The organism is Streptomyces sp. SAS_272 (genome assembly GCF_052543235.1).
This window is the reverse complement of record NZ_JBMNDR010000041.1, coordinates 26,984-75,370: the sequence shown is the minus strand read 5'-3', so window position 1 is coordinate 75,370 and position 48,387 is coordinate 26,984. Positions and strand designations below refer to the sequence as shown.

Sequence of the window (48,387 nt, the reverse complement as noted above, 5' to 3'; positions counted from 1 at the left end):
CCCCCCCCCCCCCCCCCCCCCCCCCCCCCCCCCCCCCCCCCCCCCCCCCCCCCGCCCGCCGTGCCTTCCGCATCGTCGTGCCGCCGTGCCCGACGCTGCGCCGTACGGCGCGTCAACGGGTGCCGACCACCACCGTCTTGGCCGCCTTGTCGTGCAGGCCCTGCTTGTAGGGCTTGTCGAAGTAGCTCCAGCCTCCGCAGACCGCCGTCCACAGACAGGCGCAGCAGAACGCGAACGGCACCCACAGCACCAGGGCGCGCACCAGGGACGTCTGCACCGAGGGCGTCGAGCCGTTGTCGAGGTCGGCCACCCGCATGCCGAGCCACCTCTTGCCCAGCGTCTGCCCCGTTCTGGCGGTCAGGACCGTGTCGTACGCGACGTAGAGGATCGCGGCGACGAGTTCCCGTCCGAAGGTCTTGCCGAACTCGATCCGGTCCGCGTCCACGGTGTACTGCGCCACCCCGAAGGCCCATGCCAGCAGCGACACCACGACGAAGACGAGGATCATGTCGATGATCCTGGCCAGCGTGCGCCGGCCGCTGTCGGCGAGCGGGGGCATCCCGGCGAGCGGGTCCGCGGGATAACCGCCGTAGGGGTCGCCCCCGCCGCCGCCATAGGGATCACCGCCGTAGGGACCGCCGCCATAGGGACCGCCGCCGCCCGGCGCGCCCGCGTACGGGTCCCGCGGGGCGTCGTACGGCGAGCCCTGGCCGGGCGGGGGCTGTGGCGGCCGCTTCCTGAGCGGGTCGTCCTCAGGCGGTTCGCCGCCGCCGGATCCGGGAGGCGGTTCGTTGGTCATGCCCCCGAGTCGACCGCGGACTCTCCGGCTCCGCATCCGGCGAGCGGCCGTCCGGGGTACGCCCGGCCGGGCCTGGCCGGCCGGACCCCGGTCAGCCGGCGACGAACGTGTGCGCCGCCTTGTCGTGCCAGCACTGGCGCCACGGCCTGTCGAACAGGCCCCACAGGACGCCCACGACGCCGACGGCGAGCAGACCGGGCACGCTGTAGACCAGCCAGCGACGCAGGGCCGCCCCGTAGGACGGGGGTTCGCCGCCCTCGATGTCGCGCACCTGGAGCCCCAGCAGCTTCTTGCCCAGCGTGCGGCCCCACTTGGCGGTCGGCAGCGCCTCGTAGACGATCCCGAACACCAGCAGGACGGCGAGGACGATCCCCAGGTACACCGACGTCGTGCCGTCCAGCAGCCAGACGGTGACGGTCTCTCCGCTCAGCTTGGCGGCGTCGATCTTCTCGTCGACGTGGTCGAGGGCCCGCACGCCGAGCGGCAGGGCAGCGCCCGCGGTGACGGCCGCGAGGACGAAGGTGTCCACGAGGCGGGCGGCGAGCCGCTTGCCCAGGCCCGCGGGGCGAGCCTCGGCCTGACGCCGGGCGGCTGCCTGGAAGACGTCGTCGACCGGCGGCTTCCAGGGGGTGACGGGTCCGTCCTCGGCGCCGGTGAGGCGATGCACCTGCTGCGCCCAGGAAGGCTGGCCGCCCCCGGACCCCGCGGCCATCGGGGCGGGGGCGGCGGGGGTTGCGGGGGTCGCGGCGGCCGTGGCCGGCCGGGGCTGAGCGGCGCCGGGGCCGCCCGGGTCGGCGGGCCGGCGGGGCACGCCGGGAGCGGGCTGCGAGGGCGCGGACGCCGGCCCGGAGGCGGACGCCGGCGTCCGTGCCACGGGCGGCCCGGCGGGATGAGCCGCGGAGGGCGCCGAGGGCTCCGGGGGGAACCCGGGGCCCTGCGGGGCGGGGGTCGCCGCGGCCTGCGCGGGGTTCTGCGGGGACGGGATCTGCGCCGGCCCCTGGGGAGCCTGGACGCCCGGTCCCGGTGCGGCCGACGCCCGGTCGGCCGCCGCCTTGCCGGCCCCGAATCCGGGGGGTGCGGTCGTCGGGCCCTGGGCGCCCGGCGGGTACCCGCCGTCGGCGCCGCCGGTGCGCGGCGCCGGCGGACGGAAGGTGACCGTGCCCTGGTCGGGGGTGTGGCCCGCGGGAGCGAAGGGGGCCGGGCCGGCCGCTGCTCCGGCCGGTGCCGCTCCCCCGCCGCCCGCGGTAGGCCGGCGGAAGACGAACGTGCCCCCGGAGACCACGTCCCCCGCGCCGGCCTCCGGCTCCGCGGGCGGGATCGTCGTCATGCCGTCGGTGCTCGTCGAGGCGCCCTCGGGCTGGACCTGGGCGGGCAAAGGCACCCTCGGGTCGGCGGCCGGCGGGCCGCCCCAGGAGACCCGGCGGTCCTGGTCGCCGCCGAAGCCGGACTGGTGGGAGCGGTCGGCGCCCCACGCGGAGGCCGGCTCGGGGTGGCCGCCGTACGGGTTCGCCGGCGGCGGGCCGCCCGGCACGGGGTCCTCGTCGAAGAAGTGCGGGCCGGTCTCCTCCACCGGGGACGCGGGCCCGCCGCCGGACGGGGCGGTGAGCGGGCGGCCGTCGGACGGCGCCGGCCGACTGGTGCCCGGTACCCAGGCGGAACCGTTCCAGTACCGGACGTATCCAGGGATGGACGGGTCCGGGTAATACCCCTCGCGGGGCCTGTCGTCGCCGGGTGCCGGGGTTGGGGCGCTCATGTCCGTCGTCCCGTATCTGCTCGGGGGTGGGATGGGGGGCTCCACATCTATCAGACGGACGCAAGCCCCACCGCCAGTCCTGCCGGACCCGCCCCTTTCCGGGCAACCCCGTGCACGCTCTTCACACGTTCGGAACCGTCCGACGGGAACTCGGAGGGCCCCCGCACCGGGCCGGTGCGGACAGTCCGCCGAAAAAATTTCCGCAGACCCGCGTAATGGTTGCGGCGCTGTCCCCTCTCCACTCGTACGAGCCCGCTCACGGGCCCGCCCACGGGCCGCGAACGGGGTCCGTCGACGAGAGGAGAACGACATGCAGCACACCGTGGTGGAACGCGAGCTGGAACTCAGACTGATCCTGTCGCCGGAGCGCGCCGTCCCGGTGCCGGCCCGGCTCGGCTACCGCAGCGACGACCCGTTCGCCGTCCACGTGACCTTCCACATCAACTCCGCGCACCCGGTGGGCTGGACGTTCGCCCGCGAGCTGCTGGTGGAGGGGGTGTTCCGGCCGTGCGGGTACGGGGACGTACGGGTGTGGCCGACGAAGTCGCAGGGGCGCAGCGTGGTGCTGATGGCGCTGAGCTCGCCCGACGGGGACGCCCTGCTGGAGGCGCCGGCGGCCCAGGTGTCGGCCTGGCTGGAGCGGACCCTGCGGGCGGTGCCCCCGGGCGCCGAGGGCGACCGGCTCGGCATCGACGACGGGCTGGCCGAGCTGCTCGCCGCGACGCCCGCCGACGACCTGTGGCTGTGCGACCCGTGGCCGTCGGACGAGTCCCGGGACGGCGAGTGAGCCGCCCGGACGGGAGCCGGGCGGCTCACGGCGGCCTGCCCGGACTCAGAACAGCTTGCCCGGGTTGAGGATGCCCAGCGGGTCGAAGGCCGCTTTGACGGCGCGCTGCATCTCGACGCCCACCGGGCCGATCTCGCGGGCCAGCCACTCCTTCTTGAGCACGCCGACGCCGTGCTCGCCCGTGATGGTGCCGCCGAGTTCCAGACCGAGGCCCATGATCTCGTCGAAGGACTCGCGGGCGCGCCGGCGCTCGTCGGGGTCCGTCGCGTCGAAGCAGACCGTGGGGTGGGTGTTGCCGTCTCCGGCGTGGGCGACGACCCCGATGGTCAGCCCGTGTTCGCGCGCGATGCGTTCGACGCCCTCGATCATCTCGCCGAGTCTGGAGCGCGGCACGCACACGTCGTCGATCATCGTCGTGCCCTTGACCCGCTCCAGCGCGACGAGCGACGACCGCCGTGCCTGGAGCAGGAGTTCGGACTCGGCGGCGTCGTCGGCGGGGACCACCCGGGTGGCGCCGGCCGCCTCGCACAGCGCGCCGACGGCGGCGAGGTCGGCGGCCGGGTCGGGGGTGTCGAAGGCAGCGAGCAGCAGGCCCTCGGTGGTCTCCGGCAGGCCCATGCGGGTCAGGGCGTTGACGGCCCGGACGGTCGTGCGGTCCATCAGTTCGAGGAGGGACGGCACGTGCCCGCCGGCCATGATCCGGCACACCGCGTCGCACGCGGCGGCGGAGGAGGCGAACTCGGCCGCCAGCACCAGCTGCTGCGGCGGCCGCGGCCTCAGTGCCAGGACGGCCCGCACGACGACGCCCAGCGAGCCCTCGGAGCCGACGAACAGACGGGTGAGGTCGTATCCGGCGACGCCCTTCGCGGTGCGGCGGCCGGTGGACATCAGCCGTCCGTCGGCGAGCACCACGTCGAGTCCGAGGACGTACTCGGCGGTCACCCCGTACTTCACACAGCACAGGCCGCCCGAGGCGGTGCCGATGTTGCCGCCGATCGTGCACGTCTCCCAGCTGGACGGGTCGGGCGGGTAGTACAGGCCGTGCTCGCCCACGGCACGGGAGAGGGCCGCGTTGACGACGCCGGGTTCGACGACGGCGATCCGGTCGACCGGGTTGATCTCGAGGATGCGGTCCATCGCGGTCAGGGAGAGGACGATGCAGCCGTCGGAGGCGTTGGCGCCCCCGGACAGGCCGGTGCGGGCGCCCTGCGGGACGACCGGGACGCGCAGCTCGCTCGCCGTGCGCATGACGTGCTGCACCTCGTCGACGGTGCGCGGCAGCACGACCACGGCGGGGACGCCGGCCGGGCAGAAGCTCGCCATGTCGTTGGCGTAGGAGGCCGTGACGTCCGGGTCGGTGAGGACCGCCCCGGCGGACAGCCCGGCCCGCAGCCGGTCGAGCAGACCGCCGGTCGCCACGGAGTCACGCGTCGCCACGGCGTCGTCCTCGGGTGGTGCTTCCCAACGGCTCATGATCACAGGTTCGCACCCGGGGCCATCGGTGTGAACCCCCGTCCGGGGACCCTCGGGCTGACGTCGCGCGGTCGTCGTGCTGACGCACAGTGAGCGCCATGGAGAACGAGGAGCGCGCCGCCGAAGAGCGCACCGCCCCCGACGGGACTCCTGCGGAGGTCGTCGCCGAGGCCGTTGCGGCAGCCGCCGGAGAACCCGCCGCAGAGGCCGCCGAAGCCGCCGGGGAGGTTCCCGGGGACGTCTCCCGGGCGCGCCGGCGCCGGCGCCTGGTCGTCGGCTCGCTCGTCGGGTGTCTGGTCCTGGGCGGCGGGGTGCTGGTGTGTCTGCCCGGCGAGGGGCCGGCGGGACGCGGGGCGCCGGTGGCGGCTCCGGGGGCCCAGGCGGGATCGGCGGTGCGGGCGGGGGTGGCGGCAGCACTGTCCGATCTGGCGGCGCTGGTCGAGGAGCGGGAGCAGGCGGTGCGGGAGCGTCCCCAGGACGCGCGGTCCTGGGCGGTGCTCGGCACGGCGTACCTGGAGCAGGGCCGGCGCACCGCCGACGTCGCCGTGCTGTATCCGAAGGCCGAGCGGGCGTTGCGGGCCTCGCTGAAGGCCCGCCCCCGGGGCAACGCGGACGCCCTCGGCGGTCTGGCCGCGCTGGCCGACGCCCGCCGGGACTTCCCCGCCGCGCTGCGCTGGGGCGAGGCCGCGCGCAAGGCGGCGCCGAAGCGCTGGACGACGTATCCGCAGCTCATCGAGGCGTACACCGGGATGGGGGACTACAAGAAGGCACTGAAGGCCCTGGACGCGCTGACGGCGTTGCACTCCGGTCCCGCCGTGCGGGGACGGGCGGCGGGCGTCTACTGGGACCGGGGCAGGCGTGAGGACGCGCAGGCCGCGCTGGCGGACGCGGCGGTCGGCGCCGACTCCCCCGCCGAGCAGGCGGCGTGGCTGGAGCGGGCCGGACAGCTCGCCTTCGAGCGCGGTGAGCGGGAGGACGCGCTGCGGCACTTCCAGGAGGCGGTCCGGCTCGACCCCGACCAGCGGGCGGCGCAGGCCGGGCAGGGCAGGGCGCTGGCGGCGCTGGGGCGGACGACGGAGGCGCTGAGCGCCTACCGGGTGGCGCTGGAACGGCAGCCCCTGCCGCAGTACGCGCTGGAGCTGGGCGAGCTGTACGAGTCGCTGGGGCTGGCCCAGGCGGCGCGGGTGCAGTACGACCGGTTGCGGACGCTGGTCCGGCAGGAGTCGGCCGGTGGCGTCGACGGGGAGCTGACGCTCGGCCGGTTCGAGGCGGACCACGGGGACCCGGCGTCGGCGGTGCGGCGGCTGCGGGCCGAGTGGCGACGGCAGCCGGGCGTCGCCGTCGCGGACGCGCTGGGCTGGGCGCTGCACCGGGCCGGGGACGACGAGGAGGCGCTGCGGTTCGCCTCGATCGCCACCGACCGGGTGCACGCGGGCGCGGTGTACAGCGCGCCGTACGTCCACCACCTGGCGGTGATCGAGCGAGCACTGGGGAAGGACGGCCCGGCGCGGCGGCACCTTCAGGAGGCGTTGCGGATCAACCCCTACTTCTCGCCCCTGTTCGGCCCGGCGGCCCGGGCCGCCCTCGCCGATCTCGGCGAGGAGCCGCCCCCGGCCGGACTGCCCGACTGAAGGAGGCGGCACGAGGCCCTCCCGAAAGGCCCTCCCACAGGGCTCTTGCGCAAGACCTGTCAGGGCGCGTCCGCGGTGTGGCGCGCTCTGCCGGTCTACAGGTTGCCGCGCTTGTCCTGCTCCCGTTCGATCGCCTCGAAGAGGGCCTTGAAGTTGCCCTTGCCGAAGCCCATCGAGCCGTGGCGTTCGATGATCTCGAAGAACACGGTCGGCTTGTCCTGGACCGGCTTGGTGAAGATCTGCAGCAGGTAGCCGTCCTCGTCGCGGTCGGCGAGGATCTTCAGCTCGCGCAGGGTGTCGACGGGGACGCGGGTGTCGCCGACCCACTCGCCGAGGGTGTCGTAGTAGGAGTCGGGGGTGTCGAGGAACTGCACCCCGGCCGCCCGCATCGTGCGGACCGTCTGCACGATGTCGTTCGTGTTGAGCGCGATGTGCTGGACGCCTGCGCCGCCGTAGAACTCGAGGTACTCGTCGATCTGGGACTTCTTCTTGGCGACGGCGGGCTCGTTGATCGGGAACTTGACCTTGAGCGTGCCGTCGGCCACCACCTTCGACATCAGCGCGCTGTACTCGGTGGCGATGTCGTCGCCCACGAACTCCTTCATGTTCGTGAAGCCCATGACCGTGTTGTAGAAGCCGACCCACTCGTTCATCCGGCCGAGTTCGACGTTGCCGACGCAGTGGTCGACGGCCTGGAAGGTGCGCTGGGCGGGGGGTTCGACGATCGGGTCGGCGCTCACGTAACCGGGGAGGTAGGGGCCGTCGTAGCCGGAGCGGTCGACGAGGGTGTGCCGGGTCTCGCCGTAGGTGGCGATCGCGGCGAGGACGACCGTGCCGTGCTCGTCCTTGAGCTCGTAGGGCTCGGCGACGGAGCGCGCGCCGTGCTCGATGGCGTAGGCGTAGGCGGCGCGGGCGTCCGGGACCTCGATGGCGAGGTCGACGACGCCGTCGCCGTGCTCGGCGACATGCCGGTCCAGGAAGTGACCCCAGGTGGTGGCGGCCTTGATGACGGAGGTGAGGACGAAGCGGGCCGAGCCGTTGGTGAGCACGTACGAGGCGGTCTCGCGGCTGCCGGTCTCCGGTCCGGAGTAGGCGACCAGCTTCATGCCGAAGGCGGTGGAGTAGTAGTGCGCCGCCTGTTTGGCGTTGCCCACGGCGAAGACGACCGCGTCCATTCCCTTGACCGGGAAGGGGTCGGCCTGCCGCGCGGTGTCGGGAGTGAGATGTGTGGTCTGCGTCATAGCGAAAGCCTCGCGCCAACTCTGCAAGGTGCGCAATAGTTCGCATACCGGCTGGGCAATCTGTGCAGCTGCTCGGCGGTCTCGGCAGGCTTTCTGTACAGGGTGACCATCGTGGAGGCGGACGGCATGGGGATCGATCGTCTGGACGGCCGGATCATCGTGCTGCTGGCACGGGAGCCGCGCCTGGGGGTGCTGGAGATGTCCCGGCGGCTGGGTGTGGCCCGCGGGACCGTGCAGGCGCGGCTCGACCGGCTGCAGTCGAACGGCGTCGTCCGGGGGTTCGGCCCCGAGGTCGACCCGGCGGCCCTCGGCTACCCGGTCACCGCGTTCGCCACGCTGCAGATCCGGCAGGGCCAGGGGGCCGACGTGCGGGCCCACCTGGGATCCGTGCCGGAGGTGCTGGAGCTGCACACCACCACGGGCGGCGGGGACATGCTGTGCCGGCTGGTGGCCCGCTCCAACGCCGACCTCCAGCGGGTGATCGACCGGGTCGTCGGTTTCGACGGCATCGTCCGGGCCTCCACAGCGATCGTGATGGAGAACCCCGTCCCGCTGCGGATCATCCCGCTCGTGGAGCAGGCGGCGGAACAGGCGCCGGGCCGGGCCGGGGAGGACGCGGGCGACAGGGACGGCGGCCGGGACGGCCGCCGGGACAGGGGGCGGTGAGGCGGACGGCAGAAGGCAGGCCGTTCCGCGGCCCGCCGCTCAGCAGCCGGGGACCGAGCCCTTGCCCTTCTCCAGGGCGACGAGCGCGCTCACCGCGCCCTCGAGCGTGGTGACCGGGACCAGCCGCAGTCCCTTCGGCAGCTCGGACTTCGCGTCGGAGCACTCGTCCTTCGGGACGAGGAACACGGTCGCGCCGTCCCGCCGGGCGGCCTGCGTCTTCAGGGCCACGCCGCCGACCGCGCCGACCTTGCCGCCGGCGTCGATGGTGCCCGTGCCGGCGATCGTGCGGCCGCCCGTCAGGTCGCCGCCGGCGCCGTCGCCGTCGAGCTTGTCGACGATGCCGAGCGAGAACAGCAGTCCGGCGCTGGGTCCGCCCACGTCGGCCAGTTTCAGCGTGACCTCGACGTCGTCCTCGCCCAGCTTCAGATACGCCAGCGCCGCCTGGGTCGCCGCGTCCTGGGAGTCCTTCATCTGCTCGGTGTTGTGCCGCTCGATCTCCTTGGTGCTCTCCCCGCTGGGGTACACCGCGTCGCGCGGCATGATCGCCTGGTCGGTGCGGAACCAGCCGTCGAGGACGTCGCCCAGCGTGACGTGCGCGTCGGGGCCGGTCGCCTCGATCGTCGTCATGCGCAGCTGCCCGCTGGTGTCCCGCACGGGCGCGCCGGAGATCGTGATCACCGCGGCGCCCTGGTTGTCGCCGAGGACGTTCGCCGTCATTCCCGGCTGCGCCACCGAGAACGGCAGCGGCGCGAAGGCGGCCGTGGCGAGCAGCACCACGAGGGGCAGGGCGCAGACGGCGAGAGCCCGGGGGCGAGAGAGGCGAGAGAGCACGGAGTCAATCTAACGTGACGAGGCGCCGAGGCTCGCGGCTGGAGGACGCCCACGCTCGAGCCGCCCGCACGCCGGCCGCACGCCCGCCGATCCGCACGCCGCCCGCACGCCGCCCGCACGCCGGCCGACCCGCACGCCGCCCGTGCCGATCACCGTCACCGCGCGCCGAGCACGGGCGGCGCGGCCGAAGTGCGGGCGGGGCGGTCGGAGTACGGGCGGTGCGGCCGGAGTACGGGCGGTGCGGGCGGTGCGGCCGGAGTGCGGGTCGCGCGGCCGGAACCGGGCGGCGGGGGTCGCGCGACCCGGCTGCGGTCAGCGCAGCGCCTCCGCCACTTCGCGAGCCGCGTCCACGACGCGCGGGCCGACCCGCTCCGGCACGGCGTCGGCCAGCATCACCACGCCCACGCTGCCCTCGACGCCGGTCACGCCCAGCAGCGGGGCGGCCGCGCCGCTCGCGCCGGCCTCCAGCTCACCGTGCGTCAGCGTGTAGCCGGGCTCGTCCGCGTGCCGCGCCGTCTTCTGGCGGGCGGAGAGGATGGCCCGGCCGGCCGCCCCCCGGTCCAGCGGATGCCGGAACCCGGCCCGGTAGGCCACGTGGTAGTCGGTCCAGGTCGGCTCGACGACGGCGACGGCGAGCGCCTCCGTCCCGTCCACCAGGGTCAGATGCGCGGTCGCGCCTATGTCCTCGGCCAGCGAGCGCAGCGCGGGCAGCGCGGCCTCCCGCACCAGCGGATGCACCTGGCGGCCGAGCCGCAGCACCCCGAGGCCGACCCGGGCTCGTCCGCCCAGGTCACGCCGTACGAGCGCGTGCTGCTCCAGTGTGGCGAGCAACCGGTACACAACGGTCCGGTTGACGCCCAGTTTGTTGGAAAGCTCGGTGACGGTCAGCCCGTGGTCGGTGTCGGCCAGCAGCTTGAGGACTTTCAGTCCCCGGTCGAGCGTCTGAGAGGTCTCCGCGGTCACGACGCCCACTCCTTAAGTGGTGAGGTCGGCTGCCTCCGTCGCGGCGGGGGCGTCACCGAGTCCCGTCAGTGACGCGCCACAGAGGCCTCCGATCGACAGACGGGCCCGGCGTGTCCGGGCCCGGTCGCTTCACGGCTGCGCTCCGCGGCGGCGCTGCCACGGGGCGTGTGCGTAGCGGGACAGTAGCGAAGCCGGTTCGCTGAGCGGAAGGCTCCGTCCAGAATCCGGTCAACGGCCCGTGGGGATTACCTGCATTTATCCCGATACGTACGGAGCGTGGCAGCGTCGTATGCGCCCCTCGGGACGGACGGGGCCTGTGAGCCGTACGGGACCGCGGGGACGCGCCACCGCCGTCGCCGCGATCGCGACGGTCGCCGCCGTCGCCGCGGTCCCGGCGGGACTCACCTCTTCCGGGTCGCGCTCTCCAGCGCCCCGGCGACCGGACTCACTGCTCCGGGTCGCCCGCTCCAGGGCCCCCGCGACCGGACTCACTTCATCCGGGTCGCCCACTCCTGCACCTTGGCGATGCGCTGGCGCAGTTGTCCCGCCGTCGCCTCGGCGCTCGGCGGTCCGCCGCACACCCGCCGCAGTTCGGTGTGGATCACCCCGTGCGGCTTGCCGCTCTGGTGCACGTACGCGGCCACCATGGTGTTGAGCTGCTTGCGCAGCTCCATCATCTCCTTGTGCGAGACGACCGGCCGCCGCTCGGCGGGCAGCTCCAGCAGGTCGGCCTCGGCGTCCGGCCGCTTCTTGCTGTGCGCGATCTGCTTGGCCTGCCGCTTCTGCAGCAGCAGTTGCACCTGGTCGGGCTCGAGCAGCCCCGGGATGCCGAGGTAGTCCTGCTCCTCCTCGCTGCCCGGGTGGGCCTGCATGCCGAACTCGGCCCCGTTGTACGTCACCCGGTCGAAGACGGCCTCGGACTCCAGCGCCTCGAAGGCGAACTGCTCCTGCTCGCCGGTGTCCTCGTCCTGCTCGCGGTTCGCCTCGTCCATCTCCTTCTCGGACTCGGCGTACGGATCCTCCTCGCCCTGCTTCTTGGGCTTGTCGAGGACGTGGTCGCGCTCGCGCTCCATCTCCCCCGCGAAACCGAGCAGGTCGGGCACGGTCGGCAGGAAGACGGAAGCCGTCTCGCCGCGCCGCCGGGACCGCACGAAACGTCCGACGGCCTGGGCGAAGAACAGCGGTGTGGAGATGGTGGTGGCGTACACCCCGACCGCGAGGCGCGGCACGTCGACGCCCTCGGACACCATGCGCACGGCGACCATCCAGCGGTCGGTGCTGCCGCTGAAGTCGTCGATGCGGCTGGACGCGCCGGTGTCGTCGGACAGGACGAGGGTCGCCTTGGAACCGGTGATCTCCCGGATCAGCTTGGCGTAGGCGCGGGCGGAGTCCTGGTCGGAGGCGATGACGAGTGCGCCGGCGTCCGGGATGGCCTTCCTGACCTCGGTGAGGCGCTGGTCGGCGGCGCGCAGCACGCTCGGCATCCACTCGCCGCGCGGGTCGAGGGCGGTGCGCCAGGCCTGGCTGATCGCGTCCTTCGTCATCGGTTCGCCGAGCCGGGCCGCGATCTCGTCCCCGGCCTTCGTCCGCCAGCGCATGTTGCCGCTGTAGGAGAGGAAGATGACGGGCCGCACGACGTGGTCGGCGAGGGCAGACCCGTATCCGTAGGTGTAGTCGGCGGCGGACCGCCGGATGCCGTCGTCGCCCTCCTCGTACGTCACGAACGGGATGGGATTGGTGTCCGACCGGAACGGCGTGCCGGTGAGCGCGAGGCGGCGGGTCGCCGGCTCGAACGCCTCGAGGCACGCCTCACCCCACGACTTGCTGTCGCCGGCGTGGTGGATCTCGTCGAGGATGACGAGGGTCTTGCGCTGCTCGCTGCGGTTGCGGTGCAGCATCGGGCGCACTCCGACGCCCGCGTAGGTCACGGCGACGCCGTGGTAGTCCTTGCTGAGCGGTCCGGCGCTGTACTCGGGATCGAGCCGGATGCCTATGCGGGACGCCGCCTCCGCCCACTGCTTCTTCAAGTGCTCGGTCGGCGCGACCACGGTCACCTGCTGCACGACGTGATGGTGCAGCAGCCAGGAGGCGAGGGTCAGCGCGAACGTCGTCTTGCCGGCGCCGGGGGTGGCGACGGCGAGGAAGTCGCGCGGCTGCTCCTGGAGGTATCTCTCCATCGCCCCCTGCTGCCAGGCCCGCAGCTTGCCGGCAGTGCCCCAGGGGGCGCGGCCGGGGAATGCGGGCGACAGGTGGTGGGAGGTGGAGGTGGCGGCGGTGGTAGTCACGGTCTCCGGTTCGGGGGGTCGGGCTGCTCGTTACTCGGCTACGTATGACAACCGGGCCACCCTACCGGCGGCCCGGATGTCAACGCGCCGACGAGGCCGCGTCGCCCGCGGGTGGGACCCAGCTCACAACGTCCGCGCCGGCCGCGCGACCCCGTCGCCCCCGCTCCGCGCGCCGGACGCCCGCACCGATCGCCGGGCCGCAGGCCCCATCACGCCGGCCGCTCGTGCAGTCGGGTCGCCACCCAGGCGCCCGCGAGCGCCACAGCGGCCATCGGCAGGAACACGGCGGCGAAGGCGGCCGGGTGCGGGGAGCCGTCGGCGGCCGTGACCGCGTGCGCGACGCCGCCGCCGCCGAGCGCCGCGAAGGCCGCGCCCCCCGCGGCGAGCAGCAGCACGTTGGAGAGCCCGTCCGAGATCTGCAGGGCGGCGGAGTTGGCGCCGGCCTCCTCGCGCGCGGAGAGCTGCAGCAACAGCACGCTGGTCGAGGAGATGACGAGCCCCATCCCGAAACACCCGAAACCCCAGGCGACGGCAACGGTCCAGACGGGCACGGAAGCCACCAGGACGCTCGGCGCCGCGGCGATGGCGGCGGCCGCGAGACCATCCCGAGCGCGGTGAGGCGCTGCCGGTACGGCTCCGCCCTCGGCCTCGACTGCACCCACGACCCCAGCGCCCAGGTCCCTCCGCCGGCGGCGAGCGAGAGCCCGGCGAGGGTGGGGCTCAGTCCGCGCTGTGTGACGAGCATCAGCGGCACGAAGGACTCGGCGGCGATGAAGGACCCGGCGGCCAGGCCGCGCAGCAGCACGACGGAGGGCAGTCCGCGCGCCGCCCGCCAGGTGCCCCGCGGCAGGAGTCCGAGCACGGCGGGGACGAGCAGCGCGCACCCCGCGACGGCGGGCGCCACGGAGAGCGGCCGCAGATCCTGCGCGGCGTACTGCAGGAGTCCGGCCCCGAGGGAGATGCCGAGCGCGAGGCGTATCCGCCGCCGGTCGAAGGCCGCGACGGCAGTGCCCGCCACGGGTCCGCCCGCCCGACGCCGTATCTGGGGCAGCGCCAGCGCGAGCGGAAGCACGACGAGGGCGGGTATCCCGAGGAAGACCCAGCGCCATCCCAGCCGTTCGGTCACCGCGCCCGCGGCCAGCGGCCCCACCACCGAGGGCACGACCCAGCACGCGGCGAACGCGGCCATGATGGCGGGCCGCAGCCGCTCCGGATAGGCGCGTCCGACGACGACGTACAGCGCGACGATCACCAGCCCGCCACCGAGCCCCTGCACGGCCCGCCCGAGGATGAACACCCACATGGTCCCGGCGCTCCCGGAGAGCACGAGCCCCGCCGCGAAGGCCGCGATCCCGCTCGCGAGCGCCCCGAGCGGGCCACGGCGGTCCGACAGCTGCCCGGCGAACACCATCCCGAAGAGGCTCGTCGTGAAGTACCCCGAGAACGCGAACGCGTAGAGCGGCACCCCGTCGAGCTCCCGTGCCGCGACGGGCATGGCCGTGCCGACGGCGGTCGCCTCGAAGGCGATGAGCAGCACGACGGAGACGATGCCGATGCTGAGGGCGCGATAGGGACGTCCGAGGACGGTCTCGTCGGGGCCCGGTGACGTGTCGGGGTTCTCCGGCTCGGCGGGGGCGACGGCGGCGACGGCGTCACGGGATTCGAGGGCAGCCATGGCCGCCAGCGTAAGGTGCGCAAGCGATGTTGACCCCTGTCGGAAGACGGATCCTCGCCCGGGACCTCGGTACTAGGACCCGCCCCGCACCCGCCCCGCACCCGCCCCTCCACCAGCCCCCGGCCGCCTCCTGATCCGCTTTCATGAACGGCGTATGGCAGTCCCGTTGCAGCACCGGCCGGTTGCTTGAGCCCGGTCCGGTCCCGCCCGTACGGTCGTCACATCCAGTCCGGCGGGGCCGACGTCCCGCCACCGGTCTGACCGCGTGCCCGAGAGGCTCAGGGACTCGCCTGCAAAGCGAGTTACACGGGTTCGAATCCCGTCGCGGTCTCCAGTGCCTGACCAGGCAGAAGGAAAGGGCGGCGCCCCGGCCGGGGCGCCGCCCTTCCGTTCGTCCGTCTCAGTTCCCGTCCCAGTTCCCGTCTCGGTCGGCCGGAAGAGCGCGCCGGCCCCGCCCCGATCCGCCCCGCACAAGAAGACCGTCGTGCCCGGCGCGGTGACGGGGGAGAGCGGCGCCGCCCTGCCGGGCGGCCCGTGGTGCGTGGTGCGTCAAGGCTCGTCAGGTGGTTGCGGGAGTGGTTGTGGGAGCGGCCGGGGTGGCGTCGCAGGGGATCGGGCCGAGCGGGTGGACCCGGTCGGCCGCGGCCAGGGTGCGGGACAGCGTGTCGGCGAGCCGGCCGTAGGCCTCGGTCAGCTCGCCCACCGCGTCCAGGGACCGTTCGCGCGTCAGCAGCCAGAGGCTGAACGCGAGGGTCGAGATGTCGGCGTTGAGCGGACGCAGGGTGAGGCCGGGCGCGCTCCAGCTCAGCACCGCGCCCGTGGCGCCGTCCACGACGAGGCTGGTGTCCTCGGCGAGGCTCCCCAGCCGGATGAGGCGGTCGGCGTGCGCCGGAAGCCGGTTCCCGCCGCCTGCGCCCCCGCGGTCGTCGGCCCGGTCGTCGGCGTGGTGCTCGGCGAGTGTGCGCAGCGGCATGTCCGTCTCCAGCGAGAACGGGACGGCCTCCTCCGGCAGACCCGTCACGCGCAGGAAGCGCCGGGTCGGAGCGTGCGCGAGCGCGTCAGGCAGGTCGACGTCCTCGAAGCGGACGACGCCGGCGGAGCCGAACTCCTCCTCCAGCAGCCGGACCGGCAGGTCCAGAGCCAGGCCTGACGTCGTGACCGGGCCGGCCACCAGGGCCAGCGGACGGATCACCGCGGCCAGCTTCCAGAACAGCGCGGAGGCGTCGCCCGGGCCTTCGGCGCCCGCCTCGAACACCGCCAGCAACCGGCGGGAGGCCTCGGCCACCGCCTCCCGGCCGAGCCGGCCGGCGTAGCAGGCGAACTGGCCGCGCAGGGCCGCCAGTTCGTCCACGGCTGTGGCGCAGCGGAGCAGCTTCTCCAGGGAGGGGGCGAGCGGCGGGGCGTCCATCAGGCCGAGGCGGTCGTGGAAGAAGTAGGTCGTCGAGATCTCTCCCGTCATTCCGTCGAGCAGGGCGGACTCCACCTCACGGCGGCCGGCGGCCGGAATGCCGCCCGTCGCCTGCCGGTCGCGCGGCTCCGCCGGGCGGGCGTCGGGGTGGCCGCCGGCGTCCGCGATCGTGCCAGGAACGCCGGTGCGCGGCGCTTCGATCGTCATCAGGGCGCCGTCGCCCGGTCGGCCCAGCAGACCCGGGCCGGTCAGCCGGCGGCGGGCCGGGGCGGGTGCGACGTACGGGTTCAGCTCGGCCTCGGTGAAAGTGATCGTCGTGATGGCGGTGGTGGTCCTGGTCGTGCCCATCGGTCCCCCTGGCGGAAGTTGCGTGCGCCGTCCCACTGCTCCGCAGCCTATGCGGACCCACTGACAACGGCTCCGGCCAGCGGCGACGCCCGACCGCGCAGGGGGTTTCCGCCCGCAGCGCCGACACCGGTCCGCACCGGAAGACGTCACGCAGGCCCCGGGCGTTCCCTTTCCGCCCGGATCTCCCCGTCCCGCTCCGTGTTCACGGGGGCCGGTGCGCGCCCGTGAACACGGGGGCCTCGGTGCGCGCCCGTCACGTGAAGTAGACGCCGCCCAGCACGACGGCCAGCGCCGCCGTCACGAACAGGAGGATCCAGAGCAGCAGCTTGCCCGCGCTCGGCGGGGGTTCGTACTGCCGGGCTTCGGGCCGGGGCCCGCCCGTCGGATCGCCCGCCGCCGGGTCGCTCACCGGTCGGTCACCACCGCGGCCTGCGGCCTTATCGGGAGGCGGTTCACGGGGCGGCCCGTCGCGGCGCGGACGGCGGAGGCGATCGCCGCAGGCGAGGTGACGACCGGGACCGCGCTGGCCGCCTTCGCCCCGAACGGCGCGACCACGTCCCGCTCCTCGACCAGTTTGACGATCCGGATGTCCGGGGCGTCCAGGGCCGTCGGCAGAGCGTAGCCGGTGAGGTCGGGGTGGCGGATCAGGCCGCGGGGGGTGCGCAGGTTCTCGGTGAGCGCGATGCCCACGCCCTGCGTCACGCCCGCCTCGATGCGGGCGGCGAGCTGGGCCGGGTTCAGGATCCGGCCGACGTCCTGGGCGACGGCGAGTTCCACGACCCGCACCGAGCCCAGTTCGATGTCGACGTCCACGACCGCGCGGATCGCGCAGAACGCGAGGCCGACGAAGGCGTCGCCCTGGCCGGCCGCGTCCAGCGGCTCGGTGGGGTGCGGGCGGCACTGTGCGGTCGCCCACAGCTCCTTGCCGTGCATCTCCTCCGTGACGGTCGTCGACAGGACGCCGTCGTAGGAGGTGATCTTGCCGTCGGTGATCTGCAGCAGTTCCGTGGACATGCCGAACTTGTGAGCCAGCGGCTGGAGCAACTGCGTGCGCACCATCTTCGCCGCACGCTCCACCGCGCCGCCCGAGACCCAGGTGTGACGGCCCCGGCAGCCGGGCCCCGCGGGGGGCTGGTCGGTGTCCACGGGGGCCACGTGGACCTCGTCGACGCCCAGCGTCTCCTGGACGATCTGACGGGCCAGCGTGGTGAAGCCCTGGCCGGTCTCGACGGCCGCGCACAGCACCGTCGCGACGCCGTCCTGGACCTTCACGGTGGCGGTGGAGACCTCGTCGGCGCCCTCCGCGCCGAGCATGTGGACCATGCCCAGGCCGTAGCCGACGCCACGGCGCACCGCGCCCGGTTCGCCCGCGCCCTCGGGGCCGCCGGGCAGCAGCCAGTCCTCTTCGGGCGCGTCCTTGGGGAGTGACGGGAGGGGGAACTCCTGGACGGCCTGGAGGAGTTCGGCGACGGGGGCGGGGCAGGTCACCGTCTGGCCGGTCGGCAGGACGTCCCCGGTCGCCATGACGTTGCGCAGCCGCAGCTCCGCCGGGTCGACGCCGAGCTTCTTCGCCAGCTTGTCCATCTGCGCCTCGTAGGCGGCGCACACCTGCATCGCGCCCTCGCCGCGCACATGGCCCGACGGCGGGTTGTTGGTGCGCACCGCCCAGCCCTCGATGAAGGCGTTCGGCACGACGTAGGGGCCGCAGGCGAAGGAGACGGCGGCGGCCAGGGCCTCGGCGGAGGTGTCGGCGTACGCGCCGGCGTCCAGCAGGATCTGCGCCTCGACCTTCACCAGCCGGCCCTCGGCGTCGGCGTGGTGGCGGTAGCGCAGCAGCGTGGGGTGGCGGTGGGCGTGGCCGAGGAAGGACTCCTCGCGGGTCGCCGTGAGCTTCACCGGGCAGCCGGTTCTGAGGGCCAGCAGGCCCAGCGGGAGCTGGAAGCCCTGGTCCTCGCGGTCGGCGGTGGCGCCGGGCACGCCGGTGACGACGATCTTCACCCGTTCGGGGTCGAGTCCGAAGCAGGCGGCGGCCGTGTCGCGGTCGGCGTGCGGGTCGGTGGAGGCGAGGTAGAGCTCCACGCCGCCGTCGGGTCGGGGCACGGCGAGGCCGGCCTCGGCGCCGATGGGAGCGGGGTCGGCGCGCCCGATGCGGTACTGGCCCTCGACGACCACGACGCCGGCCGCGTCGGGGTCGCCGTGGTGCAGCGGGATGTGCCGGATCAGGTTGCCGTCGGGGTGCAGGGGCTCCGCCTCGAAGGCCTGCTCCGGGTCGATCACCGGGTCGAGCGTCTCGTACTCGACGATGACGGCCGCGGCGGCCATGCGCGCGGTGTCCGGGTGGTCGGCCGCGACGGCCGCGATGGGCTCGCCGTGGTGGCGGACCACCTCGGAGGCGAACACCGGCCGGTCCGCGGTGCCCCGGCCGTGCAGCGCGCGGCCCGGGACGTCCTCGTGGGTGACGACGGCCCGCACGCCCGGCATCTCACGCGCGTGGGACGTGTCGATGGACACGATGCGCGCGTGCGGGTGCGGTGAGCGCAGGACGGCCGCCCAGAGCAGGCCTTCGGCCCACAGGTCGGCCGCGTACGGGAAGGTGCCCTCCGTCTTGGCGCGCGCGTCGGCGGGCTGCAGGGACACGCCGAGGCCGTGCGGGGCCGGCTCGGGGGCCGGGGCGGCGTCCACGGGGGTCGTCGCGGTGGCTGTCTCGTTCGTCACGCCTGGCCTCCGTCCTGGCTCTGTCCGTATGCGGGGTCATGCGGGTGGGGCTGTGCCGGGTTCTCGAACGCGGACGCGTGCACGCCGCCCCCGCCCGGGCCGGCCTGATGGGGGATACGTGCTTCGTCGCCGTCCGTCTCGGCGTCGGCGTGCGCCTGGCGCTCGGCGACGACGTCCTGGACGGCCTGCAGGACGCCCCGGTAGCCGGAGCAGCGGCACAGGTTGCCGCACAGGGCCTGGCGGGCCTCCAGCTCGGACGGCGCCGGGTTGCCCTCGAGGAGGTCGTGCACGGTCATCGCCATGCCGGGCACGCAGAAGCCGCACTGCACGGCCCCGCAGGCGGCGAGTGCCCGCTGCACGTCCGAGGGCTGTCCGTCGACGGCGAGACCCTCGACGGTGCGGATCTCGCTGCCGGCGGTGGTGACGGCCGGGACCAGGCAGGAGGCGACGAGCCGTCCGTCCACCTGCACGTTGCAGGCGCCGCACTCGCCCTGCGAGCAGCCGTCCTTGGCGCCCGCGAGGCCGAGCCGCTCGCGCAGCACGTAGAGCAGGGACTCCCCGATCCACGCGTCGGCGACGGGACGGTCGGAGCCGTTGACGCGCAGTACGTAACCGGCGAGGGGGTGTTCCTCGTGGAACGGCGGCGGAGCGTCGTCGGCGCCCTCGTCGGCCGTCGGCTGCGGGTCGGAGGCGTGCGGGTCGGAGGTGGGGGGGGCCGGGGTCTGCGGGGCGTCGCCGGCGGGCGCGTCGTCGTCCGCTGCGGCAGGCTCGGCGGGCGGCTGCGCGGGCCGGTGGACGGCTCCCGCGGGGCCGTGGGCGGCCTCCCGGGCGGCCTCCGGCTTTCCGGACGTCTCGGCGGCCTCTTCGGCCTCAGCGGACTGCCGGGCGGTTCCGGCGGGGCCGTCGGCAGGCACCGTGTAGGCCTCGGCGGAGACTTCCGGGGCGAACCCGCCGCTCGGGTACGGATGCTCGCCCGCGTGCTCGGCGTCGGGGCGGACCCGGTCGGGGGCCGCGGCCGACGGGTCGTGCTCCGGCGCGAACGCGGTCCCGGTCTCGTGCGGGGAAAGGTGCGCGGGCGCGTGACCGTACGGCGCCGGGTCCGTCGCCCGGCGGTCGGCCGGAGGGGCCTCGTCGGCGGGCTGCGCCCACGGCTGGTGCCCCGCGCCGGACGGGTCCGTCGCCCAGGGTGCGGACGCGCCGCCGGGCAGGGTGGCCGGGGGCGTGCTGCCCCACTGCTCGACCAGGGACGACGTGGTGAACTCGCCCGATTCGTCGGGAAGGTCGCCGCCCGCGACGGGGATCGACCACTGGCCGGTCACGTCGTGGCCCGGGGCGGGCGCGGACTGCGGCGCGCCCGGGCCCGCCGAGGTGTCCTCGAACGTCCACTGGCCGGTCGCGCCCGGGTTGTACCTGAAGCGGTCGTCGCCGACCGTCTGCGGGGTGTCCTGCGCGACGGGCCAGTCGCTGCCGCCGGCCGGGGCCGCCCAGGTGGCGGCGTCGTCCGCGGGGGGCGCGACCGCTATCTGCGGCGGCACGTACCCGTGGCCCGGCGCGGCGAGGGGACTGTCGCCGCGGCCCGCGAGAAGGGCGTCGATGCCGCCCTCGGGGAGCTTCACGAACGCGGTCGCGCCGTCGTCGTAGTCCCCGTGGGGCAGCGGGTCCCAGCGGCCGACGCCCTGCGGCGCGCCCTGGTCCTGCCCGTTCTCCTGTCCGTGTCCGGGTCCCTGCTGGTCGTCGGTCACGACAGCGCCCTCCCCAGTGCTCGTCGGGCCAGTGCGGCGACGGTGCGCCGCAGGTGCAGTACGGCGGGCGGAAGTTCCGGCACGGAGCCGTCCACCTCGGGCGCCGGGTCGGGGATGCAGGCGGCGGCGACGTACTCGCCGAAGGCCGTGAGGGCCTCGGGGACGATCGCGCGCCCGTTGTCCCAGTCGATCAGCCGGGCGACCCACTGCTCGGCCTCGAGCGGCCGCAGCGGCATCGGCGCTATGGCGCCCACCGCGCATCTGACCCCGCGCCGCGCGGGGTCGAGGACCAGTGCCACGGAGGCGACCGCGCGGCCCGGGCCGGTGCGGCCGGTGGCCTTCAGGAAGACCTGCGGGGCGTGCAGCAGGGGCACGCGCACGTACCCGATGAGCTCGCCGCCGCGGAGCATCTCCATGCCGGCCAGCAGGTGCGACACCGGGACCTCCCGGCGGGCTCCGCCCGGGCCCGCGACGATCAGGGTCGCCTCCAGCGCGGCCAGCACGGGCAGCGCGTCGCCCGTGGGCGCGGCCGAGGCGACGTTGCCGCCCAGCGTGCCCGCGTTGCGGATCTGCGGCGGCCCTGCGGCGCGGGCGGCCGCGGCGAGCGCCGGGATCAGGGCGGCGAAGTCGGGGCGGCCCATGCGCGCGTGGGTGAGTCCGGCGCCGAGCAGTGCGTGGCCGTCCTGGTACTGCCAGCCGCGGATCTCGCTGATCCGGCCGAGGCCCACCAGGCCGGCGGGGCGCAGCTGACCCGAGTTCACGGCGGCCATCAGGTCGGTGCCGCCGGCCACGGGAACGGCCGCGGGCATGGCCGCCAGGGCCGCCACGGCGTCGTCCAGTGTCGTGGGCAGCGTGACGGCCTGCGCCGCCTGCGGTGCGTGCGTGCTCAAAACCGGCTGCCCCTTCCCGCTGCCCCACCTGGTCCCACCTGTGTTGCCGTACGGTACGTGCTGACAGGGCGGACGTGGCAACTCTGGCACATCTTCGCAACACCCGAGCGCGGGGGTCCGCTAGGAGGCATTCGCCCACCTCGTCGCGGAGATGGTCCGTTTTCACACGGCATCACCGGTGCGCGCGAATTGCCTCTCTTCGGTGACCCTGCCGGGGTTTCTCCGTGACGCACCGGATCACCGGTTCGGGGGCCGTCCCTCGATGGGCCGCCCGAGGACGCCGGGACGCCGCTGCCAGGGCCGGGGTCCGCCCGGCGGGCGGTAGCCGACGCCCAGGGCGTCGAGCCGCGCATAGTGGGCCCGCATCCGCCGCTCGAAGCCGGCGAAGTCCCGTTCCCGCGGCGCGGGCAGATCGCTCCAGGCGACCTCGGCGAAGGCGGCGAGGCGGGGGAAGGCCTGGTAGTCCACGCGCGTGTGGTCCTCCATCGCCTCGGTCCACAGGTTGGCCTGCGCACCGAGCACGTGCCGCGCCTGTTGCGGCGTCAACTCCGAGGGAACGGGCTCGAACCGATAGACGTCCTCCAGGGTGCGGACGTAGCCGATCGGCACAGGCTCGTCCGCCCCGGCCGCCTGCCGGTGGTCGAGGTACACCTGCTGCTCCGGGCACATCACCACGTCGTGCCCGGCCCGCGCGGCGGCGATCCCGCCCGCGTAGCCGCGCCAGGAGGACACGGCCGCCCCGTCCGCGAGCCCGCCCTCCAGGATCTCGTCCCAGCCGATGAGCCGCCGCCCGCGCGCGGCGAGCCAGGCGTCGAAGTGGCGGACGAACCAGGACTGCAGCTGATCCTCGTCCGCGAGGCCGAGTTCCCCGATGCGGGCCTGCGCGGCCGGTGAGCGCCGCCACTGGTCCTTGAGGCATTCGTCACCCCCGACGTGGACGAACTCCGAGGGGAACAGCTCCAGCACCTCCTCGAAGACTCCCTCGTAGAAGCGCAGGGTGTGCTCGGTGGGGGCCAGCACGTTCGGGTTGATCCCCCAGGTGTCCCAGACGGAGAGGGCGGTGGTGTCGACGACGTCGGTGTTGCCGAGTTCCGGATACGCGGCGATCGCGGCCTGCGAGTGGCCGGGCACGTCGATCTCGGGGACGACGGCGATGTGCCGTTGCGCCGCGTACGCGACGATCTCCCGGATGTCGTCCTGGGTGTAGAAGCCGCCGTGCGGCCTGTCGTCCCACAGCGGGGAGGCGCGGTGGCCGAATTTGGTGCGGGCCCGCCAGGAGCCGACCTCGGTGAGCCGGGGGTGCCTGCGGATCTCGAGCCGCCAGCCCTGGTCGTCCGTCAGATGGAAGTGGAAGACGTTGAGTTTGTGCGCCGCCATCAGGTCCAGGTAGCGCAGGACGCCGTCCTTGGGCATGAAGTGCCGGGCGACGTCGAGCATGAGGCCGCGCCAGCGGAACCGGGGGGCGTCCTCGATGGTCTGGTGCGGGACGCCGTACCCGGCCCCCGGCCGGACGGGGGCGCGCCGGAAGGCTTCCGGGCCGAGGAGCTGCCGAAGGGTCTGGGCGCCCCAGAAGACGCCGGCGGGGCCCCCGCCGCGGATCTCGACGCCCCGGTTCGCGACGACGCTCAGCCGGTACGCCTCGGGCTCCAGCGTGTCGTCCAGGCACAGCCGTACGCCGTCGTCGGCGTCCCGCGGTCCGGGCCGCAGGGGCAGGCCGAGCGCCGCGCCGAGCGTGGTGCGCAGCCAGCGTTCGGCGGTCTCGGCTCCGGGGGCGGCCCACAGGGTGGTGTCCTCGTCGAACAGGACACCGCGGCGCATGGGGCCCTCGACGGTGCGGGGCGCGGGAACGAGATCCATCGCAGACGTCACGTCAGTCCTTCGGGGCTCCGGAACCGCATTCGCGCAGGACCTCCGGTCGCGGCGGGCGCGACGGCTGCACTGCTCTGCACCACACACCGGAGGCTAGGGCCGGGAGATCGCCGCGACAAGAGGTCTGGACCAATCTGTGACCCCGGGCCCCGTCCGCGTGCGCCCCAGCGCGACGACGCACATGCCGAAGGCCCCCGAGACGCGCCGAAACGCGCCCTCGGGGGCCCGGAAGCTCCGCGGGCTACTTCTTGTCGCCGCCCTTGCCCTTGTCGTCCCCGCCGCCCGCCATGGACTCGAAGATCTCCTTGCACATGGGGCACACCGGGTACTTCTTCGGGTCGCGACCCGGCACCCAGACCTTGCCGCACAGCGCCACGACGGGCGTCCCGTCGAGGGCGCTCGCCATGATCTTGTCCTTCTGGACGTAGTGGGCGAAGCGCTCGTGGTCCCCGTCGCCGTGCGACACCTGCGGCGTCGGCTCCACGAGGGTCCCCGTCCCCGTGCCTCGCTGGGGCTGGGTCTCAGGCTCAAGAGTGCTCATGGGCCAAGCGTACTGAAGCCGGGCCGGGATGCTCACGTGCATCAGTTCAGCGAGGCGTCGTCCGGGTAGGTCGCGACCATCGCCAGGTCGTTGCGCTGGCGGCGCAGCACCTCGCGCCAGAGCCGTTCGGGGGACGGCGAGGAGACGTCGCCGGGCTCGGACTCCACGACGTACCAGGCGCCCTCCACGAGCTCGTTCTCGAGCTGGCCGGGCCCCCAGCCCGCGTACCCGGCGAAGATCCGCAGGGAGCCGAGAGCCGCGGCGAGGAGCTGCGGCGGCGCCTCCAGGTCGACCAGCCCAATGGCGCCGTGCACCCGGCGCCAGCCGAGCGGGGCGCCGTCGACGGCCCCGCCGCCCGGGATGACGGCGATTCCGAGGGCCGAGTCGAGGGAGACCGGGCCGCCCTGGAAGACGACGCCGGGTTCGCCCGCGAGCTCCGCCCAGTCCTCCAGGATGTCGCTGACGCCCACCGGGGTGGGCCGGTTGAGGACGACGCCGAGCGAGCCCTCCTCGTCGTGGTCGAGGAGGAGCACCACCGCACGGTCGAAGTTCGGGTCCGCCAGGGCGGGCGTGGCCACGAGCAGCCGCCCTGTGAGCGAGGACACCTCGGTCATGCCAGACATGATCCCGCATCTTCCCGCGGAGTGGGGAGGCAATGCCGGGTCCGAGGGTGTGCGCGACGGAACGAGGAGGTGCGAGCCGGTGGGACGTCGGCCGAGGGGGCGGCGGGAGCCGGACGGGCGCACGGACGCGGACCGGGCGCACGCGCCGCACGGACGGGCGGCGGTGACCTTGTGTGCCCGCCGGGGAACCGTTCGTGTTGTGACACAGCCATGACGATCCTGAGGCGTCCTCGGGCTTACGGCACAGGGGCCGACGGCGATTACTCTGTTTCATCTGGCCCTGCCCCCACCCCAACGGCCCTGCCCTGATCCACCATCCATGGAACGCGAGACACATGACCGTCAACGGCTCTGACGACGTACTGCTTGTCCACGGCGGCACCCCGCTCGAGGGCGAGATCCGGGTCCGCGGTGCGAAGAACCTCGTACCCAAGGCCATGGTCGCCGCCCTGCTGGGCAGTGAGCCGAGCCGGCTGCGCAACGTCCCGGACATCCGTGACGTGCGGGTCGTGCGCGGTCTGCTGCAACTGCACGGGGTGACGGTCCGTCCGGGCGAGGAGCCGGGCGAGCTGGTGCTGGACCCGACCTACGTCGAGAGCGCCAACGTCGCCGACATCGACGCCCACGCGGGCTCCAGCCGGATCCCGATCCTCCTCTGCGGTCCGCTGCTGCACCGTCTCGGCCACGCCTTCATCCCCGGCCTCGGCGGGTGCGACATCGGCGGGCGGCCCATCGACTTCCACTTCGAGGTGCTGCGGCAGTTCGGCGCGACGATCGAGAAGCGGGAGGACGGGCAGTACCTGGAGGCGCCGCGCCGGCTGCGCGGCACGAAGATCCGGCTGCCGTACCCGTCGGTCGGCGCGACCGAGCAGGTGCTGCTGACGGCCGTCCTGGCGGAGGGCGTCACCGAGCTCTCGAACGCGGCCGTGGAGCCGGAGATCGAGGACCTCATCTGCGTGCTGCAGAAGATGGGCGCCATCATCGCGATGGACACCGACCGCACCATCCGCGTCACCGGCGTCGACAAGCTCGGCGGCTACAACCACGCGGCGCTGTCGGACCGTCTGGAGGCCGCGTCCTGGGCGTCGGCGGCGCTGGCGACCGAGGGCAACATCTACGTCCGCGGGGCCCAGCAGCGCTCGATGATGACGTTCCTGAACACCTACCGCAAGGTCGGCGGCGCCTTCGAGATCGACGACGAGGGCATCCGCTTCTGGCACCCGGGCGGCAACCTGAAGTCCATCGCGCTCGAGACGGACGTGCACCCCGGCTTCCAGACCGACTGGCAGCAGCCGCTGGTCGTCGCCCTCACCCAGGCCACCGGCCTGTCGATCGTCCACGAGACGGTCTACGAGTCCCGGCTGGGCTTCACCTCGGCGCTCAACCAGATGGGCGCCCACATCCAGCTCTACCGCGAGTGCCTCGGCGGCTCCGACTGCCGCTTCGGGCAGCGCAACTTCCTGCACTCCGCGGTCGTGTCGGGCCCCACGAAGCTCCAGGGCGCCGATCTGGTCATCCCCGACCTGCGCGGCGGCTTCTCGTACCTGATCGCCGCCCTCGCGGCCCAGGGCACCTCCCGCGTGCACGGCATCGACCTCATCAACCGCGGCTACGAGAACTTCATGGAAAAGCTGGTCGAGCTCGGCGCGAAGGTGGAACTGCCGGGCAAGGCACTCGGCTGACCGACCCGCTGTCCGCGTACGACGATGGGGCGGCTCCCCTAAGGGGAGCCGCCCCATTCGCGTTGCTGAGCCTCGTACGCAGATCCCGTCGCGTACGCGAAGGCCTACTTGCCCTTGGCGGCTTCCTTGAGCTTGCTGCCCGCGGACACCTTGACGCTGTAGCCGGCCGGGATCTGGATCGGGTCACCGGTCTGCGGGTTGCGCGCCGTGCGAGCGGCACGGTGGGTGCGCTCGAAGGTCAGGAAGCCGGGGATGGTGACCTTCTCGTCGCCCTTGGCGACGATCTCGCCGACGGTCTCGGCGAACGCGGCCAGAACGGCGTCGGCGTCCTTACGGGTCACCTCGGCGCGGTCGGCCAGCGCGGCCACCAGCTCACTGCGGTTCATGTTGTTACTCCCGTGTTCTTCTTGCCGTTGAGGCGTGCCACGCGGCAGAGCCGCCTGTGGGGCACAGCGAAGTCGTTGTGCTCGCGCCCAGGGACGCATCCTGCCCCTACCTGCGGCGGGAAAGCCAATCCGGCACCCGCTCGGAGTCGTGAGACAACCCTTGGGAGTCACACGAGAGCGCTCGGCTCGGGCGCAACCCTAGAGGGCCGTCCACGGCGCGACGTTCCACGACGCGCCGATGCGGGGGCCGTCGTGGCGATCGTCACAGACCGCCCGGGCCCCCGCGTGCTGCCCGACAAGCCTACAAAGGCTGCGGAGCCGACGCGCCGGCGGCCTTGGCGGCCTCGCGCACCGCGCCCGCCACCGCGCCCGCGACCTTGTCGTTGAAGACGCTCGGGATGATGTAGTTCGCGTTGAGCTCGTCCTCGCTCACGACGTTCGCGAGGGCCTTCGCGGCCGCGAGCATCATCTCCGTGTTGACGGTGCGGGACTGCGCGTCCAGCAGACCGCGGAAGACGCCCGGGAAGACCAGCACGTTGTTGATCTGGTTGGGGAAGTCGGAGCGGCCGGTGGCCACGACCGCCGCCGTCAGACGGGCGACCGCCGGGTCGACCTCGGGGTCGGGGTTCGCGAGCGCGAACACGATGGAGCCCTCGGCCATCGCGGCCACGTCGTCGCCGTCGAGGACGTTCGGGGCGGAGACGCCGATGAAGACGTCCGCGCCGCGCACGGCCTCCTTCAGCGTGCCGGTGAGGCCCTCGGGGTTGGTGTTGTCGGCGATCCAGCACAGGGCCGAGTCGGGGGCCGCGTCGACGAGGTCCGGGCGGTCGGCGTGGACCACGCCGTGGATGTCGGCGACGACCGCGTTCTTGACCCCGGCGGCGAGCAGCAGCTTGAGGATGGCGGTGCCGGCCGCACCCGCGCCCGACATGACCACGCGCACGTCGCCGATGCCCTTGCCCACGACGCGCAGGGCATTGGTGAGGGAGGCGAGGACGACGATCGCGGTGCCGTGCTGGTCGTCGTGGAAGACGGGGATGTCGAGGGCCTCGCGCAGCCGGGCCTCGATCTCGAAGCAGCGGGGGGCGGAGATGTCCTCGAGGTTGATGCCCGCGAAGCCGGGGGCGATCGCCTTGACGATCTCGACGATGGCGTCGGTGTCCTGGGTGTCCAGGCACAGCGGCCAGGCGTCGATCCCGGCGAACCGCTTGAAAAGGGCCGCCTTGCCCTCCATGACCGGCAGCGCGGCCTTCGGGCCGATGTTGCCGAGGCCCAGCACGGCGGAGCCGTCCGTCACGACCGCAACGGAGTTGCGCTTGATGGTGAGGCGGCGGGCGTCCTCGGGGTTCTCGGCGATCGCCATGCAGACGCGGGCCACGCCCGGCGTGTAGATCATCGAGAGGTCGTCGCGGTTGCGGATGGGGTGCTTGGACGCCATCTCGATCTTGCCGCCGAGGTGCATCAGGAACGTACGGTCGGAGACCTTGCCGAGGGTGACGCCCTCGATGCCGCGCAGCTGCTCGACGATCTCGTCGGCGTGCGACGTGGAGGTGGCGGCGATGGTGACGTCGATGCGGAGCTTCTCGTGGCCGGACGCCGTGACGTCGAGGCCGGTCACCGAGCCTCCGTGGGACTCGACGGCCCCGGTGAGCTGGGAGACCGCGGTGCCGCTCGCGGGCACCTCCAGCCGGACCGTCATCGAGTAGGAGACGCTGGGCGCCGTTGCCATGGCCGACTTCCTCTGCACTGCTGGGTCGCGGGATTGCGGTCCGATCGTCGCACCTACCGACGAGTACGGGAAAGCCGCCCCGAATTGCGATCGTTTTGTTCTCAATGAACGGGGCGGGCGCGGCCGTCAGCGGGTGGGCGCGGCCCGGCCCCGCACAGGAAAGAGGCCCGCATCACAGGTGATGCGGGCCTCTCCCCTCGTTCATGACACCGGCCCGCCATGCTCGCCTCGCGGCAAGTGGTCGCTCGTAGCGACGAAGGTTGGGCCCGGGGGCTTGGATCGAGCCGGTGTCACGACCAGGCTAACAAACGGATGCCCGAACGCCATTCCCGTGCGGGCAGTTCACCTCGATCAGTCCCGCAGAAGGTCCGGCACCCCGTGTCCGTCCGGCTCGTCCCGCTCCCCGGACACCACCGTGAGCTGCTGCGTCGCCCGGGTGAGGGCGACGTACAGCACCCGCAGGCCGGCCGGTGACTCGTCGGCGATCTCCGCGGGCGAGACGACGACCGTGGCGTCGTACTCCAGGCCCTTGGCCTCCAGGCTGCCGAGCGCCACCACACGGTCCCCGAGACCTGCCAGCCACCGCCTGGCCTCCTCACGGCGGTTCATGGCGACGACGACGCCGACCGTGCCGTCCACGCGTTCGAGGAGCCGCTCGGCCTCCGCGCGCACCGTCGGCGCCAGCGAGCCGCGGGCGGCCGTGAAGCGGGGCACGACACCCGTCGATCTGACCGCCGACGGGGACTCGGCGCCCGGCATGGCCAAGGCCAGCACCCTGGCGGCCAGCTCGGCGATCTCGGCCGGGTTGCGGTAGTTCACCGTCAGCTGGAAGCGGCGGCGGGGGCGGGTGCCGAGGGCCTCGTCGCGGGCCTCGGCGGCCTCGTCGGGGTCGGACCAGGAGGACTGGGCCGGGTCGCCGACGACGGTCCAGGTGGCGTGCCGGCCGCGGCGGCCGACCATGCGCCACTGCATCGGGGTGAGGTCCTGCGCCTCGTCGACGATGACGTGCGCGTACTCGGTGCGCTCCTGCGCGAGCCGCTCGGCGCGCTCGCGCTGCGTCTCCTCGCGCACCGGCATCAGCTCCTCGAGACCGCTGAGCTGGTCCATTGGGTCCAGCTCGCGTCTCTTGCGCGGGCGGGCCGGGGCTCCGAGGATCGCCTGGAGCTCGTCGAGCATGGCGATGTCGTGCACGGAGAGCCCGTCCCGCTTGAGGGAGCGGGCGACCTTGCGGACCTCGCCGGGGTTGAGGATGCGGCGGGCCCAGCGGCCCAGCCGCCGTTCGTCGGCCATGGCCCGCAGGACCGCCTGCGGGGTGAGCTCGGGCCACCAGGCGTCGAGGAAGGCGATGAAGGAGTCCTCGGTGCTGACGTCCTCGTCGAAGGAGGAGCGCAGCTCGGCGGCGAGCTCCGGGTCGCTGTGCCGGCCGGACGCGCCGGAGCGCTCCCACAGGGCGTCCAGGAGCAGCTTGCGGGCGCGGGGGCGCAGGAGGTTCACCGGGGCGGTGCCGCTGAGCGCGTTGTGCCGGACGCGCTGCAGGTCGGAGGCCTCCAGCTCCAGCCGGCGGCCGAACGCGACGACGCGCAGCCGGCCGGGCGTGCCCACGGGCGCGGGAGCCTCGTCGGGCTCGTCGAAGCCGAGCTGCGTCGCCCGGGTCGTGTCCCGGCCGGCGTCGGCGCCGTTCTCCAGTGCGCCGCGGGCGGCTTTGCGCAGCACCTTCAGCATCCTGTACGACCCCTTGGCCCGGGCCACCGCCGGGGAGTCGTACTGGGTGGCCTCGGCGCCGTCGACGAGGGAGCCGATGGCGCGGATGGCGACCTGGCCCTCCTCGCCGAGGGAGGGGAGCACGCCCTCGGTGTACGCCACCAGCAGGGGCGTGGGCGAGACGATCAGGATGCCGCCGGAGTAGCGCCGCCGGTCCTGGTAGAGCAGATAGGCGGCCCGGTGCAGCGCGACGGCCGTCTTCCCGGTGCCCGGGCCGCCCTCGACGTAGGTGACGGAGGCGGCGGGGGCGCGGATGACGAGGTCCTGCTCGGCCTGGATGGAGGCGACGATGTCGCGCATGGTGTGGCTGCGGGCCTGACCGAGGGCGGCCATGAGGGCGCCGTCGCCGATGACGGGCAGTTCGCCGCCGTCCAGGGTCGCTCTCAGCTCGGGACGCATCAGGTCGTCCTCGACGCCGAGGACGCGCCGTCCCTTGGAGCGGATGACCCGGCGGCGCACGACGCGGCCCGGGTCGACGGGGGTGGAGCGGTAGAACGGGGCGGCCGCGGGCGCCCGCCAGTCGATGACCAGCGGCGCGTACTCGGAGTCGAGGACCCCGATCCGGCCGATGTGCAGCGTCTCGGCGATGTCGGCCGTGTTGTCGGGGCGGACGGCGCCCTCGGCGGGCTCGACGGCGGTGTAGGCACCGTCCGGGCCCTTCTTGCCGTCCTTGCCGAGCAGCAGGTCGATCCTCCCGAACAGGAAGTCCTCGAACTCGTTGTTGAGCCGGTTGAGGTGGACGCCGGCCCGGAAGACCTGGGCGTCCCGTTCGGCGAGGGCGCCGGGCGTGCCGACCTGGCCGCGCTGGGCCGCGTCGTTCATGAGGAATTCGGCCTCGTGGATCTTCTCCTCGAGGCGGCGGTACACCCGGTCGAGGTGTACCTGTTCGACGCTGATCTCTCGGTCCCGCACCGAATCCCCCATGGAATCCTGCGCGGCTTCGTCGACCGATCCGACCACGGTCTCCTGCTGTGCCTGAGCGGCCACCGGGCCCCCTTCTGACGTGCTGGGCAGCCGTCAACCGTACGCGAAGGGGGCCCCCGAAGCCATGCGCGACTACGCGTCGACCTGGACGAGCTTCTTGCCGTCGAAGGTCATGACCTCGAAGTGGTCGATCTCGTTGGTCTTGAAGGCCGCGCCGCCGGATACGTAAAGCGGGTTCTTGGCCTGTTCGGTCTTGGCGTCGGGGAGGCCGTAACCCCAGTCCGGCACCGACCAGGAGGAGACCGTCTCGCGCTCGCCGTTCTTGCCGACGGCGATCAGCGAGCACTTCTCCGGGCCCTTGACGTTCTTCAGCTCGACGCCGATCTCCGTGCCCCACGCCTTCTCGCCCATGGCGACGGTCGCGGAGACCTTGCTGGCGGAGTCGGTCGCGGAGACCCGCTGGGCGAGCGCGTCGAAGGCGTCCTTGGCGGAGTTCGCGGACTTGGTGGAGCCCGCCTGGACGCCCTTGCTCCCGCCGTCGCCGCCGGTCGCGGCCAGCACCGTGAGGGGGCCGCCGATGATCAGCGCGGCCGCGGCCGCCACCAGGAAGAAGGAGCGGCGGCGCTTGAGCGCGCGGCGCTCGGAGATCTCGTCGACCAGCCGCTCCGCCAGGCGCGGGCTGGGACGGGCGGACAGGGAGTCGCCGATCGCCGGGGTGCCGGAACCCGGCAGGTCCGCGAGCGCGGCCAGCATCGGCTCCATCCCGGCCAGCTCGTCGAGCTGCTGGGCGCACCACTCGCAGCCGGCGAGATGCGCCTCGAAGGCGGTCGCCTCGGCGTCGTCGAGGATGCCGAGGGCGTAGGCGCCGACGGTCTCGTGTTCGCTCGGGCTCGGAGATCCCACAGATCCCTGCATGGGGCCAGACATACCCGGCCCACCTGCTCCGAACCCCCCGTAAATGCTCATCACGCCGTCACCCCCCGCTCCTCCAGAGCCAGCTTCATCGACCGCAGGGCGTAGAACACCCGTGAGCGCACGGTGCCGCTGGGTATGCCGAGCGTCTCGGCCGCCTCGTTGACGGTACGCCCCTTGAAGTACGTCTCGACGAGCACCTCCCGGTGGGCCGGGGTCAGGTCGTCGAGCGCGTCGGACAGCGTCATCAGCCACAGCGCCTTGTCGATCTCGTCCTCCGCAGGAATGACCTCCAGCGGCGACGGGTCGACCTCCTGCGGCCGGGCCTGCCGGCTGCGGTGGCCGTCGATGACGATGCGACGTGCGACCGTCACCAGCCAGGGGCGTACCGATCCGGTCGCCCGATTGAGCTGACCGGCGTTCTTCCAGGCACGGATGAGCGTCTCCTGCACGACGTCCTCGGCACGCTGCCGATCTCCGGCAACCAGGCGCAGGACATACGCAAGCAGGGGTCCGGCATGCTCCCGATACAGAGCACGCATCAGCTCCTCGTCAGGTTCCGAGGGCTGGGACATGCGATGTCGGGCCCTCGATCCACGTTCATTGGCCACGGCCGCATCTTTGCGCACGCCCACCTCCGGTGTCCGGGGGATCCCCCGTTCGGTCGCTCGACGACGGGTACGCAAGGGGGGTGTTGAGCGTTCAAACCGCGGGGACACTTTTCTTCCGGGTGTCATGACGAGGGGGACATGGCGGCACATTCCCACCGTCTTTTCTTTACAAATCCGCCACATCGACAAGATCGCGCCGACTGCCCGCCGAGCGCCGGGGGTAAACGGTGTGTAATCGAAATCACTTCGACAACCACCAGGCCGCGGGTCCACGAAAGCCGCATACCCGACAGGGCAGTTGGCGGACGGTCACCCGGAGTGCGGCCCGCAAGTCACCCGACGAAGGCTCAGGCGCGCGCGAGCGCGGCGCGCCGACGGTGTCGCGCGACCCGTTCCCGGTTCCCGCAGACCTCGCTGGAGCACCAGCGCCGGCGACGGCCCCGGGAGGTGTCGACGTACACGATCGGGCAGTTGTCCCCCGCGCACTGCCGCAGCCCGGCCCGGGCGACCGGATCGGTGAGCAGTTCCACCGCGTCCAGGGCGACCGCGGCGAGCAGTGCGGCGCAGCCCGGCGGCCGTTCCAACTCACGCACCAGCACGCCGTCCTCGCCGCGCACCGCGCGAGGGACGGGCGGCGCGACCCGGGCGGCGTCGTTGACCCGGGCCAGCGCGAGATCGTGGGGGGCGGCGGAGGTGCGGGCGAGCCACCCGTGCACCAACTGTCCTACATTGCGCCGCAGTTCCCGGAAGGCCGGCGGCCAGGACGGGTCGGCGTGGGTCAGCGGGGTGCCCGGCGGGACGAGTCCGCAGCCGCGGATCCACGCGCACAACGGCGCGACGCCGTCGAGATGTTCCTCGGGATGACTGGTCGCCAGCAGGTCGAGACAACACCGCCCGGCGTCGAACCGCAGCTCGTGGAAGTCCGTGACCGTCCCCAGTGTCATGCGCCACCGCCTTGGGCGTTCTCCCGGAAGAACCCTCCCCCTCACAGTGCCAGCGCCGGAAGCCGATAACCAGCCCGTCCGGGGGCACTCCCCGGGGCAGTTGCGGCCCCGGGGCGGGCAAACCGCTCAGACGTCCGCGTACTTGGCGTCCGCGGCCGGGTCGAGCGCCAGCCGGTACCCGCGCTTCACCACGGTCTGGATCAGCTTGGGCGCGCCGAGAGCCGTCCGCAGCCGGGCCATCGCCGTCTCGACGGCGTGTTCGTCCCGTCCGGCCCCGGGCAGCGCCCGCAGCAGATCGGACCGCGGCACGACCCAGCCCGGCCGCCGCGACAGCGCCCGCAGCAGCGACATCCCGGCCGGCGGCACCGGCCGCAGCGCCCCGTCCACCAGCACCGCATGGCCCCGGATCTCCACTCGGTGACCGGCGAGCGGCAGCGCCCGGGCCCGGCCCGGCAGCTCCTGGCACAGCAGTTGCACGAGCGGCCCGAGCCGGAACCGCTCCGGCTGGACGGTGTCCACGCCGCGCGCCTGCAGCGGCAGCGCGGTGACGGGGCCGACGCAGGCCGGCAGCACGTCGTGGTGCAGGGCCGTGAGCAGCTCGGACAGCAGCCCGCGCTCCTCCGCCCGCGAGAACAGCGAGACGGCCGCGGGCGCGCTGGTGAAGGTGATCGCGTCCAGCCCGCGCGTGACGGCTGCGTCGATGAGCCGGTCGAGCGGCGTGATGTCCTCCGGCGGCATCCACCGGTAGACGGGCACCCCCACCACCTCGGCGCCCGCCACCCGCAGCGACTCCACGAACCCGGGCAGCGGTTCGCCGTGCAGCTGGACGGCGACCCGGCGCCCTTCGACGCCCTCCTCCAGGAGCCGGTCGAGCACCTCGGCCATGGACTCGCTGGACGGCGACCACGTCTCCGTCAGCCCGGCGGCCCTGACGGCGCCCTTCACCTTGGGACCGCGGGCGAGCAGCTCCACCCCGCCCAGCCGGGCGAGCAGCTGCTCGCCGAGCCCCCAGCCGTCGGCGGCCTCGACCCAGCCGCGGAAGCCGATGGCGGTGGTGGCGACCACGACGTCGGGCGCCTGGTCGATGAGCTCCTTGGTGGCGGCGAGCAGCTCGCCGTCGTCGGCGAGCGGCACGATCCGCAGGGCGGGCGCGTGCAGCACCGCCGCCCCGCGCCGCTGGAGCAGCGCGCCGAGCTCCTCGGCCCGGCGCGCGGCCGTCACGCCCACGGTGAAGCCCGCGAGAGGCCCGTGTTCGACGTCGCCCCGATGGCCGGTGGCCGGTTGTTGCTGTTCCTGGTGCATAGCTCTCGTCCCGCAGTCACGTCGCGTTTGACCTACATGCCGACGAGCCTGTCAACGGTGCGTGACAGGCTCGGTTCGGCTTCATGTCGCCCGTGTTACGTCACACCTCCGCGTAGCTGAGCTGCGGCTTCGCCTCGGATGCCGAGCCGGTGGCGGTCACCCGGCCGGCCGGACGGCGAAGGTATACGGCCCAGGTGACCGCGAAGCAGGCCGCGTAGAAGGCGAGGAAGGCCACGAAGGCGCCGGTGCCGGAGCCGTAGGAGAGGAACGACTGGCGGAAGGCCAGGTTGATGCCGACGCCGCCGAGCGCGCCGACCGCGCCGATGAGTCCCATGGAGGCGCCGGACAGACGCCGGCCGTAGGCGGCCGCGGCCTCGCCCTCCAGGCCCTTCGCGACGGCCTTGGCCTGGAAGATGCCGGGGATCATCTTGTACGTCGACCCGTTGCCGAGGCCGCTGAGCACGAACAGCACCACGAAGGCGGAGACGAAGAGTCCGAGCGACTTCTCCATGCTGGCGAAGACCAGGACGCCGGTCGCGGCGGCCATCCCGACGTAGTTGTAGAGCGTGATCCTCGCGCCGCCGTACTTGTCGGCCAGCCAGCCGCCGACCGGGCGGATCAGCGAGCCGAGCAGCGGGCCGATGAAGGTGAGGTAGGCCGCCTGGAGGGGCGTCCGGCCGAACTGGTTCGTCAGGACCTGCCCGAAGGCGAAGCTGTAGCCGATGAACGACCCGAACGTGCCCACGTACAGGAAGGACATGATCCAGGTGTGGGCGTCCTTCGCGGAGTCGATCGCGGCGCCGGTGTCGTTCTTCACGGACGCCAGGTTGTCCATGAACAGCGCGGCCAGGGTCGCGGCGATCACGATCAGCGGGATGTAGATCCCGAGCAGCACGCGCGGGCCGCCGCTCGCGCCGATGACGGCGAGACCGATCAGCTGGAGCACCGGCACGCCGATGTTGCCGCCGCCCGCGTTGAGCCCGAGCGCCCAGCCCTTCTTGCGGAGCGGGAAGAAGGCGTTGATGTTGGTCATGGAGGAGGCGAAGTTGCCGCCGCCGATGCCCGCGATCAGGCCGACCAGCAGGAAGGTGTTGAAGGAGGTCCCCGGCTCCATCACCGTGAAGGCGGCGACGGTGGGGATCAGCAGCAGGCCGGCGGAGATGATCGTCCAGTTCCGGCCGCCGAAGATCGCGACGGCGAAGGTGTACGGCACCCGCACCACCGCTCCGACCAGCGTCACCATCGACGTCAGCAGGAACTTGTCGGCGGGGGTGAGGCCGTACTCCGGGCCCATGAAGAGCACCAGCACGGACCACATGGTCCAGATCGAGAACCCGATGTGCTCGGAGAGGACGGAGAAGAGGAGGTTGCGGCGGGCGATCTTCTCGCCCTTCTCGTTCCAGAAGGCCTCGTTCTCGGGGTCCCACTCCTCGATCCAGCGGCTCCCCTTCTTGGCGGGGGACGGCGGTGCGGGGGCTGTACTCGGGGCTGTCATGACGCCTCCACGTGCTCCGGGCTCGGGTGGTCCGGGGGGATGAGCGGTGATGAGTCCCGAAGGTAGGGAGAGCGCGTTTCCGCGCTGTGGCTGTGGGTGACCGGAAAGGAACGTTGCTCTCACCTTGAGCGGACGGCCGGTGAGAGGTCGCGGGCAGAGCTCAGTCCTGGGGCGGCCGGTCGTAGGGGGCGGGCTGCTGGGGCTGCGGGTACGGCGGGGCCTGAGGGGCCGACGGGGCCTCGGGGGCCTGGGGAGAGTACGGGTATTGCTGCGGGTACGGCTGTGGCCGGCCGTACGGGGCGGGCTGCTGGGGCGGCTGGTGCTGCGGGTGAGGCTGCGGCTGCGGCTGCGCGTACGGGCCGGGCTGGGGCTGCTGCTGGTGCTGATGCCCGGCGTACGGGTCCGGCTGGGGGTCGTGCTGGGAGTACGGGCCCGGCTGATGCTGGTACGGCTGTGGCGGCTGGTGGTGGGACTGCTGATACGGCTGCGGCTGCTGGTGGGGGTGCGGGGGCTGCTGCGGCTGCTGCGGCTGCTGCGGCTGATACGGGTAGCCGTAACCGGGGGCGGCCGCGGGGGCGGCGCCGTACGGGCCGGACGGGGGCGACGCCGGCGCCTGGGCCGGGAGTCCGGCGCCGTACGGGTTCCGGCCGGGACCGGCCCCCGCTCCCGCCCCCACTCCCGCGGGCAGGTACCGCAGGCGGCCCGTCGCGTCGGTCACCGGGGTGAAGCCGGCGGCTTTCAGCCGGGCGCCGGACGCGGCGTTGCGACGCCGGTTGACGGCGAAGCCGGTTCCGCAGACGGCCATGAGGACGACCCAGACGGCGGCGGCGACTCCGAAGTCGGCGCCCGTGGCCCCGAGCCGTATCCCGAGGACCGCGCAGCCCGCGGTGGCGCCCAGCGCGCCGTACCCCATCCGCTTCTCGGCCTGCCTGCCGGTGAGGTCGAAGGTGATGCGGGTCCGGAGAAGTTCGAAGGCGTCCGGGACCAGCGGCGGCAGGGAGAAACCGTCGTGCGCGTTCGGGTACTGCGCCCAGTTCTGCGCGGCACGCGCGCGTGCCTGCGGGCTGGGATCGGGGACGATCAGCAGCTTCAGCGCGTTGCCCTGCGAGCCGCCGTGCCCGGCGTCCGCGTACTCGTACCCGAACTGCTGGGCCACGAAGGCGAGCCGGGCCAGCTTCTTCACCGAGGCCAAAGGGCTGGTGAGCTCGACGGGCCCACCTCCCGCCATCGACTTCAGCATGCTTCGCATCTGCCGCTTGCTCACCGGCACTCACTCCCCCACCAGCCGAACGGCTGTTCACTCACGCAACGCGGGCAGTCTTCCACACGCCCGCGGCCCCGGTGAGCGGCGACCGACCCGCTCGAACCTGCTTCTCACCCCCGCCCGGCGACCGGACGGGGGCGGAGCACGCCCCAGGTCACGCGCGGTGCGCGCCGACGCGTCCGTCCGGCCACAGACGGGGCCTGCGGCGGGCCGCCAGGTCCTCGACCCAGCCGAAACAGACGACGCAGGCCGCCGTGAGGAGCCAGACGAACGGCAGCTGGGGCCACGGGCTCTCCAGCACCCAGCGGGCGTCGTTCTCCAGCAGGGGGAAGGCCCACAGCCGGTCCCACAGGGCCTCGACGACGCCGATGCACACGTTGTGCCAGAGATAGATCGTCACCGCACGGGAGTTGAGCAGGGTGATCACCCGGTCCCAGCGGCGCAGCCGGGCCGGCCACTCGGTCCAGGACGGACTGATGTGCAGGAGCATCAGGACCGCGGCGAAGGACCACAGGGACTGCGCGAACGGCATGTCGTCGAGGTCGTGGCCCTCCCTGAGGTGATGGCCCAGCGCGTACCAGAGGCCGGTCGCCGCCACCACCGGGGCCAGGGACGGCACCGCATAGCGGGGCAGGCGGCGCAGCAGGCCCTCCTGGTGCGCCATGCCCAGCAGCCAGCACGCGCCGAACGTGCCGAAGTCCGTGAGGCCGGCCTGCAGACGCCAGCCGGGCAGTGCCACGGCGCCGAACTCCAGGGCGGCGGACAGCGCGAGCGGCGCGAGAACCGTCGGCCAGGGCAGCCGGCGCAGGGCGCGCAGCAGGAGCGGGGAGAGCACGACGAACCAGAGGTAGGCGCGGAGGTACCACAGGGGCACACCCATGTCGGTGGCCCAGTCGTCGCCGATCAGCTGCCGCACGCCCGGCAGGGATTCGCCGTACGGCGGGTCGCTCAGCGGGAGGACCCAGTACGCGAGGTGGAACCACCACCAGCCCGGGTGCCCTTCCTCGTCCGGGCCCCATCCCGCGGCCAGCATGCCCGTCACGCCGACCGCGCCCAGCAGCCACAGCGGCGGCAGCAGGCGGCGCATGCGTCCGCGCACGACCTCCAGCGCGGGACGCCGGGTGAGCGAGCGGGCCATCAGGTTGCCGGCGAGCGCGAACATCACGCCCATCGAGGGGAACACGACCGGGAGCCAGGCCCAGCCCATCAGGTGGTAGAGGACGACACGGAACAGGGCGACCGCCCGGAGGAGGTCGAAGTAGCGGTCGCGTCCGCCGCTCTTCTTCGCCGCCTGAGAAGCATCGGTGCGCGCGGTCCCGCCCGACTGCTCGGCCCGCTCGGTCGGCTCGGCCCGCTCGCCCCGCCCGGTCGGCTGGGTCGGCTGGGTCGGCTCGGTCAGTTGAGGCAACCGCGCGGTGCTGTCCAGCGGGCGGTCGTCCGCAGACCGACCGTCCGCCGGGCGACCGTGCGCCGGCCGGCTGCCCGGCCGTCCGCTCGGCTCCGTCCTCGGCTCGGTGCTCATCGGACCGCACCCCCGTCCAGGCTCGCGGCCGGCGCCACCGCGCCCGGCGGGGCGGCCACCTGCCCCTTGCGACGCAGCTTCTGCCAGCGCAGCCGGCCGCCGGTGAGCGCGGTGATCCAGGACTGGAGCAGCACGATGTACATCAGCTGGCGGTAGAGGAGCTGCTGGAGCGGGAGGGAGATCAGCGGGGTGAGCCGCTCGCGGTCGAGGACGAACGCGTAGGCCGCGCAGCCCGCCTGGACGGCGAGCACGCCGAACCAGGCCGCGATCGTCTGGCCGGTCGGGCCGAAGAGCAGGCCGTAGACGAGGAACAGGTCGATGAGGGGCGCGAGGAGCGGGGCGACGACCATGAAAAGGGAGACGAGCGGGAGGCCCACCCGTCCGAAGCGGCCCGAGGGTCCGCGTTCGACGAGGGCGCGGCGGTGCTTCCAGATCGCCTGCATCGTGCCGTAGCACCAGCGGTAGCGCTGGGACCACAGCTGCTGGACGGACTCCGGGGCCTCGGTCCAGGCGCGTGCCTTCTCCGCGTACACGACGTGCCAGCCGTCCCGGTGGATGGCCATGGTGATGTCGGTGTCCTCGGCGAGGGTGTCGTCGCTCATGCCGCCGACGCGGTCGAGCGCGCTGCGGCGGAACGCCCCGACGGCTCCCGGGATGGTGGGCATGCAGCGCAGGACGTCGTACATGCGGCGGTCGAGGTTGAAGCCCATCACGTACTCGATGTGCTGCCAGGCGCCGATGAGGGTGTCCTTGTTGCCGACCTTGGCGTTGCCGGCGACCGCGCCGACCTTCGGGTCGGCGAACGGCTGGACGAGCTCGCGGACCGTGGACGGCTCGAAGACCGTGTCGCCGTCCATCATGACGATGAGGTCGTGCCGCGCGTTGGCGATGCCCCGGTTGAGGGCGGCGGGTTTGCCCGCGTTGAGCTGGCGCACCACCCGGACGCCGGGCAGCTGCAGGTCCTCGACGATGCGGGCGGTGCCGTCGCTCGAGCCGTCGTCGACCACCAGGATCTCGATCGGGTGCTCGCTCTCCATGAGCGAACGGACCGTGTTCTCGATGCACTTGGCCTCGTTGTAGGCCGGCACGAGCACCGAGGCCGGTTCGGTGACGGGCGCGTCGGGACCCCATACGAAGTCCTTGCGGCGGGTACGGCGGGTGTGGATCGCGGAGAGCAGCAGCATCAGACCGAAGCGGGCGAAGACGAGGACGCCGATCACGGCGAGGCCGACGACCAGGACGGCGGTGATGTCGTCGGAGGCCCCGACCAGGAAGACCCAGGCCCTGCCCTTCCACAGGTCGGCCCCGGTGACCGGGGTGTGCGCGCTGGGCGCCTGCAGGGCCTCGGTGAGGTTCTCGAACGCGTAACCCTTCCGCGTGAGTTCGGGGAGATAGACGTCGAGGGCCTGGACGGTCTGGCGGCGGTCGCCGCCGGAGTCGTGCATGAGGACGATGGCGCCCTTGCCGCCCTTGGGCGTGGCGTTGCGGATGATCTGCCGCACGCCCGGCCGTTGCCAGTCCTCGCTGTCGGCGGTGGTGAAGACGGTGAGGTAGCCGCGCGTCCCGACATACCGGGTGACCGGCCAGGAGGCGTCGTCGAGCGCGTCCGGGCTGGAGGAGTACGGCGGCCGGAAGAGGGACGTCCGGATGCCGGCGGCGCCCGCCAGTGCCAGCTGGTTCTGGGTGAGCTCCCAGTCGATGCGCTTCTTCGACTGGTAGGAGAGGTCGGGGTGGTTGAAGGTGTGCAGGCCGATCTCGTGGCCTTCGTCCACCATCCGCCGGACCAGATCCGGGTACCGGGAGGCCATGGTGCCGGTGATGAAGAAGACGGCGTGCACCCGGTGCTTCTTCAGGACGTCCAGGACCTTCGGGGTCCACGTGGGGTCGGGTCCGTCGTCGAAGGTGAGCACGATCCGGTGGTCGGGCACCTGCAGGCTGGTCACCTGCCCGCCTCGGGTGTCGACGACCGGGCCGCCGTCGAGGATCTTCTCGGGCACGGTGCCGGAGGCGGCATCGGGGCGGACGCGGTGGTCGGCGAGGATCTCGCTGTGCACATAGCCGCGCAGCATCAGCATCGCCATCATCGCGACGAGCACGAGCAGCGGCAGCAGGCGGCGCAGCCTGAGAGGAGGCATCAGACGGCGGCGTCCGGGCGGGGCCGCGCCGTGCGCGGGGCCGCCGGCTGCCCGCCCCGCGGCCCGGCCGCGCCGTGGGCCGGACCGCCGGCCGGCCTTGCGCCCGCCCGGCTCACCTCCGGGCGAGGCGGCGACGGAGGCGGTCCGGCCGCCCGACGCATGCGCGGAATGCCTGACGGCGGACCGTCGGGCCGAACGCCGGCTGCTGTGTGGTGCCATGAGAGTCGGTTCTCCGGGGACGAGAGTCGGACGAGGGTTTCGCGCCGCCCCGCAGGACGGCGCACTCGGGCCGCGTCGGCCGGCCGCGTCAGCCGGACGGCCCGGTAGGACGACCGGACTCCGGTCGCGCGGCGGGCAGCGGGACGGGCGCCGGGCGGACGGCGGGCAGCGGGACGGGCTGCCCGCGCCGGACGGACGCCGGAGCGGAACGGATGCGGGAGGGGGTGCGGGAACGGAACAGATCGCGGGCGCCGGGCGGGCAGTGGGCAGCGGGACGGATCAAGGGCCCCGGGTGGCGGCACGGACGGCGGGTGACGAGGAGCCGACGGGAACCGGACCGGGCGGGTCCGCCACGGCCGGAGCCGGGCCCCACATGTCAGGCCGGCGCAGCGTCCAGTCGCGCGGGGCGGAGTCGCTGCTCCCGCCCGTGCCGCGGGTCCGTGCTCCTGCCCCGGTCCGCGCGCCCCGTGGGACTGCGCCCCCGTCGGCACGCCGTCGGCCGGCGGTGCTCACCGGCTCTTCAGGCCGCCGGGGTCGAGGCGGCCGGGGCCGGTTCCGCGGGGCCGCCGGCGACCGTGGTGGAGGCTCCGCCGGCCGGGGACGGGGACGACACCGGCGAGGGGGACTCCGCGGGCGTGGACGCCGGCGGCGGCGGCGTGGACGCCGGCGGCGCGATCACCGGGCCGGTCGGACCCGATGCCGGTGACCCCGTGGCCGTCGGGCCGGCGCTGGGCCGGACGGCCCCGCTCGCCGACGGCCGGGCCGCCGCCGACGCCCCACCGGTCGGCGCGGCGCTCCCCGAGGCGCCCGGCGCCCTGCTCGCCCCCGGCTTGCCCGGGTCGGCGGCGGAGCCGGAGGCCGTGGCCCCCGCCTCGCCGGGACGCACGGAGCCCGGCGCTCCGGGGCGCGAGGAGGCGGAGTCGTCGGGCGCCGAGGAACTGTCCACCTCGCCGGCCGCGGGCTTGTCGTCGGCCTGGCCGGGCACCGGCACGGGCAGCCAGGGCGCGCCTGCGCTGCCCGAGAGCAGCGCGGCCACGATGACCACGGCGTACGCCCCGCACGCGATGCCCACGAAGATGCCGATGCGGCGGAACGTCCGGCTGCGGCGACCGGACTCGTCGACGAAGACCGGGACGTCGGAGGCGGCCTCGGGGCCGTCCGGCCGTCCCTGCTTCAGGGGGTCGAGCTGGACGGTCACCTCGCCGGGATCGGCGCCCTCCCCGTCCGGGCCGCCCGGCTTCTCCGCCCACGGATCCCGAAGATCGCTCGAAGGTTCGTTTCCGGTCACCCCGTTCGACTGCGCCGGGGCCGGCGGGAGGCCGCTCTCACGCGGTGCGTCCATCAGCGAGCGGTATCTTCCGCCGCTTCCCGTCATCGGTGCCAGGGACTGCCCCCCGAGCCCGGGAGCGCTCCGAGATCCTGCCGATCCCGCCCCCGCGACCGGCGCGTCCCGCGTAGGGAACACCGCCTCAGGCCACTCCGGTCGGGCTTCTTCTCGCCAATTCTTCACGTGCGCACTACCCCCCACAGAACTGTTCCGGGTGCGCCTACGACCCCGAGCCCACGTCGACGGAACCAGGCCCCCACCCAGCTCTCGCGCCCCTTTTATCCCATTGCGCTCAGATCCACGAACCTAGCGCAGGCATGGGCCCGGCATTCGCGTTGTGTCATTTATGGACACAAGTCATGCTCATGCCTATGGCTGGATTCCATCCCTCCAGGAGCCGCCGATGCGGCCTTCCGGCGCCCGGGAACCGGCGGGTCCACCCCGGACGGACGGCGAGCGCCGGAGAGACCAGCCCCTTCGCCACACCGGTGCGACGGGAGGGGAAGAGGAGGCCGGACGGCGCCACGCGCCGAGCGCCCCTCCAGGCATGGCCGGAAAGTACACCTTGATGGATGTCGGATTGCCTGCTTTTCTGACCGCACGCCGACATCAACCGATCGTCCATGCATGGGTACGCCGACGGCGGCTTGAGCGCCGGCAGCTGAGGCAGCGGCGACCGAGGCGGCGACTGAACGGCCGCCCGAGGCGCAGGCGCAGAGCCGCACGCAAAAAGGCCCCACTCCCTGAGGGAGCGGGGCCTTCATGTCACATGGGATGAAGTGGAGATGGCGGGAATCGAACCCGCGTCCAACGGTGCAGAATCAGGGCTTCTCCGTGTGCAGTTCGCTGTGATTTTCTCGGCCCCGGTGATCACGCGAACAAGTCGCCGACGGGCCCAGTCACTGTTTGATTTCCCATCGCACCCCGTGACCGGGCGCAATGGTTTAGTCCCCTAGATTATGCCAGGATCCGGATCGGGAACACTTCCGGGCTGACACCCATTAAGGGTCCTACACTCACTGCTTATTAGGCAGCGAGGGCGTAGGACTGGGAATCGCTCTTGGTATTGGCGATTATTTTTTGCGACATATGGTTTACGAGATCATTGCCGCTTCCTCGACACGCTTCCCCTGCTTCAACAGTCGCTGTCGAAACCGATCATCCCCATGTTGATTTTTCAATCCCTCCGAGGAGGGCCCGTGCCCACTGCGGGGCACAGGTGCCATCGTACGTGACCAACGCGCGCCGATGCCACCGTATTCCCCACGGGCCGCTCGCTAGGCGTGCCGCTGCTTCCGCTTGACCGCGGCGATCGCCCGGTCCGTCTCCCTGCGGTCCTGCTGCTCGCGCAGCGTCTGCCGCTTGTCGTACTCCTTCTTGCCGCGCGCCAACGCGATCTCGGCCTTGGCCCGGCCGTCCTTGAAGTACAGGGCGAGCGGCACGATCGTGTGCCCCGTCTCCTCGGACTTCACCGCGAGCTTGTCGATCTCCTCGCGGTGCAGCAGCAGCTTGCGCTTGCGGCGCGCGGAGTGGTTCGTCCAGCTGCCCTGGCTGTACTCGGGGATGTGCGCGGCGTGCAGCCACGCCTCGTCGCCCTCGATCTGCACGAAGCCGTCGGTCAGCGAGGCACGGCCCTGTCGCAGCGACTTCACCTCGGTGCCGGTGAGCACCAGGCCGGCCTCGTACACGTCGATGATCGCGTAGTCGTGCCGGGCCTTCTTGTTCTGCGCGACGATCTTGCGCTTGCCGTCCTTGGCCTTGCCGGACGCGGCCGCCCCGCCCTGCTTCGGCTGGGACTCCTTCGGTACGTACATTCCCTTGCTCATAGTCCTGCCATTTTCGCATCCGGAAGGGGCCGAAGGGAAAGCCGATTACGGGTGGATCCGGCGCGGCGGTCGCTCAGGTCGTGTCCCCGAGTCCGCTCAGCACGGTCTCGGCCCGTCCCAGCGCCCCGTCGTCCGCCTCCAGGTCGGGCGTGATGCCGCGGCCGTCGACGCCGTGGCCGGAGGGGGTGCGGTAGTGCCCGACCGTCAGCTCGGCGACGGAGCCGTCGGGCAGCCGGCGCGGCATCTGCACCGAGCCCTTGCCGAAGGTGCGTGATCCCACGACGATCGCCCGACCGCGGTCCTGCAGGGCGCCGGTGACCAGTTCGGCCGCGCTCATCGTGCCGCCGTCGACGAGGACGACCAGGGGCTTGCGGGTGTCGCCGCCCGCCTCGGCGTGCAGGGCGCGCTGGTCGCCGTCGACGTCGTAGGTCGCGACGAGGCCGCCGTCGAGGAAGACGGAAGCGGTGGTGACGGCCTCGGTGACCAGGCCGCCGGAGTTGCCGCGCAGGTCCAGCACGATCCTGCCGCCGGCCGGCGCACGGCGCACGGCACCGCGCACGGTGTCGCCGACGCCCTTGGTGAAGGCGGCGACGGCGACGACGGTGACCCGGTCGGCGAGTTCCCGCACGGTGACGGAGTCCTTGGACAGCAGCGCCCTGCGCACGGTCTCGGTCCACGCGCGCGTGCCGCGCTCCAGCCCGAGACGGACGGGGGTTCCGGCGGACGCGGCCTCGGCGTCACCGCGCAGTAACGCGACGACGTCCGTGACCGGGAGGGCGTCGACGGACCGGCCGTCGACGGTGCGCAACCGGTCGCCCGCGCGGATCCCGGCGGCGGCCGCGGGCGACCCCGGCTGCACCTTGGTGACCTCGATCCGGCCGCCCCGCTCGCGCCGCGCCTCCAGACCCACGCCGGTGTACCGGCCGTCGAGGGATTCCTCGAACTCCTGGTACTCGCCCTGGGAGTAGACGGCCGCCCAGCGGTCCCCGCTGCGGCTGACGGCCCGCTCGGCGGCCTCCATCGGGGACTTGCCGTCGGCGGCGGCCTCCTCGGCTGCGCGGGCGACGTCCTCCGAGTGACCGGCCGGGGCTGTGGCGGGTGCGGCGCCCGAAGCGCTCCGCTGCCCGTCGCCCGGCCCCCGCGGCAACGACCCGGTCGCCGCACCGGCGACGAGAACGCTCGCGAACACCAATGTCAGCGTGGCCCCGCGGCCGAAACGGCGGGGCTGACAGAACAGGTCACGGCCTGACATGGCGGTGAGTCTAGGGGAACGCGAAGAGCCGTACGGACGGTTGACCGTACGGCTCTCGGGGCGTGCGTCACACCTTCAGGTACTTGCGCAACGCGAAGAAAGCGGCCAAGGCGGGCATGAGCAGGCTCGTGGCGAGGATGAGCGGAAGCTTCGTCAACACGGCGTCCCAGCCGATGAAGTTGATCAAGTTGAGCTTCTCGGACAGCGCCAGGCCGTTGTCGATGATGAAATACCGGCCGATCACCAGGAATCCGCAGGCGACCGTGCCGCCGATGAGTCCGGCCACCGCGGCCTCCGCGATGAACGGCGCCTGGATGTAGAACCCCGACGCGCCCACCAGCCGCATGATCCCGGTCTCTCGCCGACGGCTGAACGCCGAGACGCGCACGGTGTTGACGATCAGCATCAGCGCGACCACGAGCATCAGCGCCATCACCGCCCGCGCCGCCCAGTTCATGCCGTTGAGCAGCCCGAAAAGGTTGTCCAGGATGCCCTTCTGGTCCTGCACGGACTGCACGCCGTCCCGCCCGTCGAAGGCGGTCGCGATGACCTGGTACTTCTCCGGGTCCTTCAGCTTGATCCGGTACGACTCCTGCATCTGGTCCGGCGTGAGGGAGCTGGCCAGCGGCGAGTCGCCGAACTGCTCCTTGTAGTGCTTGTACGCGTCGTCCTGCGACTCGTACGTCACCTTCTCGACGACGCCCATCTTGTCGAGGTCGGCCTTGATCTGCTTCTTCTGGTCCGCGGTGACCGCGCCCTTGGCGCAGTTGGCGTCCGACTCGGCGTCGCTCTTGTTGCAGAGGAAGACCGAGACGTTGACCTTGTCGTACCAGTAGCCCTTCATCGTGCTGACCTGGTCGCTCATCAGGAGCGACCCGCCGAAGAGCGCCAGGGACAGGGCTACGGAGACGACGACGGCGAAGGTCATCGTCAGGTTGCGGCGGAGACCTACGCCGATCTCCGACAGTACGAACTGGGCGCGCATGGCGTGTTGTTCAGGCCTTTCCGGGGACGTCCGCGAGAACGGGGGCGATGGCGGGGGCGGTCAGTGCTGGTAGCCGTAGACGCCGCGCGCCTGATCACGCACGAGGCGGCCCTGCTCCAGCTCGATGACGCGCTTGCGCATCTGGTCCACGATGTTCTGGTCGTGCGTGGCCATCAGCACGGTCGTGCCCGTCCGGTTGATCCGGTCGAGCAGTTTCATGATGCCCACGGAGGTCTGCGGGTCGAGGTTGCCGGTCGGCTCGTCCGCGATCAGCAGCTTGGGCCGGTTCACGAAGGCGCGCGCGATGGCCACGCGCTGCTGCTCACCGCCGGACAGCTCACCGGGCATCCGGTCCTCCTTGCCGCCGAGCCCGACGAGGTCGAGCACCTGCGGCACGGACTTGCGGATCTCGCCCTTCGACTTGCCGATGACCTCCTGCGCGAAGGCGACGTTCTCCGCCACCGTCTTGTTCGGCAGCAGCCGGAAGTCCTGGAACACCGTCCCCAGCTGGCGGCGCATCTGCGGCACCTTCCAGTTGGAGAGGCGCGCGAGGTCCTTGCCCAGGACGTGCACCTGACCTTGGCTGGTCCGCTCCTCGCGGAGCACCAGCCGCAGGAAGGTGGACTTGCCGGAACCGGAGGATCCCACGAGGAACACGAACTCGCCCTTCTCCACCTCGAGGGAGACATCCCTGAGTGCGGGGCGGGTCTGCTTGGGGTAGACCTTGGAGACGTTGTCGAATCGGATCACGGATGCACCACGGGTCGCCGGGGGTAGATGAGCGTGACCATACGCGAACCGGGGAGGGCGGCGCAGGCGTCGGGAGGGGTTGGGTGGGGCTTGTGCGTTTTTGTACGGGACTTTGTACACCCTGCGCTCTTCGAGTGAGCCGCGCGGGCACCGGAGGAACCTGGCACAGTGGAAGGGGAACGTTCGCGCCCCCGGAGGCGTTGTGTCCATGGAACCGGTGCAAGGAGGGCGAGGCGCATGACGTACGACCGGCTGGTGTGCGCTAACTGCGCGGCCCCCGTGAGCGAGGGCCGGTGCCCCGTGTGCCGCGCGAACCGCGAGCGGCTGCAGCAGCAGGAGAACTTCTTCGCGGGGCTGAACCCGATGGCGCTGATCGCGCTGCTGGCGGTGCTGGTGGCGGCGCTGGCGCTGCTCGCCCATCAGACCGCGTAGTCCGCCCGCCACACCCACACGCGCATCACAAAGGGCCCGGAGCTGATCGCTCCGGGCCCTTTGCTCTCACGTCATGTGCGCGTACGGCTGCTCACCGTCAGGCAGCGGCTCCACCGCGGCCGGCCACGAGGCGCGGCAGCACCCGGAAGCCGATGCCGCCGGCGATCATCGTGGCGGCGCCGAGAATGAGGAACGTGGTCTCGCCGGCGCCGGTCTCGGCCAGCTCCTTGCCGCCGCCCTGGGCGACCGCGTCGGAGGTGGAGTCCGAGGTGTCGGTCAGCGCGGAGCTGCCCTCCTCCTGAGTGGAGGTCCCGTCGGCGTCCGGACCACCGACAGTGGAGCCACCGGTCGAACCGGTCGAACCGGTGGTGCCGGTCGAACCCGTGGTGCCGGTCGAACCGGTCGAACCCGTGGTGCCGGTCGAACCGGTGGTGCCGGTCGAACCGGTGGTGCCGGTCGAACCGGTGGTGCCGGTCGAACCGGTGGTGCCGGTCGTACCGGTGGTTCCGGTCGTTCCGGTGGTGCCCGTCGTACCGGTCGTGCCCGTGGTGCCGGTCGTACCCGTAGTGCCGGTCGTACCCGTGGTCCCAGTGGTGCCGGTCGTACCCGTAGTGCCGGTCGTACCCGTGGTCCCAGTGGTGCCGGTCGTACCCGTAGTGCCGGTCGTACCCGTGGTCCCAGTGGTGCCG

Annotated in this window: 37 protein-coding genes, 1 tRNA gene, 1 other RNA gene and 1 pseudogene; 6 read left to right on the top strand and 34 right to left on the bottom strand. The window is 73.0% G+C overall.

Annotated elements, in window-relative coordinates; translation table 11 throughout:
* Positions 1-112: 112 nt before the first annotated feature.
* Together ACN6LD_RS23095 and ACN6LD_RS23090 are read right to left on the bottom strand one after the other, a co-directional pair.
* Positions 113-799 (bottom strand): RDD family protein, encoded by a 687-nt coding sequence (locus tag ACN6LD_RS23095; protein WP_319192570.1) that lies wholly within the window; start codon positions 797-799, stop codon positions 113-115.
* Positions 800-890: 91 nt separating this feature from the next.
* Positions 891-2,552 carry an RDD family protein gene (locus tag ACN6LD_RS23090; RefSeq protein WP_445044152.1) on the bottom strand — a complete coding sequence of 554 codons (1,662 nt, stop codon included), beginning with the start codon at positions 2,550-2,552 and terminating at the stop codon, positions 891-893.
* Positions 2,553-2,862: 310 nt separating this feature from the next.
* Between ACN6LD_RS23090 and ACN6LD_RS23085 the strand changes: the two genes are divergently transcribed.
* Positions 2,863-3,339: an SsgA family sporulation/cell division regulator gene (locus ACN6LD_RS23085; protein WP_319195816.1), complete on the top strand. Its 477-nt coding sequence runs from the start codon at positions 2,863-2,865 to the stop codon at positions 3,337-3,339.
* Positions 3,340-3,384: 45 nt separating this feature from the next.
* Here ACN6LD_RS23085 and ACN6LD_RS23080 read toward each other — a convergent pair whose 3' ends face one another.
* Positions 3,385-4,818 (bottom strand): FAD-binding oxidoreductase, encoded by a 1,434-nt coding sequence (locus tag ACN6LD_RS23080; protein WP_445044151.1) that lies wholly within the window; start codon positions 4,816-4,818, stop codon positions 3,385-3,387.
* 92 nt (positions 4,819-4,910) lie between these two features.
* Between ACN6LD_RS23080 and ACN6LD_RS23075 the strand changes: the two genes are divergently transcribed.
* Entirely contained in the window at positions 4,911-6,443 is a 1,533-nt protein-coding gene (locus ACN6LD_RS23075; protein WP_445044150.1) for a tetratricopeptide repeat protein, read from the top strand.
* Between the two features lie 95 nt (positions 6,444-6,538).
* Here the strand turns inward: ACN6LD_RS23075 and hppD are convergent, their stop codons facing one another.
* Entirely contained in the window at positions 6,539-7,684 is a 1,146-nt protein-coding gene (gene hppD / locus ACN6LD_RS23070) for a 4-hydroxyphenylpyruvate dioxygenase (RefSeq protein WP_319195822.1), read from the bottom strand.
* 126 nt (positions 7,685-7,810) lie between these two features.
* Here hppD and ACN6LD_RS23065 point away from each other — a divergent pair, with 126 nt between their 5' ends.
* Positions 7,811-8,350 (top strand): Lrp/AsnC family transcriptional regulator, encoded by a 540-nt coding sequence (locus tag ACN6LD_RS23065; protein ID WP_319195830.1) that lies wholly within the window; start codon positions 7,811-7,813, stop codon positions 8,348-8,350.
* A gap of 39 nt (positions 8,351-8,389) precedes the next feature.
* On the opposite strand, the gene ACN6LD_RS23060 is transcribed toward ACN6LD_RS23065, so the two are convergent.
* The 4 genes and pseudogenes from ACN6LD_RS23060 to ACN6LD_RS23045 all read right to left on the bottom strand — a co-directional run bounded on the left by ACN6LD_RS23060 (position 8,390) and on the right by ACN6LD_RS23045 (position 14,104).
* The gene (locus ACN6LD_RS23060) at positions 8,390-9,181 is read right to left on the bottom strand and encodes a S16 family serine protease (protein WP_319195823.1); all 792 of its coding nucleotides are present in this window, start codon (positions 9,179-9,181) and stop codon (positions 8,390-8,392) included.
* A gap of 312 nt (positions 9,182-9,493) precedes the next feature.
* Positions 9,494-10,144, bottom strand: a complete 651-nt coding sequence (locus ACN6LD_RS23055; RefSeq protein WP_057574434.1) for an IclR family transcriptional regulator — start codon at positions 10,142-10,144, stop codon at positions 9,494-9,496.
* A gap of 488 nt (positions 10,145-10,632) precedes the next feature.
* Complete coding sequence (locus ACN6LD_RS23050; RefSeq protein ID WP_319195826.1) at positions 10,633-12,429, bottom strand: DEAD/DEAH box helicase; 1,797 nt, start codon at positions 12,427-12,429, stop codon at positions 10,633-10,635.
* A 209-nt stretch (positions 12,430-12,638) separates the two neighbouring features.
* A pseudogene (locus ACN6LD_RS23045) lies at positions 12,639-14,104 on the bottom strand (MFS transporter).
* Between the two features lie 259 nt (positions 14,105-14,363).
* Here ACN6LD_RS23045 and ACN6LD_RS23040 point away from each other — a divergent pair.
* Positions 14,364-14,438, top strand: a tRNA-Cys gene (locus tag ACN6LD_RS23040).
* A 225-nt stretch (positions 14,439-14,663) separates the two neighbouring features.
* Here the strand turns inward: ACN6LD_RS23040 and ACN6LD_RS23035 are convergent.
* From ACN6LD_RS23035 to ACN6LD_RS23000, 8 genes are all read right to left on the bottom strand, one after another.
* A complete protein-coding gene (locus tag ACN6LD_RS23035; RefSeq protein WP_445044149.1) occupies positions 14,664-15,860 on the bottom strand; it encodes an SUKH-4 family immunity protein in 1,197 nt (398 codons plus the stop codon).
* 253 nt (positions 15,861-16,113) lie between these two features.
* A complete protein-coding gene (locus ACN6LD_RS23030; protein ID WP_319193405.1) occupies positions 16,114-16,269 on the bottom strand; it encodes a hypothetical protein in 156 nt (51 codons plus the stop codon).
* On the bottom strand, positions 16,266-18,575 hold the full coding sequence (locus ACN6LD_RS23025; RefSeq protein ID WP_445044148.1) for a xanthine dehydrogenase family protein molybdopterin-binding subunit: 2,310 nt from the start codon (positions 18,573-18,575) through the stop codon (positions 16,266-16,268). Before ACN6LD_RS23025 ends, ACN6LD_RS23030 begins: the two co-directional genes overlap by 4 nt.
* The gene (locus ACN6LD_RS23020; protein WP_445044147.1) at positions 18,572-20,317 is read right to left on the bottom strand and encodes a 2Fe-2S iron-sulfur cluster-binding protein; all 1,746 of its coding nucleotides are present in this window, start codon (positions 20,315-20,317) and stop codon (positions 18,572-18,574) included. Before ACN6LD_RS23020 ends, ACN6LD_RS23025 begins: the two co-directional genes overlap by 4 nt.
* Positions 20,314-21,207 (bottom strand): FAD binding domain-containing protein, encoded by an 894-nt coding sequence (locus ACN6LD_RS23015; protein WP_319193401.1) that lies wholly within the window; start codon positions 21,205-21,207, stop codon positions 20,314-20,316. The genes ACN6LD_RS23020 and ACN6LD_RS23015 overlap by 4 nt, the downstream gene beginning before the upstream one ends.
* 237 nt (positions 21,208-21,444) lie before the next feature.
* The gene (locus ACN6LD_RS23010) at positions 21,445-23,064 is read right to left on the bottom strand and encodes a beta-N-acetylhexosaminidase (RefSeq protein ID WP_445044155.1); all 1,620 of its coding nucleotides are present in this window, start codon (positions 23,062-23,064) and stop codon (positions 21,445-21,447) included.
* Positions 23,065-23,317: 253 nt separating this feature from the next.
* The gene (locus ACN6LD_RS23005) at positions 23,318-23,617 is read right to left on the bottom strand and encodes a DUF3039 domain-containing protein (RefSeq protein ID WP_069773379.1); all 300 of its coding nucleotides are present in this window, start codon (positions 23,615-23,617) and stop codon (positions 23,318-23,320) included.
* Between the two features lie 41 nt (positions 23,618-23,658).
* On the bottom strand, positions 23,659-24,231 hold the full coding sequence (locus ACN6LD_RS23000) for a YqgE/AlgH family protein (protein WP_319193398.1): 573 nt from the start codon (positions 24,229-24,231) through the stop codon (positions 23,659-23,661).
* 344 nt (positions 24,232-24,575) lie between these two features.
* Here ACN6LD_RS23000 and murA point away from each other — a divergent pair, with 344 nt between their 5' ends.
* Positions 24,576-25,922, top strand: coding sequence for a UDP-N-acetylglucosamine 1-carboxyvinyltransferase (murA, locus tag ACN6LD_RS22995; protein ID WP_319193396.1), 1,347 nt, complete (start codon positions 24,576-24,578; stop codon positions 25,920-25,922).
* A 104-nt stretch (positions 25,923-26,026) separates the two neighbouring features.
* Here the strand turns inward: murA and ACN6LD_RS22990 are convergent, their stop codons facing one another.
* The 17 genes from ACN6LD_RS22990 to ftsE all read right to left on the bottom strand — a co-directional run bounded on the left by ACN6LD_RS22990 (position 26,027) and on the right by ftsE (position 47,266).
* Positions 26,027-26,308 carry an HU family DNA-binding protein gene (locus ACN6LD_RS22990; protein WP_007382399.1) on the bottom strand — a complete coding sequence of 94 codons (282 nt, stop codon included), beginning with the start codon at positions 26,306-26,308 and terminating at the stop codon, positions 26,027-26,029.
* A 301-nt stretch (positions 26,309-26,609) separates the two neighbouring features.
* Positions 26,610-28,037 (bottom strand): NAD-dependent malic enzyme, encoded by a 1,428-nt coding sequence (locus ACN6LD_RS22985; protein WP_319193394.1) that lies wholly within the window; start codon positions 28,035-28,037, stop codon positions 26,610-26,612.
* A 351-nt stretch (positions 28,038-28,388) separates the two neighbouring features.
* Entirely contained in the window at positions 28,389-30,785 is a 2,397-nt protein-coding gene (locus ACN6LD_RS22980; RefSeq protein ID WP_445044146.1) for a HelD family protein, read from the bottom strand.
* Between the two features lie 69 nt (positions 30,786-30,854).
* Entirely contained in the window at positions 30,855-31,637 is a 783-nt protein-coding gene (locus tag ACN6LD_RS22975; RefSeq protein WP_266718243.1) for an anti-sigma factor family protein, read from the bottom strand.
* 50 nt (positions 31,638-31,687) lie between these two features.
* Positions 31,688-32,209, bottom strand: coding sequence for a sigma-70 family RNA polymerase sigma factor (locus tag ACN6LD_RS22970; RefSeq protein WP_010039908.1), 522 nt, complete (start codon positions 32,207-32,209; stop codon positions 31,688-31,690).
* A gap of 383 nt (positions 32,210-32,592) precedes the next feature.
* Positions 32,593-33,189: a CGNR zinc finger domain-containing protein gene (locus tag ACN6LD_RS22965; protein WP_319193389.1), complete on the bottom strand. Its 597-nt coding sequence runs from the start codon at positions 33,187-33,189 to the stop codon at positions 32,593-32,595.
* A 126-nt stretch (positions 33,190-33,315) separates the two neighbouring features.
* Entirely contained in the window at positions 33,316-34,491 is a 1,176-nt protein-coding gene (locus ACN6LD_RS22960; protein WP_319193388.1) for a uroporphyrinogen-III synthase, read from the bottom strand.
* Between the two features lie 100 nt (positions 34,492-34,591).
* Positions 34,592-35,986: a nitrate/nitrite transporter gene (locus tag ACN6LD_RS22955; RefSeq protein ID WP_319193386.1), complete on the bottom strand. Its 1,395-nt coding sequence runs from the start codon at positions 35,984-35,986 to the stop codon at positions 34,592-34,594.
* 160 nt (positions 35,987-36,146) lie between these two features.
* Positions 36,147-37,250: a hypothetical protein gene (locus tag ACN6LD_RS22950; RefSeq protein WP_445044145.1), complete on the bottom strand. Its 1,104-nt coding sequence runs from the start codon at positions 37,248-37,250 to the stop codon at positions 36,147-36,149.
* Positions 37,251-37,404: 154 nt separating this feature from the next.
* Positions 37,405-38,658, bottom strand: a complete 1,254-nt coding sequence (locus ACN6LD_RS22945; RefSeq protein WP_445044144.1) for an acyltransferase family protein — start codon at positions 38,656-38,658, stop codon at positions 37,405-37,407.
* Positions 38,659-38,768: 110 nt separating this feature from the next.
* Positions 38,769-40,907 carry a bifunctional polysaccharide deacetylase/glycosyltransferase family 2 protein gene (locus ACN6LD_RS22940; RefSeq protein WP_319192927.1) on the bottom strand — a complete coding sequence of 713 codons (2,139 nt, stop codon included), beginning with the start codon at positions 40,905-40,907 and terminating at the stop codon, positions 38,769-38,771.
* Between the two features lie 739 nt (positions 40,908-41,646).
* On the bottom strand, positions 41,647-42,468 hold the full coding sequence (locus ACN6LD_RS22935) for a hypothetical protein (RefSeq protein ID WP_319192929.1): 822 nt from the start codon (positions 42,466-42,468) through the stop codon (positions 41,647-41,649).
* Positions 42,469-43,230: 762 nt separating this feature from the next.
* Positions 43,231-43,619: a transfer-messenger RNA gene (ssrA, locus tag ACN6LD_RS22930) on the bottom strand.
* 111 nt (positions 43,620-43,730) lie between these two features.
* The gene (smpB, locus tag ACN6LD_RS22925) at positions 43,731-44,279 is read right to left on the bottom strand and encodes an SsrA-binding protein SmpB (RefSeq protein ID WP_057574415.1); all 549 of its coding nucleotides are present in this window, start codon (positions 44,277-44,279) and stop codon (positions 43,731-43,733) included.
* A gap of 73 nt (positions 44,280-44,352) precedes the next feature.
* Complete coding sequence (locus ACN6LD_RS22920; protein WP_319192931.1) at positions 44,353-45,531, bottom strand: S41 family peptidase; 1,179 nt, start codon at positions 45,529-45,531, stop codon at positions 44,353-44,355.
* A 67-nt stretch (positions 45,532-45,598) separates the two neighbouring features.
* Entirely contained in the window at positions 45,599-46,516 is a 918-nt protein-coding gene (gene ftsX, locus ACN6LD_RS22915; protein WP_057574413.1) for a permease-like cell division protein FtsX, read from the bottom strand.
* Positions 46,517-46,576: 60 nt separating this feature from the next.
* Positions 46,577-47,266, bottom strand: coding sequence for a cell division ATP-binding protein FtsE (ftsE, locus tag ACN6LD_RS22910; RefSeq protein ID WP_057574412.1), 690 nt, complete (start codon positions 47,264-47,266; stop codon positions 46,577-46,579).
* A 237-nt stretch (positions 47,267-47,503) separates the two neighbouring features.
* Here ftsE and ACN6LD_RS22905 point away from each other — a divergent pair, with 237 nt between their 5' ends.
* The gene (locus tag ACN6LD_RS22905) at positions 47,504-47,698 is read left to right on the top strand and encodes a hypothetical protein (protein ID WP_057574411.1); all 195 of its coding nucleotides are present in this window, start codon (positions 47,504-47,506) and stop codon (positions 47,696-47,698) included.
* Positions 47,699-47,795: 97 nt separating this feature from the next.
* On the opposite strand, the gene ACN6LD_RS22900 is transcribed toward ACN6LD_RS22905, so the two are convergent.
* Positions 47,796-48,387, bottom strand: a 592-nt coding sequence (locus ACN6LD_RS22900; RefSeq protein WP_445044143.1) for a hypothetical protein, incomplete at its 5' end; no start/stop codon positions are given.

What these genes read in the sequence shown, in the direction of transcription:
- ACN6LD_RS22920 (WP_319192931.1), bottom strand. Translation starts at nt 45,531, where the DNA reads ATGTCAGGCCGTGACCTGTTCTGTCAGCCCCGCCGTTTCGGCCGCGGG.
- ACN6LD_RS22905 (WP_057574411.1), top strand. Translation starts at nt 47,504, where the DNA reads ATGACGTACGACCGGCTGGTGTGCGCTAACTGCGCGGCCCCCGTGAGC.
- ACN6LD_RS22940 (WP_319192927.1), bottom strand. Translation starts at nt 40,907, where the DNA reads ATGCCTCCTCTCAGGCTGCGCCGCCTGCTGCCGCTGCTCGTGCTCGTC.
- ACN6LD_RS23085 (WP_319195816.1), top strand. Translation starts at nt 2,863, where the DNA reads ATGCAGCACACCGTGGTGGAACGCGAGCTGGAACTCAGACTGATCCTG.
- ACN6LD_RS23005 (WP_069773379.1), bottom strand. Translation starts at nt 23,617, where the DNA reads ATGAGCACTCTTGAGCCTGAGACCCAGCCCCAGCGAGGCACGGGGACG.
- ACN6LD_RS23035 (WP_445044149.1), bottom strand. Translation starts at nt 15,860, where the DNA reads ATGGGCACGACCAGGACCACCACCGCCATCACGACGATCACTTTCACC.
- ACN6LD_RS23075 (WP_445044150.1), top strand. Translation starts at nt 4,911, where the DNA reads ATGGAGAACGAGGAGCGCGCCGCCGAAGAGCGCACCGCCCCCGACGGG.
- ACN6LD_RS23095 (WP_319192570.1), bottom strand. Translation starts at nt 799, where the DNA reads ATGACCAACGAACCGCCTCCCGGATCCGGCGGCGGCGAACCGCCTGAG.
- ACN6LD_RS23090 (WP_445044152.1), bottom strand. Translation starts at nt 2,552, where the DNA reads ATGAGCGCCCCAACCCCGGCACCCGGCGACGACAGGCCCCGCGAGGGG.
- ACN6LD_RS22955 (WP_319193386.1), bottom strand. Translation starts at nt 35,986, where the DNA reads ATGACAGCCCCGAGTACAGCCCCCGCACCGCCGTCCCCCGCCAAGAAG.
- ACN6LD_RS22965 (WP_319193389.1), bottom strand. Translation starts at nt 33,189, where the DNA reads ATGACACTGGGGACGGTCACGGACTTCCACGAGCTGCGGTTCGACGCC.
- ACN6LD_RS22985 (WP_319193394.1), bottom strand. Translation starts at nt 28,037, where the DNA reads ATGGCAACGGCGCCCAGCGTCTCCTACTCGATGACGGTCCGGCTGGAG.
- ACN6LD_RS23065 (WP_319195830.1), top strand. Translation starts at nt 7,811, where the DNA reads ATGGGGATCGATCGTCTGGACGGCCGGATCATCGTGCTGCTGGCACGG.
- ACN6LD_RS22990 (WP_007382399.1), bottom strand. Translation starts at nt 26,308, where the DNA reads ATGAACCGCAGTGAGCTGGTGGCCGCGCTGGCCGACCGCGCCGAGGTG.
- ACN6LD_RS22960 (WP_319193388.1), bottom strand. Translation starts at nt 34,491, where the DNA reads ATGCACCAGGAACAGCAACAACCGGCCACCGGCCATCGGGGCGACGTC.
- ACN6LD_RS23010 (WP_445044155.1), bottom strand. Translation starts at nt 23,064, where the DNA reads ATGGATCTCGTTCCCGCGCCCCGCACCGTCGAGGGCCCCATGCGCCGC.
- ACN6LD_RS22975 (WP_266718243.1), bottom strand. Translation starts at nt 31,637, where the DNA reads ATGCAGGGATCTGTGGGATCTCCGAGCCCGAGCGAACACGAGACCGTC.
- ACN6LD_RS23000 (WP_319193398.1), bottom strand. Translation starts at nt 24,231, where the DNA reads ATGACCGAGGTGTCCTCGCTCACAGGGCGGCTGCTCGTGGCCACGCCC.
- ACN6LD_RS22935 (WP_319192929.1), bottom strand. Translation starts at nt 42,468, where the DNA reads ATGGACGCACCGCGTGAGAGCGGCCTCCCGCCGGCCCCGGCGCAGTCG.
- smpB (WP_057574415.1), bottom strand. Translation starts at nt 44,279, where the DNA reads ATGAGCAAGGGAATGTACGTACCGAAGGAGTCCCAGCCGAAGCAGGGC.
- ACN6LD_RS22970 (WP_010039908.1), bottom strand. Translation starts at nt 32,209, where the DNA reads ATGTCCCAGCCCTCGGAACCTGACGAGGAGCTGATGCGTGCTCTGTAT.
- murA (WP_319193396.1), top strand. Translation starts at nt 24,576, where the DNA reads ATGACCGTCAACGGCTCTGACGACGTACTGCTTGTCCACGGCGGCACC.
- ftsX (WP_057574413.1), bottom strand. Translation starts at nt 46,516, where the DNA reads ATGCGCGCCCAGTTCGTACTGTCGGAGATCGGCGTAGGTCTCCGCCGC.
- hppD (WP_319195822.1), bottom strand. Translation starts at nt 7,684, where the DNA reads ATGACGCAGACCACACATCTCACTCCCGACACCGCGCGGCAGGCCGAC.